General features: G+C 72.2%; 46 protein-coding genes (1 of these 46 only partly in view). 18 read left to right on the forward strand and 28 right to left on the reverse strand.

Features of this window, described 5'->3' with window-relative positions; translation table 11 throughout:
* Window positions 1-208 precede the first annotated feature (208 nt).
* Complete coding sequence (locus ACIQV3_RS33525; protein ID WP_403719082.1) at window positions 209-1,231, forward strand: WxL protein peptidoglycan domain-containing protein; 1,023 nt, start codon at window positions 209-211, stop codon at window positions 1,229-1,231.
* 71 nt (window positions 1,232-1,302) lie between these two features.
* The gene (locus ACIQV3_RS33530; RefSeq protein WP_403719083.1) at window positions 1,303-2,514 is read left to right on the forward strand and encodes a hypothetical protein; all 1,212 of its coding nucleotides are present in this window, start codon (window positions 1,303-1,305) and stop codon (window positions 2,512-2,514) included.
* A gap of 127 nt (window positions 2,515-2,641) precedes the next feature.
* Here the strand turns inward: ACIQV3_RS33530 and ACIQV3_RS33535 are convergent, their stop codons facing one another.
* Genes ACIQV3_RS33535 through iolC form a run of 4 tightly spaced genes read right to left on the reverse strand, consistent with a single transcriptional unit; the run spans window position 2,642 to window position 7,866 of the window.
* A complete protein-coding gene (locus ACIQV3_RS33535) occupies window positions 2,642-4,141 on the reverse strand; it encodes a CoA-acylating methylmalonate-semialdehyde dehydrogenase (RefSeq protein WP_403719085.1) in 1,500 nt (499 codons plus the stop codon).
* An 11-nt stretch (window positions 4,142-4,152) separates the two neighbouring features.
* Complete coding sequence (iolD, locus tag ACIQV3_RS33540; protein WP_403719086.1) at window positions 4,153-6,039, reverse strand: 3D-(3,5/4)-trihydroxycyclohexane-1,2-dione acylhydrolase (decyclizing); 1,887 nt, start codon at window positions 6,037-6,039, stop codon at window positions 4,153-4,155.
* Window positions 6,036-6,893, reverse strand: a complete 858-nt coding sequence (gene iolB, locus ACIQV3_RS33545; protein WP_403719287.1) for a 5-deoxy-glucuronate isomerase — start codon at window positions 6,891-6,893, stop codon at window positions 6,036-6,038. Before iolB ends, iolD begins: the two co-directional genes overlap by 4 nt.
* The gene (gene iolC, locus ACIQV3_RS33550) at window positions 6,886-7,866 is read right to left on the reverse strand and encodes a 5-dehydro-2-deoxygluconokinase (protein ID WP_403719088.1); all 981 of its coding nucleotides are present in this window, start codon (window positions 7,864-7,866) and stop codon (window positions 6,886-6,888) included. Before iolC ends, iolB begins: the two co-directional genes overlap by 8 nt.
* A 66-nt stretch (window positions 7,867-7,932) precedes the next feature.
* Here iolC and ACIQV3_RS33555 point away from each other — a divergent pair, with 66 nt between their 5' ends.
* The 4 genes from ACIQV3_RS33555 (at window position 7,933) to ACIQV3_RS33570 (ending at window position 10,961) form a co-directional block, all read left to right on the forward strand.
* Window positions 7,933-8,847: a sugar phosphate isomerase/epimerase family protein gene (locus ACIQV3_RS33555; protein ID WP_403719089.1), complete on the forward strand. Its 915-nt coding sequence runs from the start codon at window positions 7,933-7,935 to the stop codon at window positions 8,845-8,847.
* Window positions 8,848-8,908: 61 nt separating this feature from the next.
* Window positions 8,909-9,922: a Gfo/Idh/MocA family protein gene (locus ACIQV3_RS33560; protein ID WP_403719090.1), complete on the forward strand. Its 1,014-nt coding sequence runs from the start codon at window positions 8,909-8,911 to the stop codon at window positions 9,920-9,922.
* Window positions 9,923-9,986: 64 nt separating this feature from the next.
* Complete coding sequence (locus ACIQV3_RS33565; RefSeq protein ID WP_403719092.1) at window positions 9,987-10,523, forward strand: GNAT family N-acetyltransferase; 537 nt, start codon at window positions 9,987-9,989, stop codon at window positions 10,521-10,523.
* Between the two features lie 237 nt (window positions 10,524-10,760).
* Window positions 10,761-10,961: an AlpA family transcriptional regulator gene (locus ACIQV3_RS33570; RefSeq protein WP_053674774.1), complete on the forward strand. Its 201-nt coding sequence runs from the start codon at window positions 10,761-10,763 to the stop codon at window positions 10,959-10,961.
* Between the two features lie 44 nt (window positions 10,962-11,005).
* On the opposite strand, the gene ACIQV3_RS33575 is transcribed toward ACIQV3_RS33570, so the two are convergent.
* Entirely contained in the window at window positions 11,006-13,267 is a 2,262-nt protein-coding gene (locus tag ACIQV3_RS33575) for an MMPL family transporter (RefSeq protein WP_403719094.1), read from the reverse strand.
* Between the two features lie 297 nt (window positions 13,268-13,564).
* Between ACIQV3_RS33575 and ACIQV3_RS33580 the strand changes: the two genes are divergently transcribed.
* Complete coding sequence (locus tag ACIQV3_RS33580; protein ID WP_403719096.1) at window positions 13,565-14,227, forward strand: TetR/AcrR family transcriptional regulator; 663 nt, start codon at window positions 13,565-13,567, stop codon at window positions 14,225-14,227.
* Here the strand turns inward: ACIQV3_RS33580 and ACIQV3_RS33585 are convergent.
* A complete protein-coding gene (locus tag ACIQV3_RS33585; RefSeq protein ID WP_403719289.1) occupies window positions 14,205-15,440 on the reverse strand; it encodes a cation:proton antiporter in 1,236 nt (411 codons plus the stop codon). The genes ACIQV3_RS33580 and ACIQV3_RS33585 overlap by 23 nt on opposite strands.
* A 186-nt stretch (window positions 15,441-15,626) precedes the next feature.
* On the opposite strand from ACIQV3_RS33585, the gene ACIQV3_RS33590 reads away from it, so the two are divergent.
* The gene (locus ACIQV3_RS33590) at window positions 15,627-15,860 is read left to right on the forward strand and encodes a heavy-metal-associated domain-containing protein (protein WP_266877713.1); all 234 of its coding nucleotides are present in this window, start codon (window positions 15,627-15,629) and stop codon (window positions 15,858-15,860) included.
* Between the two features lie 147 nt (window positions 15,861-16,007).
* Window positions 16,008-18,329: a heavy metal translocating P-type ATPase gene (locus ACIQV3_RS33595; protein ID WP_403719098.1), complete on the forward strand. Its 2,322-nt coding sequence runs from the start codon at window positions 16,008-16,010 to the stop codon at window positions 18,327-18,329.
* A gap of 293 nt (window positions 18,330-18,622) precedes the next feature.
* Here the strand turns inward: ACIQV3_RS33595 and ACIQV3_RS33600 are convergent, their stop codons facing one another.
* Window positions 18,623-19,912, reverse strand: a complete 1,290-nt coding sequence (locus ACIQV3_RS33600; RefSeq protein ID WP_243335006.1) for a citrate synthase — start codon at window positions 19,910-19,912, stop codon at window positions 18,623-18,625.
* A 183-nt stretch (window positions 19,913-20,095) separates the two neighbouring features.
* Entirely contained in the window at window positions 20,096-22,342 is a 2,247-nt protein-coding gene (locus ACIQV3_RS33605) for an ATP-dependent RecD-like DNA helicase (RefSeq protein WP_403719100.1), read from the reverse strand.
* Between the two features lie 300 nt (window positions 22,343-22,642).
* Between ACIQV3_RS33605 and ACIQV3_RS33610 the strand changes: the two genes are divergently transcribed.
* Window positions 22,643-23,257 (forward strand): DUF937 domain-containing protein, encoded by a 615-nt coding sequence (locus ACIQV3_RS33610; RefSeq protein ID WP_403719102.1) that lies wholly within the window; start codon window positions 22,643-22,645, stop codon window positions 23,255-23,257.
* 165 nt (window positions 23,258-23,422) lie between these two features.
* Here ACIQV3_RS33610 and ACIQV3_RS33615 read toward each other — a convergent pair whose 3' ends face one another.
* The 14 genes from ACIQV3_RS33615 to ACIQV3_RS33680 form a co-directional block, all read right to left on the reverse strand.
* Window positions 23,423-23,797, reverse strand: coding sequence for a nuclear transport factor 2 family protein (locus tag ACIQV3_RS33615; protein ID WP_403719106.1), 375 nt, complete (start codon window positions 23,795-23,797; stop codon window positions 23,423-23,425).
* A 67-nt stretch (window positions 23,798-23,864) separates the two neighbouring features.
* Window positions 23,865-25,100 carry a PLP-dependent aminotransferase family protein gene (locus ACIQV3_RS33620; protein ID WP_403719108.1) on the reverse strand — a complete coding sequence of 412 codons (1,236 nt, stop codon included), beginning with the start codon at window positions 25,098-25,100 and terminating at the stop codon, window positions 23,865-23,867.
* Complete coding sequence (locus ACIQV3_RS33625; RefSeq protein WP_403719111.1) at window positions 25,097-26,437, reverse strand: MFS transporter; 1,341 nt, start codon at window positions 26,435-26,437, stop codon at window positions 25,097-25,099. The genes ACIQV3_RS33620 and ACIQV3_RS33625 overlap by 4 nt, the downstream gene beginning before the upstream one ends.
* Window positions 26,434-29,046, reverse strand: a complete 2,613-nt coding sequence (locus ACIQV3_RS33630) for an acetyl-CoA carboxylase biotin carboxylase subunit family protein (RefSeq protein ID WP_403719113.1) — start codon at window positions 29,044-29,046, stop codon at window positions 26,434-26,436. The genes ACIQV3_RS33625 and ACIQV3_RS33630 overlap by 4 nt, the downstream gene beginning before the upstream one ends.
* A gap of 86 nt (window positions 29,047-29,132) precedes the next feature.
* A complete protein-coding gene (locus ACIQV3_RS33635) occupies window positions 29,133-30,407 on the reverse strand; it encodes an acetyl-CoA carboxylase biotin carboxylase subunit family protein (RefSeq protein WP_403719116.1) in 1,275 nt (424 codons plus the stop codon).
* Window positions 30,404-31,699 (reverse strand): amidohydrolase, encoded by a 1,296-nt coding sequence (locus ACIQV3_RS33640; RefSeq protein WP_403719118.1) that lies wholly within the window; start codon window positions 31,697-31,699, stop codon window positions 30,404-30,406. Before ACIQV3_RS33640 ends, ACIQV3_RS33635 begins: the two co-directional genes overlap by 4 nt.
* A 10-nt stretch (window positions 31,700-31,709) precedes the next feature.
* Window positions 31,710-32,531, reverse strand: a complete 822-nt coding sequence (locus ACIQV3_RS33645) for a hypothetical protein (RefSeq protein ID WP_403719121.1) — start codon at window positions 32,529-32,531, stop codon at window positions 31,710-31,712.
* Window positions 32,518-33,306, reverse strand: coding sequence for a hypothetical protein (locus tag ACIQV3_RS33650; protein ID WP_403719125.1), 789 nt, complete (start codon window positions 33,304-33,306; stop codon window positions 32,518-32,520). Before ACIQV3_RS33650 ends, ACIQV3_RS33645 begins: the two co-directional genes overlap by 14 nt.
* 80 nt (window positions 33,307-33,386) lie before the next feature.
* Window positions 33,387-34,721: a diaminobutyrate--2-oxoglutarate transaminase family protein gene (locus ACIQV3_RS33655; RefSeq protein ID WP_403719129.1), complete on the reverse strand. Its 1,335-nt coding sequence runs from the start codon at window positions 34,719-34,721 to the stop codon at window positions 33,387-33,389.
* Between the two features lie 14 nt (window positions 34,722-34,735).
* A complete protein-coding gene (hypF, locus tag ACIQV3_RS33660) occupies window positions 34,736-37,144 on the reverse strand; it encodes a carbamoyltransferase HypF (RefSeq protein ID WP_403719134.1) in 2,409 nt (802 codons plus the stop codon).
* Window positions 37,145-37,167: 23 nt separating this feature from the next.
* Window positions 37,168-38,193: a hydrogenase expression/formation protein HypE gene (gene hypE / locus ACIQV3_RS33665; protein WP_403719141.1), complete on the reverse strand. Its 1,026-nt coding sequence runs from the start codon at window positions 38,191-38,193 to the stop codon at window positions 37,168-37,170.
* 58 nt (window positions 38,194-38,251) lie between these two features.
* Window positions 38,252-38,836 carry a cysteine hydrolase family protein gene (locus ACIQV3_RS33670; RefSeq protein WP_389698301.1) on the reverse strand — a complete coding sequence of 195 codons (585 nt, stop codon included), beginning with the start codon at window positions 38,834-38,836 and terminating at the stop codon, window positions 38,252-38,254.
* Window positions 38,837-39,238: 402 nt separating this feature from the next.
* Complete coding sequence (locus ACIQV3_RS33675; RefSeq protein WP_403719144.1) at window positions 39,239-39,820, reverse strand: GNAT family N-acetyltransferase; 582 nt, start codon at window positions 39,818-39,820, stop codon at window positions 39,239-39,241.
* Between the two features lie 209 nt (window positions 39,821-40,029).
* A complete protein-coding gene (locus tag ACIQV3_RS33680) occupies window positions 40,030-40,833 on the reverse strand; it encodes a hypothetical protein (RefSeq protein ID WP_403719147.1) in 804 nt (267 codons plus the stop codon).
* Between the two features lie 401 nt (window positions 40,834-41,234).
* Here ACIQV3_RS33680 and ACIQV3_RS33685 point away from each other — a divergent pair, with 401 nt between their 5' ends.
* Window positions 41,235-42,110, forward strand: a complete 876-nt coding sequence (locus ACIQV3_RS33685) for a helix-turn-helix transcriptional regulator (RefSeq protein WP_403719150.1) — start codon at window positions 41,235-41,237, stop codon at window positions 42,108-42,110.
* Between the two features lie 62 nt (window positions 42,111-42,172).
* Here ACIQV3_RS33685 and ACIQV3_RS33690 read toward each other — a convergent pair whose 3' ends face one another.
* Window positions 42,173-43,144 carry an EamA family transporter gene (locus ACIQV3_RS33690; RefSeq protein WP_403719152.1) on the reverse strand — a complete coding sequence of 324 codons (972 nt, stop codon included), beginning with the start codon at window positions 43,142-43,144 and terminating at the stop codon, window positions 42,173-42,175.
* Between the two features lie 118 nt (window positions 43,145-43,262).
* Between ACIQV3_RS33690 and ACIQV3_RS33695 the strand changes: the two genes are divergently transcribed.
* On the forward strand, window positions 43,263-44,219 hold the full coding sequence (locus ACIQV3_RS33695; protein ID WP_403719154.1) for a LysR family transcriptional regulator: 957 nt from the start codon (window positions 43,263-43,265) through the stop codon (window positions 44,217-44,219).
* 10 nt (window positions 44,220-44,229) lie between these two features.
* On the forward strand, window positions 44,230-46,092 hold the full coding sequence (locus ACIQV3_RS33700) for a glycoside hydrolase family 3 protein (RefSeq protein WP_403719157.1): 1,863 nt from the start codon (window positions 44,230-44,232) through the stop codon (window positions 46,090-46,092).
* A 36-nt stretch (window positions 46,093-46,128) separates the two neighbouring features.
* On the opposite strand, the gene ACIQV3_RS33705 is transcribed toward ACIQV3_RS33700, so the two are convergent.
* The 3 genes from ACIQV3_RS33705 to ACIQV3_RS33715 form a co-directional block, all read right to left on the reverse strand.
* Window positions 46,129-47,598, reverse strand: coding sequence for a S28 family serine protease (locus ACIQV3_RS33705; protein ID WP_403719162.1), 1,470 nt, complete (start codon window positions 47,596-47,598; stop codon window positions 46,129-46,131).
* A gap of 84 nt (window positions 47,599-47,682) precedes the next feature.
* Window positions 47,683-48,096 (reverse strand): hypothetical protein, encoded by a 414-nt coding sequence (locus ACIQV3_RS33710; RefSeq protein ID WP_403719166.1) that lies wholly within the window; start codon window positions 48,094-48,096, stop codon window positions 47,683-47,685.
* 71 nt (window positions 48,097-48,167) lie between these two features.
* On the reverse strand, window positions 48,168-49,853 hold the full coding sequence (locus tag ACIQV3_RS33715; RefSeq protein WP_403719168.1) for an aldehyde dehydrogenase family protein: 1,686 nt from the start codon (window positions 49,851-49,853) through the stop codon (window positions 48,168-48,170).
* Between the two features lie 99 nt (window positions 49,854-49,952).
* Between ACIQV3_RS33715 and ACIQV3_RS33720 the strand changes: the two genes are divergently transcribed.
* The 3 genes from ACIQV3_RS33720 to ACIQV3_RS33730 all read left to right on the forward strand — a co-directional run bounded on the left by ACIQV3_RS33720 (window position 49,953) and on the right by ACIQV3_RS33730 (window position 51,794).
* Window positions 49,953-50,507 (forward strand): EF-hand domain-containing protein, encoded by a 555-nt coding sequence (locus ACIQV3_RS33720; protein WP_403719170.1) that lies wholly within the window; start codon window positions 49,953-49,955, stop codon window positions 50,505-50,507.
* Between the two features lie 135 nt (window positions 50,508-50,642).
* Window positions 50,643-51,044: a hypothetical protein gene (locus ACIQV3_RS33725; protein ID WP_403719173.1), complete on the forward strand. Its 402-nt coding sequence runs from the start codon at window positions 50,643-50,645 to the stop codon at window positions 51,042-51,044.
* 315 nt (window positions 51,045-51,359) lie between these two features.
* Complete coding sequence (locus ACIQV3_RS33730; RefSeq protein ID WP_403719176.1) at window positions 51,360-51,794, forward strand: hypothetical protein; 435 nt, start codon at window positions 51,360-51,362, stop codon at window positions 51,792-51,794.
* Window positions 51,795-51,894: 100 nt separating this feature from the next.
* Here ACIQV3_RS33730 and ACIQV3_RS33735 read toward each other — a convergent pair whose 3' ends face one another.
* Window positions 51,895-52,662: a hypothetical protein gene (locus tag ACIQV3_RS33735; RefSeq protein WP_403719179.1), complete on the reverse strand. Its 768-nt coding sequence runs from the start codon at window positions 52,660-52,662 to the stop codon at window positions 51,895-51,897.
* A gap of 398 nt (window positions 52,663-53,060) precedes the next feature.
* Here ACIQV3_RS33735 and ACIQV3_RS33740 point away from each other — a divergent pair, with 398 nt between their 5' ends.
* A complete protein-coding gene (locus tag ACIQV3_RS33740; RefSeq protein ID WP_403719182.1) occupies window positions 53,061-53,495 on the forward strand; it encodes a hypothetical protein in 435 nt (144 codons plus the stop codon).
* Window positions 53,496-53,794: 299 nt separating this feature from the next.
* The gene (locus ACIQV3_RS33745) at window positions 53,795-54,226 is read left to right on the forward strand and encodes a hypothetical protein (RefSeq protein WP_403719186.1); all 432 of its coding nucleotides are present in this window, start codon (window positions 53,795-53,797) and stop codon (window positions 54,224-54,226) included.
* Between the two features lie 69 nt (window positions 54,227-54,295).
* Here ACIQV3_RS33745 and ACIQV3_RS33750 read toward each other — a convergent pair whose 3' ends face one another.
* Window positions 54,296-56,988, reverse strand: the 3' portion of a protein-coding gene (locus tag ACIQV3_RS33750) for an ABC transporter ATP-binding protein (protein ID WP_403719189.1). It continues 1,165 nt past the right edge of the window; 2,693 of the gene's 3,858 nt are visible here — the last part of the coding sequence; its start codon lies beyond the right edge, outside the window — the gene reads right to left on this strand; its stop codon occupies window positions 54,296-54,298.

Below are 56,988 nucleotides of genomic sequence, written 5' to 3' on the forward strand. Positions count from 1 at the left end.
TTGGCGAGGGGGGTAGCGGTATTGATCCTGCTCCGGCGTTTTTTGTGGGCGTACAGTTCCCTGGCTCTGTTCCCCTCCCCGGCCGCCCGCCCCCCCCCCCCCCGCCCCCCCCGGGGGGGGGGGGCGCCCGGGCGCCCCACCACCCTTCCGCGCACCACGCCTCCACCAGCGATCCTCTTCCCCGTCCGGCCCGACTGGAGAACCGCCCATGCGCACCCGCACCCTCCTCCTCGGCCTGCTCCTCGGCCTCGCCGCCCTGCTGCTCCCCGCCCTCCCCGCGACGGCCGCGGACAACGGCACCTGGGGCGTCTTCCCGACACCCCCGGCCGGTGCGGCGATGACCGACCGGGCGTACTTCTTCCACCAGGGCGAGGCCGGCACCACCATCAGCGACAGCGCGACGATCGTGAACTCCTCCGACAAGGAGCTGACGTTCCAGATCTTCGCCACCGACGCCGTCAACACCCCGGTGGGCGGCGGCTTCGCGCTGCTGCCGGTGGAGACGAAGCCCAAGAACGTGGGGACTTGGGTCGTGCTGCCGCCCGAGACCAGGAACACCGTCACCGTGCCGCCCAAGGGCCGCAAGGACGTCCCGTTCTCCGTGAAGGTCCCGGCGGACGCGACGCCCGGTGACCACGTGGGCGGGATCGTCGCCCTCAACACCGCCGTGGAGGGCATCCAGCAGGAGGGCAAGGTCCAGGTCGGGGTGAAGCGCCAGGTCGGCGCCCGGCTGTACTTCCGGGTCCCGGGGCCGGTGACCCCGGGGCTGAGCGTGGAGAACGCGAAGGTCAGCCGGTCGGCGCCGCTGCTTCCCTGGGTCAGGGATTCCCGCGCCAAGATCACGTACTCCCTGGTCAACCTCGGCAACGTGGTCGTCGAGCCGAAGGTGACGGTCTCGGCCGAGGGACTGTTCGGCCGCCGGGTGCTCGAGCGGCCGGCCCGTGAGCTCAAACTCGTCCTGCTACCCGGCCAGCGGATCGAGCTGACCGAGGAGTGGGCGGACGCGCCCCAGTCGGACTGGGTCACCGTCGACATCACCGCCGGGGCCGCCGCCCATCCCGACCTCGCCTCCACCTCCACCACGGAGTTCCTCGCCGTGCCGTGGCCCGCGCTCGGCGCCCTCCTGGTGCTGGTGGGCGCCGCCATCGCCGCCCGGGTACTGCGCCGGCGCCGCCGGGCCGCCGACCTCGAACGGCCGGAACCGGCACCGGACTTGGCTGAAGCGCGATGATCGGCAAAAGTGTCCCCAGGTGACGGCATCCGGCCATCGCCGGGCAGGCGAAGGCGCCGGGGGCACCACACATGGCACGACAGCACGGCTCAGCGGGGACCGGCCGGCCGGCGCACGGAACCGTTCCCGCGGGCCCGCCGGCCCGTCCCGCCGCCGGGATCGGGCTGCTGACCCTCGTCGAGCGGACGCTGGGCACGGGCACCGCGGTGTACGTCCCGGGCGACGGCTGGATCCGGCTCACGCTCCCGGTCGAGGACGGCGGTCCGGCTCCGGTCACGGTGGACGTGGTCGCGGACACCCGGCGGACCCCGCACGGGATCGCGTACCTCCTGCCGGGAGGCGGGATGAACTTCGGCTCCTCCTTCTTCACCCCGTCCGACCTGAACCTCGCCCACCGGCTGCGCCGCGAGGGCCTGCTCGTCGTCGGCGTCACCCCGCGCGAGGACGCCGCGGCCGCCCAGGACATCGGGCCCGACCGGGGGCTCGCGGCGCACCGCCGGGATCTGGCCGCGGTCGTGGAGGCGCTGGACGGGGCGCTCGGGCTGCCGTACCAGTACGTCGGCCACTCCGCCGGGGCACTGCTCGCCCTGGACGCGGCCGCGCACGACGACTCGCCCCGCCTGACCCGGGTGGTGGCCCTGGACACGACCGGCCCCTACTCCGGCGACCTGGCCGTACGGGCGGCCCAGACCCGGGACGCGTACGAGGCCCGGATCGCGCAGGGCTCGTACGCGACGGACCCGGGTCTGGCGGCCCTGCTCGCCCGGGCCGTCACCGATCCGGGCGGCGCCTCGGAGGTCCCGTGGCCCCCGGACCCCGGGTTCCGCTTCACCCACGCCGGGCTCGCCCACTTCGCGCTGATCCGCACCGCCCTGCTGCCCGGCCCGGCGAACTGGATCTACACCCAGGGCCACGCCGCGGGCTCGTACTCCTTCGGGGCCACCCCTGCCGCGGACCGCTTCGGCCTCACCCACACCCCGCTCGCCGCCTGGCACGCGGCGGCCGCCGCCCTCGGCAGCGGGCTGATCCCGGACGCCCTGGTGCGGGACCTGGCCGCGGTCTGGGCGGGCGACGGGAAGACGTACGCGATCGACTGGGAGCGGATCACCGCCGAGGTGGTGTGGGTCAACGCCGAGCTGGGCCGCGGCGACCACGCGCACGGCGCCCGGCTGATCCGTGCGGGCGGCAACCGACGGGTCCGCTTCGCCGTCGTCCCGGGATACGGGCACGGCGACCCCGTTTGGTCGCAGACGGCGGCGGCGGACGTCTGGCCCCTGCTCTGAGCCGGTACACCGAGCCCGGAAACGGAGCTCGCCCCCCGCGGTGAGGGTTGCGGGGGCGAGCGGTCCTACGGGGCGTGCGGCCCTACGGGGCGTGCGCCCGGCCGGGACCCGGCCGGGACCCAACGGGTCAGTGGTTCCGCGGGAATCCGAGGTCCACGCCGGCCGGGGCGTCCGACGGGTCGGGCCAGCGGGTCGTGACGACCTTGCCCCGGGTGTAGAACTGGATGCCGTCGTTGCCGTAGATGTGCAGGTCGCCGAAGAGCGAGTCCTTCCAGCCACCGAAGGAGTGGTAGCCCACCGGCACCGGGATCGGCACGTTGACGCCGACCATGCCCGCCTCGATCTCCAGCTGGAAGCGCCGGGCGGCGCCGCCGTCGCGGGTGAAGATGGCGGTGCCGTTGCCGAACGGCGAGGCGTTCATGAGCGCCACGCCCTCCTCGTAGGTGTCCACGCGCAGCACGCACAGCACCGGGCCGAAGATCTCGTCGCGGTAGGCGTCGGAGTCGGTCTTGACGTTGTCCAGCAGCGAGAGGCCGATCCAGTGGCCGTTCTCGTTGCCCTCCACCGTGTAGCCGGTGCCGTCCAGGACCACGTCGGCGCCCTGCGCGGCCGCGCCCGTCACGTAGGAGGCGACCTTGTCGCGGTGGGCCGCGGTGATCAGCGGGCCCATCTCGGAGGTCGGGTCGTTGCCGGGGCCGATCTTGATCTTCTCGGCGCGCTCACGGATCTTGTCGACGAGGGTGTCGGCGATGGAGCCGACGGCCACGACCGCGGAGATGGCCATGCAGCGCTCGCCGGCCGAGCCGTAGGCGGCCGAGACGGCGGCGTCCGCGGCGGCGTCCAGGTCGGCGTCCGGCAGCACCAGCATGTGGTTCTTGGCGCCGCCCAGGGCCTGTACCCGCTTGCCGTTGGCGGAGGCGGTGGTGTGGATGTGGCGGGCGATCGGGGTCGAGCCCACGAAGGAGACGGCCGCGATGTCGGGGTGCGCCAGGAGCGCGTCGACGGCGACCTTGTCACCGTGGACCACGTTCAGGACGCCCGCCGGCAGACCGGCCTGGCTCGCCAGCTGCGCCAGCAGCGTGGAGGCCGAGGGGTCCTTCTCGCTCGGCTTGAGGATGAAGGTGTTGCCGCAGGCCACGGCCAGCGGGAACATCCACATCGGCACCATCGCCGGGAAGTTGAACGGGGTGATGCCCGCGACCACGCCGATCGGCTGGCGGATCGAGGAGACGTCCACGCGGCTGGAGACCGAGGTGGACAGCTCGCCCTTGAGCTGCACCGTGATCCCGCAGGCCAGCTCGACGATCTCCAGGCCTCGGGCTACCTCGCCCAGCGCGTCGGAGTGCACCTTGCCGTGCTCGGCGACGATCAGGTCGGCGATCGCGTCGCGGTTGGCGTCCAGCAGAGCGCGGTAGGCGAACAGCACCTTGGTGCGGGCGGCCAGCGAGGACTGCCCCCAGGACAGGAACGCCTCCTTGGCGACCTGTACGGCCGCGTCGACCTCGTCGGCGGACGCGAGGGCGACCTGCGTGGTGACCTCGCCGGTGGCGGGGTCGGTGACCGGGCCGTAGTTGCCCGACGCGCCCTCGACGGTCTTGCCACCGATCCAGTGGTTGACGGTCTTCATGCCTAACTCCTTCACAGATGGCGACGTCGCTGCGCGGCTTGCCGGTCGTACTCTTCTCGGGCTTCCACCGCCGACGTACGGGTCGCGGTCTCGGCCACAGGGACATCCCACCACGCCTGTGCGGGGGGCGGGCCCGACACAGTGTCGGGTGTTCGGGTCTGCACGTAGACACATGTGGGACGGTCCGCCTCCCGCGCCCGGGCGAGGGCTTTGCGCAGGTCACCGATGGTGCGGGGGCGGATCACGGCCATCCCGAGGGAGGCCGCGTTGGCCGCCAGGTCCAGGGGCAGCGGCGCACCGCTGTACGAACCGTCCACCGCCCGGAAGCGGTAGGCGGTACCGAACCCCTCGGCGCCCACCGCGCCGGAGAGGCCGCCGATGGAGGCGTACCCGTGGTTGTCTAGGATCACCAGCCTGACCGGGATCCCCTCCTGCACGGCGGTGACGATCTCGGTCGGGTTCATCAGGTACGTCCCGTCGCCGACCAGCGCCCACACCGGCCGGCCGGGGGCGGCCAGCGCGGTGCCGATCGCGGCGGGGATCTCGTAGCCCATGCAGGAGTACCCGTATTCGACGTGGTACTGGTCCGCGGAACGGGCCCGCCACAGCTTGTGCAGGTCCCCGGGGAGCGAACCGGCGGCATTGATCAGGATGTCGTCACCGTCGACCAGGCCGTCCAGCAGACCCAGCACCTGTGCCTGCGTCGGGACGGAGTCCTCGTCGGGAGCCGCGTAGGCCCCGTCGACCAGCCGCTCCCACGCCCTCTTCCCTTCTTTGTACGCCGCCTCGTACCGGGGGTCCACCCGGTACCCGGCGACCTCCGCCAGGAGTTCCTCCAGGCCCGCCCGCGCATCGCAGACCAGGGGGCGGGCGGCGAGTTTGTGGGCGTCGTACGGGTCGAGGTTGAGGCCGAGGAAACGCACACCGGGGTGCTGGAACAGGGTCGCGGAGGCGGTCGTGAAATCGGTGAGCCGGGTCCCGGCGGCGATCACCAGATCGGCTTCGCGGGCCAGCGCGTCGGCGGTGGCCGTGCCGGTGTGCCCGATGCCGCCCACGTCGGCGGGGTGGTCCCAGGGCAGGGCCCCCTTGCCGGCCTGGGTGGAGGCCACCGGGATCCCGGTGGCCCCGGCGAACTCCGCGAGCGCGGCCCCCGCCGCGCTGTGCCGGATCCCGCCGCCGGCGATGATCAGCGGCCGCGCGGAGCCCCGTACGGCCCGGGCGGCCGCCGCCAGCTCGGTCCGGTCGGGCCGGGGCCGGCGCACGCCCCACACCCGCTCGGCGAAGAACTCCTCCGGCCAGTCGTACGCCTCGGCCTGTACGTCCTGGGGCAGCGCGAGCGTGACGGCGCCGGTGCTCACCGGGTCGGTGAGGACCCGTACGGCCTGGAGCGCGGCGGGGATCAGCGCCTCGGGACGGGTGACGCGGTCGAAGTGGCGGGACACGGGGCGCAGGGTGTCGTTGACGGAGACATCACCCGCATGAGGGACCTCCAGCTGCTGGAGCACGGGGTCGGCGGGCCGGGTCGCGAAGGCGTCCCCGGGCAGCAGGAGCACCGGGATCCGGTTGATGGTGGCGAGGGCGGCCCCGGTGACGAGGTTGGTGGCGCCCGGGCCGATGGAGGTGGTGACGGCGTGCGCGGACAGCCGCCCGCTCTGCCGGGCGTACCCGACGGCGGCGTGCACCATGGCCTGCTCGTTGCGGCCCTGGAGGAAGGGCATCTCCCCGCGGCCGGTCTCCAGCAGGGCCTGGCCGATGCCGGCGACGTTCCCGTGCCCGAAGATCCCCCAGGTGGCGGCGATCAGCCGCTGCCGGTGCCCGTCGCGCTCGGTGTACTGCCGGGCGAGGAAGCGGACGAGGGCCTGCGCGACGGTGAGCCGGACGGTCGTCGGGGTGCTCACGCGGGGTCCTCCGCTCGTTGGAAGGGGAGCCGGGGGTCGATGTCCTGACCGGTCCAGGTGGAGCGGATCCACCCGTGATCGGGGTGGTCCCGGATGAGCCATTCCCTGGCCTCGCCGGGTCCCGCCATGACGTTGAGGTAGTACATGTCGTGGCCGGGCGCGGCGATGGAGGGGCCGTGCCAGCCGTCCGGGATGAGCACCGCGTCACCGGTCCTCACCTCGGTGAGGATGTCGGTCTTCCCCGCCGGGGAGGGGCTGACACGCTGATAGCCGAGGCCGGGCGCGTCCCCGTGCGGGGCGATCTCGTAGTAGTAGATCTCCTCCAGCCGGGATTCCTCGCCGGGGTGGTGCTCGTCGTGCTTGTGGGGCGGGTACGAGGACCAGTTGCCGCCGGGGGTGAGCACCTCCACGGCGATGAGCCGGTCGCAGTCGAAGACTCCGGCGGCGGCGAAGTTGTTGACCTGGCGGGAGCACTGCCCCGCTCCGCGGAGCTCTGCGGGAACCCCGGCGGCGGGCCCGTACCGTGCGGGCAGCCGCCGCTCGCAGCGGGCGCCGACGAGCGCGAAGCGGCCGCCCTCGCGGGAGGTGATCTCGGCGTGCCCGTCCCGGGGCAGGTAGGCGAAGTCGGTGGGGCCGTCGAACACCCCGCGCCGTCCCCGGAGCCGGAACACCCGCGGTCCGCTCCCGGTTCCGGGAAGGGGCGGGGTGGGGGACGGCTCCGCGCAGCGGACCTCGCAGCCGCCCGCCAGGGGGAGCACGATCCACTCCGACTCCCCGCACGGGTGCGCGTACGTCTCCCCCGGCGCGAGGTCGAGCACGCGCAGCCGCGTCCACTCCATCGACCACTCAGACATCACCGGCACGGCCGAGCACCTCCTCCACTTCCTCCCCGAACGGCATCGCCGTCGAGCACGCCAGCCGCGAGGCCACGATCGCCCCGGCCGCGTTCGCGTAGCGGATCACCCGCTCCAACTCCCATCCCGCGAGCAGCCCGTGGCACAGGGCCCCGCCGAAGGCGTCCCCCGCGCCGAGCCCGTTGACCACGGTCACCGCGACCGGCGCCGCCTCCACCACCGTCCCGTCCCGGTGGACGGCCAGCACCCCCGCCGGGCCCCGCTTGACCACCGCCAGCTCCGCCCCGGCGCCGAGCAGCGCCCGCGCGGCCGCGTACGGTTCGCTCTCGCCGGTGGCGATCGCGCACTCCTCGGCGTTGCCCACGGCCACGGTGGCGAGGGACAGCGCCCGGCGGTACCACTCCCCGGGCCCGGCGGCCCCGGTTCCCTCCCCGGAGGGCCACAGCATCGGGCGCCAGTCCAGGTCGAACACCGTGAACGGACTCCTGTCGCGCGCCTCCAGCGCGGCCAGGGTCGCCGTCCGGCTCGGCTCCGCGCTGAGCCCCGTACCGGTCATCCAGAACATCCGCGCCGCCCGTACCGCGTCCAAGTCCAGCTCGTCCGCGGCGATCTCCAGGTCCGGCGCCTTGGGGTACCGGTAGAAGTACAGCGGGAAATCGTCCGGCGGGAAGATCTCGCAGAAGGTCACCGGCGTCGGATAGGCCGCCACCTCCCCGGCCCACCGGTCGTCCACCCCGAACCCGCGCAGCTCCGACCGGAGATACGCGCCGAAGGGGTCCGCGCCGGTCCGGGTGATCACCGCCGTCCGCCGGCCCAGCCGGGCCGCCGCGACGGCGACGTTGGTCGGGGAACCGCCCAGGAACTTCCCGAAGGTGTCCGCCTCGCCGAGCGGTACGCCCGTCTTCAGGGGGTAGAGATCCACCCCGATCCGCCCCATCGTGATCAGGTCGAACGCCAACGGATCCGCAGCCATCACCACACCATTCCTCCCGACCGAGTGCTCCCCGTACCCGAGAGCCTCGCACCCTAAGGTGGCCGTATGACGTCCTCACCGCCCGCGTTGACCCGTATCCGCGTCGGTTCGGCTCCGGACTCCTGGGGGGTCTGGTTCCCCGACGATCCGCGGCAGACCCCGTGGGAGCGGTTCCTCGACGAGGTCGCCGAAGCCGGGTACGAGTGGATCGAGCTCGGTCCCTACGGCTATCTCCCCACCGATCCCGTCCGGCTCGCCGCCGAGGTCACGGCGCGCGGTCTGCGGGTCTCCGCCGGAACCGTCTTCACCGGACTCCATCACGGGCCCGCCGTGTGGGAGGCGACCTGGGAGCACGTGTCGCGGATCGCGGAACTCACCCGGGCCATGGGCGCGGCGCACCTCGTGGTGATCCCGTCGTTCTGGCGGGACGACAAGACCGGCGAGGTCCTGGAGGACCGCACCCTCACCCCGGAGGCGTGGCGCGCACTGACCGCGCAGACCGAGCGGCTGGGCAAGCGGGTCCAGGACGAGTACGGGCTGCGGATCGTCGTCCACCCGCACGCCGACACCCACATCGACACCCCGGAGAACGTGGCGCGCTTCCTCGACGCCACCGATCCCGCACTGGTCTCCCTCTGCCTGGACACCGGGCACTACGCGTACTGCGGCGGCGACAGCGTCCGGGCCATCGAGACCTTCGGCGAGCGGATCGGTTACCTCCACCTCAAGCAGGTCGACCCGCGGATCCTCGCCGAAGTCGTCCGGGACCAGGTCCCCTTCGGGCCGGCCGTGGCCCGCGGGGTGATGTGCGAGCCGCCGTCGGGGGTACCCGCGCTGGAGCCGGTGCTGGCGGCCGCCGAGCGGCTCGGCGTGGACCTGTTCGCCATCGTGGAGCAGGACATGTACCCGTGCCCGCCCGACCGGCCGCTGCCCATCGCCCGCCGCACCCGCGCCCACCTGCGCTCCTGCGGGGCCCGCTGAACCGGACCGGATCCCCCGGTCCCCGGTCCCCGGCCGTACGAACCCTCGTGGAGGAACGAACATGACCAGCACGCTCGGCATCGCCGTCATCGGTACCGGGAAGATGGGCTCCGACCACGTCCGCCGCTTCGGCCGGACGGTCGGCGGGGCCCGGGTGGTGGCCGTGGCCGACCCGGACGGGGACCGGGTCAAGGAGGTCGCGGCCGGTCTGGACGGGGCGAGCGCGCACACCGATCCGGCGGCCGCCATAGCGGCGCCCGGGGTGGACGCCGTACTGATCGCCTCGCCCGGGCCCGCCCACGAGGAAGCGATCCTGCACGCGTTGGAGCGGCGGCTGCCCGTGCTCTGCGAGAAGCCGCTGACCCCCGATCCGGCGGGCGCCCTGCGGATCATGGAGGCGGAGGCGCGGCTGGGCCGCCAGCTCGTCCAGGTCGGCTTCATGCGGCGCTACGACGCCGAGTACGCGCGGCTCAAGGAGCTGCTCGACGCGGGTGGCATCGGGCGGCCGCTGTTCCTGCACTGCCGGCACCGCAACGCCTCCTCGCCGTCCTTCTTCACCAGCGAGATGCTGATCAGCGATTCGGTGGTGCACGAGGTGGACGCGGCCCGCTGGCTGCTGGGCCAGGAGATCACCGCGGTGACCGTGCTGTCGCCGACGCCCACCTCGGCCGCCCGCGAGGGGCTGCGCGATCCGCGGCTGGTCCTCATGGAAACCTCCGGAGGCGTCGTCGTCGACGTGGAGATCTTCGTCAACTGCGGCTTCGGCTACCAGGTGCAGTGCGAGGCGGTCGGCGAGTCCGGCAGTGCCCGGATCGGCGACGGCCACGCGATGGTCGTCCAGTCGGCGGGCCGGTGGGGCGGGGAGATCGACCAGGACTTCACGGTCCGCTTCGCCGACGCCTACGACCGCCAGCTCCGCCGCTGGGTCGCGGCGGCCGCGCTGGGCCGGGTGGACGGCCCCGACGCGTGGGACGGCTACGCGGCGGCCGCCGTCTCCGAGGCCGGCCTCGCCGCGGCCCGCACGGGCGCACGGACCCCGGTGGAACTGGCCGAACGCCCCTCCCTGTACCGCTGATCCGGCCGCCCGGGCCGTGGACGCGTCCACGGCCGGTCTCCGACCGGCGGGGCATCATGGGGGAATGCCCGAGATACCTTCCTCCGCGATCCCGGTCGCGATGCGACTTTCCCGGTACACGAAAACGGAACAGGACGAGATCCTCGGTGGCGGCGCCGACCCGTTCGGTGTGAGCGCGGCCGGCTTGACGTGGCTGCCCAAGGAGGAACACTTCGGCGTCACGGCGGGCGACCGGCTGCTGGCACACGCGGGCCTGCTCCGGCTGCCCGTTGCGATCGGCGGCGCCGAGACGGAGGTGGTGGGCGTCGGAGGAGTGGCCGTCGCCCCCGACGTACGCGGTCGCGGGCTGGCCCGGCTCGCCCTCGCGGCCGCACTCCGCCACGCGCGCACGATGGGCCCGCGGCACGCCCTCCTGTTCTGCCGGCCGCCGCTCGTGCCGCTGTACGAGCACCTCGGATGGCACCTGCTCGACGAGGAGGTCCTCGTCGAACAACCCGGAGACCGCACGGTCCCCATGCCGCTCCGCACCATGGTGACCCCCCTGCACGATGACGCGACCTGGCCCTCGGGGCCGGTACGGCTCCTCTCCCTCCCCATGTGACCGCGCGCCGCCGGGGCGCGCCCGCGCCGTATGTGCCATCTGTGTCACGGGGGTCGTCGGCGTGTCACACATGTCCGCGTTACGCGGGTCTTCCGTCACAGCCGGACGACAGCCCCTCCCCTGACCTCACCCTGCGTCGTTCCCCGGGCACAACCTGAGTGATCGTCAGTGTCCACGCGCCGGCTCCCCCGACGGCCTCCCGGCCGGCCCCGCGGCGTGGACAAGGAGGTGTCGAGGATGAGCGACCGACAGCTGTGGTCGTACAAGGAGATCGCCGCTCACATCCGGGTCCAGCCGGACACGGTGCGCTCCTACCGCAAGCACGGGCTGCTGCCCGCACCCGACCATGTGGAGGGCGGCAAGCCCTACTGGTACGCCGACACCATCCGCGCCTGGGTGGCACGCCGGCCCGGCAACCGCGGACGCCGCGAGGACTGACGCGGCGTCCGGTCCAGGGACGGGACCCTTCCGGGCCCCGTCCGCTAGCGGCTCCCGGCGGGCACCGGCTCGGGCTCGGACCGCTCGGAGGCCGGGGCGGGCTCCCCCTCGCTCAGCCCGAAGCGTTCGTGCAGTCTGCGCAGTGGCGCCGGCGCCCACCAGGTGGCCTTCCCGGTCAGCTTCATCACCGCCGGCACCAGCAGGCTCCGCACGACCATCGCGTCCATCAGTACGGCCAGCGCGATCCCCAGGCCCAGCATCTTGGTGTTGGTCACCCGCGAGCTGCCGATGGCGATCATCACCACCGCAAGGATCACGGCCGCGGCGGTGATCAGTCCGCCGGTGCGGGTCAGCCCGGCGCGCACCGCGCCCTCGTGGTCCCCGGTCCGGTCGTACTCCTCCTTGATCCGGGATATGAGGAACACCCCGTAGTCCATGGAGAGTCCGAAGGCGATGCAGAACATCAGCACCGGCAGGGTGGTCTCGATGTCTCCGGTGGAGGTGAAGGAGAGCAGGCCGGAGAGGTGGCCTTCCTGGAACACCCACACCACCGCCCCGAACATCGCCGTCAGGCTCAGCGCGTTGAGCAGTACGGCCTGGACGGGTATCAGCAGGCTTCCGGTGAGCAGGAAGACCAGGAGCAGGGTGGCCAGCACCACGACGGCCAGGGCCAGGGGCAGTTTCTCGGCTATGGCGTCGCGGGCGTCGACGAGCACCGCGGCCTGTCCGGTCACGGCGGTGTCGAAGGGCGCCTCCACCGCCCGCACCAGGCCGACCAGGTCCTGGGCCCCCTCCCCTACTTGCTCGCCCTCGGTGAGCACCGAGAAGTAGGCGTATCCGGTGCCGGCGGCCGAACTCACCGGTCCTTCCACCCCCACCACTCCGGGCAGGGCTTCCACCCGGCGCTTGTAGGCGTCGAGATCGGCGGCTCCGGAGGCCCCCTCGGTCAGTACGGTCAGCGCTCCGCCGGGGCTGCCCGGGAAGCCTTCGCGGATGTGCTGCTGCACCACGTGCGAGGCGGCGGTCGCCGGCAGTTGCCGGTCGTCCACGGTGCCGAACTTCACTCCGAGGAAGGGCAGTCCGAGGAGCAGCAGCCCGGCCGTGGTGGCCACGGCGAACAGCGGGGCCCGGCGCATGACCAGGCCGGTCAGCCGGGCCCAGCCCCGCCCGCCCCCGGCGTCCACGGCGTCCGCACCGGCCGGCCGGCTTGCGGCCGTCCCGGACCTGCGCCACAGCCGGCGCAGGTCGAGGGCGTTGACCCGCTCCCCCAGCAGCACGAGCGCCGCGGGCAGCACGATGAGCGCGGCCGCCGCGGCGAGCAGGACCACCGCGACTCCGGCGTAGGCGAAGGAGCGCAGGAAGTACATCGGGAAGAAGAGCATGGCCGAGAGGGCGACGGCCACGGTCAGCGCCGAGAACAGGACCGTCCGCCCGGCGGTGCGCAGGGTGACTCCGACGGCCGCCACGGGGTCGCGCCCGGCGGCCAGTTCCTCGCGGAACCTCCGCACGATGAACAGGGCGTAGTCGACGGCGAGGCCGAGTCCCAGCGCGGTGGTCAGGTTCTGCGCGAAGACGGAGACGTCGGTGAACTCGGTGAGCCCGCGCAGCACGGCATTGGTTCCGATGATGGCGATGATGCCGACGCCGAGGGGCAGCAGGGCCGCGACGGCGCTGCCGAAGACGAGGACGAGCAGGACGAGCGTCACGGGCAGGGCGATCAGCTCGGCGCGCAGCAGGTCCTCCTGGATGGTGGAGGTCACCTCTCGCTGGACGGCGGCCGGGCCGCCGAGGGACACCGTCACCGGTCCGTGCTCGCCGCGGTAGCTCGGGACGATCCGGTCCAGGACGGCATTGGCCGTTTTCTCGTCGCCCAGGACCCGGGCGGCGATCAGGGCCTGCCGGCCGTCCTCGGAGCGCAGGGTGGGCAGGCCGGTCCGCCAGTACGAGCCGACGCCGGTCACGCCCTGCTCGGCGGCGAGCCGCGCCGTCAGCCGCTCGGCCTCGGCGGCGACGGCAGGGTCGTCCACCCCGGCCGTCCCGGCGGCGGCCCCGGCGTCGACGAGCAGCAGCAGATTGGGCTGGGAGCCCGGGAACTCGCGCTCCAGCGCCTTGGTGGCGTAGGTGGAGCGGGCGTCGGGATCCTCCCAGCCCCCGCTTCCCAGACGGTCGGCGACGCCCCCGCCGGCGAAGACGGCCAGGGCCGTGACCACGAGGGCGAGCAGCAGCGAGAGCCTCGGCCGTGTGGTGACGAGCCCGGTCCACCGGCCGCCCTCCCCAGGCGACGGCGGTTTCTTGACTTCGGACATGTCTCGGTGTCCCCTTCACCGTGATTGCCAGGCCACTTAGACTGGCAAACACGAGCAGTCGCTCGCGTTCCCCAAGAATGCGAGCGACCTCTCGTGTTTGTCAATCACCCATGGGAAGCAACGGGAAGCAAGGGATTGGACATGCGGGAGACCTCTCGGGCCACGCGTGCGGACAAAGCGGGTGAATCAACCGCGGCGGCAGCGCTGGTGACAGCAGTGGAACCAGCGAAGGGACCTGCGAAGGGACCTGCGAAGGAACCGGTGAAGGGACCTGCGACGGAACCTGCGACGGAACCGGTGAAGGAGCCCGCGAAGGAACCGGCGGCCGAAACCGCCCCCCGCCGCCGCCAGGCCCGCGGTGAGCGCCGGATCGCCCAGCTCCTGACGGCCGCCGCCGGGGTGTTCTGCCGTACGGGTTACGCGGCGGCCAGCACCAACGCCATCGCCCGCGAGGCAGGCGTCTCCCCGGGCACGCTCTACCAGTTCTTCCCGAACAAGGAGGCCATCGCCGTGGAGCTGGGCGGGCACCTCCTCCAGCGCGCCCACGAGGCGCACGGCCGGGCCTTCCTCCCCGAGAACCTGGACCGGCCGCTGCCCGAGCTGCTCGACGCCGTCCTGGATCCGGTCATCGCCTTCAACTGCGAGAATCCGGCCTTCCTGGCGCTCATGCACGGCTCCGGCATCCCCGGCATCGCCCAGGAACACGACGAGCTGCACGTCGGCATGCTGACCCGCGTCGAGGAGGTGCTGCGCACCTGCGTCACCCCGGCCGCCGACGGCGCCCCCGCCACCGAGGCCGAGCTCAGGCATGTCGCCACCATGGTGCTCGGCATCGTCAAGGTCTCGCTCGAGCTGATCCTGGCCGGTGAGGGCGCGGAGCGGGCCGCGTACATCGCGGAACTGAAGACCGTCCTGTTCCGCTACCTGGACCCGATGATCACCACGCCTCCTCCTCGCTGACCATCCCCCCGACACCCCCGGGCCCGCCGGGCCCGGCAGCGGCGCCGGACCTCGCCCGCAACCGCAGCCCCAGCAGCGGGAAGACCAGTACGGACACCATCCCGGCCCCGACCAGCGCCGCCGCCTCCCCCGAGCCCAGCTTCCCGGCCTGCACGCCCAGGGTGGTGATCGCCACCACCAGCGGCAGCGCCGTGGAGCCGAAGAGCACCAGCGCGGAGCGGTCCTTGCGCCCGAGGTCCCGGGGGGCCAGCAGCCACATCGGAAGCCCGCGCACCACGAGGAAGAGCACCAGGAAGACCGGCAGCAGCAGGAGCACCCGCCCGCCCCCGAGCAGCGCGGTCAGGTCGAACTCGATCCCGGTGACCACGAAGAACAGCGGCACCAGGAAGCCAAAACCGAAGGCCTCCACCTTCGACAGCACCGCCTCGCTGCTCTCCGGGGCGGCCCCGTGCAGCACGAGCCGGGTGATCAGCCCCGCGGCGAAGGCGCCGAGCAGGACGTCGAGCCCGAGCACCTCGGACAGCGCCAGGAACGCCACGAGGATCAGCACCACCAGGCGCACCGCGAACTGACCGCTGCTGTGCAGGGTCTTGGCGATGACCCGGGCGAACCAGGGCGGCTTGGGCCGCATCGCCCAGAACACCGCGGCGGCCGTGAGCACCGCGAAGCCGATGAGCAGCGCCGCCGACTGCGCCGGCGCCCGCCCGCTGAGCAGCAGGGCCATGGCGATGATCGGCCCGAACTCGCCGACCGCGCCCATCGCCATCATCACCGAGCCGAACCGGCTCTGCAGGTCCCCCGAGTCCCGCAGGACGGGCAGGATCGTGCCGAGGGCGGTGCTGGTGAGCGCCGTGCCGATGTAGACGCCCTTCTCGAACCCGCCGCCCGACAGCAGCAGTCCGAGTCCGAGCCCCAGCGCGAGGGCGGCCACCCAGGCCCACACCGACCGCTTCAGGGTGTCGCCCTTGACCTGGGCGAACTGGATCTCGTAGCCGGCCAGGAAGATCAGCATCGCCAGGCCGAGCTCGCTGAGCACGTCGATGACCTCGGTGGAGCGGGCCCAGCCGAGGACGTCGGGTCCGACCAGGACGCCCAGGACGATCTCGAAGATCACCAGCGGGACCGGGAGCCAGCGCGAGACCCCGTACGCGAGCAGGGGCGCGAGCACGGCGATCGACATGATCAGGATGAGAGTGGTCCCCGAGTGCGCCATGTGTGCCATTTGCATACGCTTCGCGCGGATTGTCCACCGCAAAAGATCTCGCCGAGCGCCCGTCGAATGCTCGCGTTGATACCCCCTAGGGGTATAGTCTCGAAGTGTCGGGATGAACGGTGGACTCTCCACGAGCCGTCCGCCGCCTTCCGGCCGCCCGGAAACGCCCCTGAAGAGGAGAACGACATGAGCGCCGACACGGACACCCAGACCACCACCGTCTACCGGGTGACCGGCATGACCTGTGGGCACTGCGAGGGTGCGGTGACCGCCGAGCTCTCCGAACTGGCGGGCGTCAGCTCGGTCAAGGCCGTCGCCGCGACCGGCGAGGTCACCGTGGTCTCGGCCGCCCCGCTCGACGAGGCCGCCGTGCGCGCCGCCGTCGACGAGGCCGGCTACGAGTTCGCCGGCCAGGCCTGAGCCCTCCCTCTTCGGCAGCACCGCAGCACCACAGAACGCAGCACCACAGAACGCAGCACCGCGCAGCACCCCGCAGTACCGCGCCGGGCCGTACCGGCCAGCTCATACTGGTTCCGTACGGCCCGGCCCTCCCCCTGGAGCCGGAACATGAGCAGCAGCACAGTGCAGGACGGACCCATAGCGGTGGCTCGAGCAGCGGCAGCGGCAGCGGCAGCAGCCGCCGGCACCGCCGAGGTCGAGCTGACCATCGGCGGAATGACCTGCGCCTCCTGCGCGGCCCGCATCGAGAAGAAGCTGAACCGGATGGACGGGGTCACCGCCTCGGTGAACTACGCCACCGAGAAGGCCAAGGTCTCGTACGGCGAAGGCGTGGCGGTCGCCGACCTCATCGCCACGGTGGTCAAGACGGGCTACACCGCACAGGAGCCCCCGCCGCCGGAGCCCGAACCGGAGCCGCGGTCCGCGGAGGCACGGGCCGCCGAGGCGCGGGAAGCCCGCGACCCCGAGCTGGCCGCCCTGCGCCAGCGCCTCCTGGTCTCCGTGCTCCTCTCGCTGCCCGTCGTCGTGCTCGCGATGGTCCCGGCCCTCCAGTTCGACAACTGGCAGTGGCTCTCGCTGACCCTCGCCGCCCCCGTCGTCGTCTGGGGCGCCCTCCCCTTCCACAAGGCCGCGTGGACCAACGCCCGGCACGGCGCCGCCACCATGGACACCCTGGTCTCGGTGGGCACCGGAGCCGCCTTCGCCTGGTCGCTGTGGGCCCTGTTCTTCGGCCACGCAGGCATGCCCGGCATGCGCCACGGCTTCGACTTCTCCGTCTCCCGCACCGACGGCTCCTCGGCGATCTACCTGGAGGTGGCGGCCGGAGTCGTCAGCTTCATCCTGCTCGGCCGGTACCTGGAGGCCCGCTCGAAGCGGAAGGCCGGCGCGGCCCTCAAGGCCCTGATGCGGCTCGGCGCCAAGGACGTGGCGGTCCTGCGCGGCGGCGCCGAGGTGCGCATCCCCGTCAGCGCGCTCGCGGTGGGCGACCGGTTCCTGGTCCGGCCCGGCGAGAAGATCGCCACCGACGGCACGGTCGTCGAGGGCAGCTCCGCCGTGGACGCCGCCATGCTGACCGGTGAATCGGTCCCGGTCGAGGTCACCGTGGGCGACGGCGTCACCGGAGCCACCGTCAACACCTCCGGCCGCCTCGTCGTCGAGGCCACCCGCGTCGGCTCGGACACCCAGCTCGCCCGGATGGCCAGGCTGGTCGAGGACGCGCAGAACGGCAAGGCCGAGGTGCAGCGCCTCGCCGACCGGATCTCCGGGATCTTCGTCCCGATCGTGCTCGTCCTGGCCCTCGGCACCTGGGTCACCTGGCTGCTGATCACTGACAACCCGACGGCCGCCTTCACCGCCGCCGTGGCCGTCCTGATCATCGCCTGCCCGTGCGCCCTGGGCCTGGCCACCCCGACCGCGCTGATGGTCGGCACCGGCCGGGGCGCGCAGCTCGGCATCCTGATCAAGGGCCCCGAGGTGCTGGAGTCCACCCGCCGCGTGGACACCGTCGTCCTGGACAAGACCGGCACCGTGACCACCGGCCGGATGACCCTGACCGCCGTCCACCCCGCCGAGGGGGTGGACGCGGACGAACTGCTGCGCCTGGCCGGGTCGCTGGAGCACGCCTCCGAGCACCCGATCGCCCGGGCCGTCGCGACGGGCGCCACGGAGCTCCCCGGCGGCCTGTCGGTCCCCGAGGGCTTCGAGAACCACGGTGGGCTCGGCGTCCAGGGAGTGGTCGACGGGCACGCCGTCCTGGTGGGCCGCGAGAAGCTGCTCGCCGACTGGTCGATCGCGCTGCCCGCCGCCCTCGCCGAGGTCAAGGCCGCCGCCGAAGCCGAGGGTTCCACCGCCGTCCTGGTCGCCTGGGACGGGGAGGCCCGCGGGGTGCTGACCGTGGCCGACGCGGTCAAGGAGACCAGCGCCGAGGCCGTGTCCCGGCTGCGGGCCCTGGGACTGACTCCGATCCTGCTGACCGGCGACAACGAGGCCGTGGCGCGGAGCGTGGCCCGGGCGGTGGGCATCGAGGAGGTCATCGCCGAGGTCCTCCCGCAGGACAAGGTGGACGTCGTACGCCGACTGCAGGCGCAGGGCCGTACGGTCGCCATGGTCGGCGACGGGGTCAACGACGCGGCCGCGCTGGCCCAGGCCGACCTGGGCCTGGCCATGGGAACCGGCACCGACGCGGCGATCGAGGCGAGCGATCTGACCCTCGTACGGGGCGACTTGCGGGTCGCGGCGGACGCGATCCGGCTCTCGCGCCGGACCCTGGCCACCATCAAGGGCAACCTCTTCTGGGCCTTCGGCTACAACGTCGCGGCGCTTCCGCTGGCAGCGGCCGGACTGCTCAACCCGATGATCGCGGGGGCCGCGATGGCCTTCTCCTCGGTCTTCGTGGTCACCAACAGCCTCCGGCTGCGCTCCTTCCGCTAGTGATCACCCTTCACGTCTCGAGCACACTCTCTTCACACGAGACGCAGATCACAGCGACCCCGGCGTAACCATCGGGCAGGGCCATGGGTCTAATGGGGCGATGCCGAAAACGTGTTGGGACGACTACACGTTTCGCCGGCACGCTGACACCCGGTCCGGGTCCCGTGGGGGGAATCCGTTCCGGGGTAAGGAAAGCGCCCCGACCTTCGACCCGTGGGGGGATCGATGGCGGGGCGCTTTTCCTGTACTGCGGGTACTACGAGTACTGCGGGTACTGCGGCTCGGCCCTCGGGTCAGCGGGACTCGACCGGGACGAAGTCGCGCAGGACCTCGCCGGTGTAGATCTGGCGCGGGCGGCCGATGCGGGAGCCGGGCTCCTTGATCATCTCGTGCCACTGGGCGATCCAGCCGGGCAGCCGGCCGATCGCGAAGAGCACGGTGAACATCTCGGTCGGGAAGCCCATGGCCCGGTAGATCAGACCGGTGTAGAAGTCGACGTTCGGGTAGAGGTTGCGCTCGACGAAGTACTCGTCGGCCAGCGCGTGCTCTTCCAGCTTCAGGGCGATGTCGAGGAGCTCGTCGTCCTTGCCGAGCGCCGAGAGGACATCGTGCGCCGCCGCCTTGATGATCTTCGCCCGGGGGTCGAAGCTCTTGTAGACGCGGTGCCCGAAGCCCATCAGGCGGACGCCGTCTTCCTTGTTCTTCACCTTGCGGATGAAGGCGTCGACGTCGCCGCCGTCGTTCTTGATGCCTTCGAGCATCTCCAGAACGGACTGGTTGGCGCCACCGTGCAGCGGGCCCCACAGGGCCGAGATGCCGGCGGAGATCGAGGCGAACATGTTCGCCTGCGAGGAACCGACCAGACGCACGGTGGAGGTCGAGCAGTTCTGCTCGTGGTCCGCGTGCAGGATCAGCAGCTTGTCGAGCGCGGCGACCACGACCGGGTCCAGGTCGTACTCCTGGGCCGGCACGGAGAAGGTCATGCGCAGGAAGTTCTCGACGTAGCCGAGGTCGTTGCGCGGGTAGACCACCGGGTGGCCGACCGACTTCTTGTACGCGTACGCCGCGATCGTCGGGAGCTTGGCCAGCAGCCGGATCGTCGAGAGGTTGCGCTGCTTCTCGTCGAACGGGTTGTGGCTGTCCTGGTAGAACGTCGACAGCGCGCTGACCACGGAGGACAGCATCGCCATCGGGTGCGCGTCGCGCGGGAAGCCGTCGTAGAAGCGCTTGACGTCCTCGTGCAGCAGCGTGTGCTGGGTGATCTCGTTGCGGAACGACGCGAGCTGGTCGACGGTCGGCAGCTCCCCGTTGATCAGCAGGTAGGCGACCTCGATGAAGGTCGAGCGCTCCGCCAGCTGCTCGATCGGGTAACCGCGGTAGCGCAGGATGCCCTGCTCACCGTCGAGGTAGGTAATGGCGGACTTATAGGCGGCGGTGTTTCCGTAGCCGCTGTCCAGGGTGACCAGCCCGGTCTGAGCCCTGAGCTTCGAGATGTCGAAGCCCTGGTCACCGACGGTGCTCTCGACCACCGGGTAGGTGTATTCACCGTCCGCGTACCGCAGTACTACAGAGTTGTCGCTCACGTCATCCCTCACCGACGTAGTGCCTCTTCTTCGAGGTGCCCTGACTGCCTCCACCTTCCCCCATTTGGCGCAGGTGAGTGCACTCGGGGTCGAGCTTTGGTGTTTTTGACGGCACTCAGTGCCGCCCAGCCTGCACATCCTGCCCCCTCCGCCACCTTGTAGGAACCCCAAATGATCGATCATCTAGGTGATGTTTCCCACCGGTATCCGGCCGGAGAGCCTGGCTGCGACGGCCGTGTACCTCCTGCCTGCGGAAACGGTACGCACCGCCTGAGCGAGGGCCTTGCGTGACCCGACCAGGACGACCAGTTTCTTCGCCCGGGTGACGGCCGTATACAGCAGGTTCCGCTGGAGCATCATCCAAGCGCCGGTCGTGACCGGGATCACCACCGCCGGATATTCACTCCCTTGGGAGCGGTGGATGGTGACGGCGTAGGCGTGGGCCAGCTCGTCGAGCTCCGCGAACTCGTAGGCCACTTCCTCGTCTTCGTCCGTGCGCACGGTCAGCCGCTGTTCCTCCAGGTCAAGGCCGGTGACCACGCCGACCGTGCCGTTGAAGACCCCGTTGGCGCCCTTGTCGTAGTTGTTGCGGATCTGCGTGACCTTGTCCCCGACCCGGAAGACCCGGCCGCCGAACCGCTTCTCGGGCAGGCCCGGCCGGGCCGGGGTGATGGCCTGCTGGAGCAGCGCGTTGAGGCTTCCGGCGCCGGCCGGGCCGCGGTGCATGGGGGCGAGGACCTGGATGTCCCGCCTCGGGTCAAGGCCGAATCTGGCCGGAACACGACGGGCGGCGACGTCCACGGCGAGCTTTCCGGCCTCCTCGGTGTCCTCCTCGGGGAAGAGGAAGAAGTCGGGGAGCCCGTCGGTGATCGGCGGCAGGCCGGTGTTGATCCGGTGGGCGTTGGTGACCACCCCGGACTGCTGGGCCTGCCGGAAGATGGTCGTCAGCCGGACGGCCGGGACCGGTCCGCCCTCGGCGAGCAGATCGCGCAGCACCTCGCCCGCCCCGACCGAGGGCAGCTGGTCCACGTCCCCGACCAGCAGCAGGTGGGCACCGGGTGCCACGGCCTTGACCAGCTTGTTCGCCAGCAGCAGGTCGAGCATCGAGGCCTCGTCCACGACGACCAGGTCCGCGTCGAGCGGCCGCTCCCGGTCGTACGCCGCGTCCCCGCCCGGCTTCAGCTCCAGGAGCCGGTGCACGGTGGAGGCCTCGGCCCCGGTGAGCTCGGCCAGCCTCTTCGCGGCCCGGCCCGTGGGGGCGGCGAGGACCACCTTGGCCTTCTTGGCCCGGGCCAGCTCGACGATCGAGCGGACGGTGAAGGACTTCCCGCAGCCCGGCCCGCCGGTGAGCACCGCGACCCGGCGGGTGAGCGCGAGGCGGACCGCGTCCCGCTGCGCGGGGGCCAGCGTGGCTCCGGTCCGGCCGGCGAGCCAGCCCAGGGCCTTGTCCCAGTCCACGTCCCGGAAGGCGGGCAGCCGGTCCTCCTTCGCGTTCAGGAGGCGGCGCACCTGACCGGCCAGGGACAGCTCGGCACGGTGGAACGGCACGAGGTACACGGCGGTGAGGGGGTCCGGCCCGCCCTGCGGGTCGGGCACGGATTCCCGTACGACCCCTTCCGGATCGGCGGCGAGCTCGGCCAGGCAGTCGATGACCAGCCCGGTGTCCACCTGGAGCAGCTTGACCCCGTCGGCGATGAGCCGGTCCTCGGGCAGGAAGCAGTGCCCCTGGTCGGCGGACTGGGACAGGGCGTACTGGAGCCCGGCCTTGACCCGCTCCGGGCTGTCGTGCGGGATCCCGACGGCCTGCGCGATGCGGTCGGCGGTGAGGAAGCCGATGCCCCAGACGTCGGCGGCGAGCCGGTACGGCTGGTTCTTCACCACGGAGATGGAGGCGTCGGCGTACTTCTTGTAGATGCGCACGGCGATGGAGGTGGAGACGCCGACCCCTTGGAGGAAGACCATGACCTCCTTGATGGCCTTCTGTTCCTCCCAGGCGGCGCCGATCAGCTTGGTCCGCTTGGGGCCGAGGCCGGGGACTTCGATCAGCCGCTTCGGCTGCTCCTCGATGACGTCGAGGGTGTCGAGCCCGAAGTGCTCGACGATCCGGTCCGCGATCTTCGGTCCGATGCCCTTGATCAGGCCGGAGCCGAGATAGCGCCGGATGCCCTGGATGGTCGCGGGGAGCAGCGTCGTGTAGTTCTCCACGGTGAACTGCCTGCCGTACTGGGCGTGCGAGCCCCAGCGGCCCTCCATGCGCAGCGATTCACCCGGCTGCGCCCCGAGGAGGGATCCCACGACCGTGAGCAGGTCGCCGGCGCCACGGCCGGTGTCCACCCGGGCGACCGTGTACCCGCTCTCCTCGTTGGCGTAGGTGATGCGCTCCAGCACACCCTCGACCACCGCCGGCGCCACGGCCGCGTTCGTCGTCATGGCCCGAAACTACAGCCCGGGTGTGACGGTCCGGCGGGCCTGTGGAGAACTCGGCGGCCGGCCGGGGACGGCCCACCAGAAGGGGGTCCCGCCTTCCGGCCGGACCCCCTCACGGTTACCCCTCCCTCGTCGGACTTCCCGATCCCCCCGGATCCCCCCGGAAGTCCCGACGCACCATACGACCCGCGACCCCCGCCCGCGGTTGCACGCGGATCCGGAACTTTGCCTTTCCGTGACCTTGGAGGGTTCCGGAGGCCATCCGAGGTGCCGCCGAATCGCCACAGAAGTAGCGTTTCAGACATGAGCGAACCTTCCTTCCAGGACGACGTGCTGAACGAACTCGGCGACGACCGGCTGACCGAGATCGCCGGTCTCCTCGGCACCGACACCAACGGCGCCCGTGACACCGTCGCGACCACGGTCGGGGCGATGACCGGCGACCTCCAGCAGAAGGCCGACGCCGATGACGACGACGGCAACGAGGTCCGCCAGGCCTTTGCCGAGGTCACCCAGGCCCCGCTGGAAGGCGTGGCCACCCTCGGCGGCGGCCTGGGCGGCATGCTCAGCGGCGGGATGATGGCCGGGGTGCTCGCCAAGGTGAGCAAGCCCGTGGCCAATGCCGTCTCGAAGAAGACCGGCATCCCCGCACCCACCGTGGCCCGGGTCATCGAGCTGCTGATCCCGGTCCTGCTGGCGGTCTTCGCCAAGCGCGCGGCCGGAAAGGCCGGAGGCGCGGGTGCGGGCGCGGGCGCGGGGGCCCCGACCGCAGCCGGCGGCGAGTCCCCCATCCCGTCGCCGGGAGCGGTACCGGGCGCGGCGGGCGCCGCCCCCGCGGGTCCGGCCGGCGCTGCTCCGGCGGGCGGCGGCAGCCTCGGCGACCTGCTCGGCCAGATCCTCGGCGGCGGCAAGAAGTAGGCGGATTCACCCGTTCGGACGAAACGGCCCCGGGCCGGGTCCGGGCCGCCCCCCCGGCGGTCCGGACCCGGCCCGGGCTCTGATCGGCGGACGGGGACGGGGACGCGGGCCGGGACGCGGGCCGGGACACGGGCCGGAACGAGGCCGGGGACGCGGCCGGGGAGGTCAGATCGCCGGACGGTAGAAGAAGGTCTTGCGCCGCTCGATCCTGCCGTCGCGGACGAGGTAGGTGTCGGCGAAGGCCTCGTCCAGGGTCGTGCCGTCCCTGTCGGCACCCCGGAACCGCCCCCAGCAGGCGGCCGCGGCCAGGCCGCCGGTCACCTGGCTCACCTCGTGTGCGCCCGAGGTGATGATCCGTTCGTGCTCGTAGAACCGGCGGATCCGGTCGAGGCCCTCCAGCGCCGGGTAGCCCGGCCGTTCGTACACGGCGTCCGGCGTGAAGACCTCCCCGAGCCGGTCCCACGAGCGGGTGTCGATCACCTGGAACAGCCGGGCCACCAGGGATTCGGCGGTCACCGGTGCGTGCGAAGTCGTTGTCACGGTCTTGCTCCTTGGGGGTGTGGAGGAAAAAGCCGGTGCGCGTGCGCGGCCCGCCCGACGGGGTGGATCACACCCCGTCGGCCAGGGCCTTCTCCCAGGCCGTGGCCAGACGGGAGACGCCTTCCCGGCGCTGCGCGCCGTCCAGGGAGGCGAAGGACAGCCGCAGGACCCGCGAGCCGTCCTCCTCGATGCAGAAGGGCGTGCCGGGCACGATGGCGACGCCTTGAGCCAGCGCGTGCGCGTACAGCGCGTCCGAGCCGACCCGGGGGTCGGTCAGCCGGCACCAGAAGAAGAGGCCGCCGCGCGGCCGTTCGAAGTCCAGCCAGGGCAGTCCCTCGCGCAGCAGCGTCTCCATGGCGCGGGCCCGGCCGCCGTACAGCGTGCGCAGGCCCGCCAGATGGGCCGGCAGGAACTCCGGGTCTCCGAGCAGATCGGCGAGGAGGTACTGGCCGAAGGTGTTGGTCTGCAGGTCCCCGCACTGCTTGGCGGCGACCAGCTCCCCGATCAGCTCGGCCGGGGCGACCAGACCGGCCACCCGCAGTCCCGGGCAGACCGTCTTGGAGAGGCTCATCAGCCGGACCACGCGTCCGCTGTGGACGTCGGTGGACGGCAGCCTGCCCCCCTCGAAGGCCAGGTCACCGTACGGGTCGTCCTCGACGACGAGGAAGCCGAACCGCTCGGCCAGCGCGGCCAGGTGGCGGCGCCGCTCCTCGGAGAGCACGGCTCCGGTGGGGTTGTGGAAGTGCGGGACGACGTAGACCAGCTTGGGCCGGGCCCCGGCGAGGAGGCGCTGCTCCAGTACGTCGGTGCGCATCCCCTGCGCGTCGCCGGGCACCGGCAGCAGCCGGGCGCCGGCCCGCCGGAAGACCTGTACGGCGCCCAGGTAGCTCGGGTCGTCCAGGGCCACCTCGTCGCCCTCGTCCACGAGGGTCCGGGCGACGAGGTCCAGGCCCTGCTGGCTGCCCGCGGTGACCATCACCCGGTCGGGGCCGACGGGGGCCCCGGTCGCGCTCGCCCGGGCCGCGATCACCTCGCGCATCGGCGCGATGCCGTCCGTGGGGGCGTACTGGAGCGCCCGTACCGCCGACCCGGCCGGCCCGGCGAACAGCCGGTCGGTGGCCTCGGCGAGCCGGGCCACGGGGAAGCTGTCGGGGGCCGGGATCCCGCCGGCCATCGAGAGCACCCCGGGGGCGGTGGCGGCCGCCAGGATCCGGCTCACCGCGTCGGAGCGGCCCCAGCCGGTGCGGCGGGCGAGCAGGCTTCCGATGGCGCCGGGCGCGGCGGCCCGAGGTACGGGGCTCACCTCGCGTCCGCCTTCCGGGGCTCCCGGGCGATCTGGGGCGGGAACTCCTTCAGGCGCCACACCGGCGATTTCAGGACGACCAGAACCGCGGTCAGGAAGAGCGCGGCGGTGACGAAGAGCGTCTCGCGCAGCCCGATGAGGTCGCCGAGCCAGCCGCCCAGCAGGGCGCCGAGCGGGAGCGTCCCCCAGGAGACGAAGCGGTAGCCGGCGTTCATCCGGCCCAGCAGGTGATCCGGGGTCATGGACTGGCGCAGGCTGATGATGTGGATGTTGGCGATGGTGCCGCCCGCGCCGATCAGGGCGAACGCGGCGACGAACAGGACCAGCGAGAGCGCCCCGCCGTTCGCCGGGGCGGCCGGGATGGCCACCGGGGCCAGGCAGCACAGCAGCAGGGCCGTCAGGATGGCCGGACCGAGTCCGGTCTTGCGCTTGAGCCACTGGGCGAGCATCGAGCCGGCCAGGGAGCCCACCGCACCCGTGCCCAGCAGCAGCCCGATGCCGCCGGGCGAGATGCCGAGCGTGCGGGCCGCGTAGAGCACGAACACCGTCTGGAGCGACATCCAGCACAGGTTGTACAGCCCGGACTGGAGGGCACAGGCCCGCAGGTGGGCGCTGTCCCAGATGATCCGGATGCCCTCGGCGATGCTGGTCCGGATCCCGGTCCGCTCCTGCTGGGGCACCGGCTCCGGCTCCACGCGCCGTACCACCAGCAGCGTGAGCACGGAGACGAGGTACGAGATCCCGTTGATCAGCAGCGCGTAGGGGGCGGTGACCCAGCCGATGAGCAGACCGGCCAGGCCGGGCCCGCCGATCTGGGCCAGCGAACTGGTGCCCTGGAGCTTGCTGTTGCCCTCCACCAGGTGCTGCTTGCCGACCAGGGTCGGCAGGTACGACTGGTAGGAGACGTCGAAGACCACCGTGAGGGTGCCCACGAGCAGCGCGGCGACGTACACGTGCTCGATGCGGAGCAGGTCGAGCACGGCCAGCAGCGGCACCGCGCTGACCAGCAGCGCCCGCCCCACGTTGGCCATGATCATCAGGGGCCTGCGCCGCACCCGGTCGACCCAGACGCCGACCAGGAGGGTGACCAGCAGGAACGGGGCGTAGGAGGCCGCGTTGACGAAGCCCACCTGGGAGGAGCTGGCGTCGAGCGTGAGCACCGCGGTGAGCGGCAGCGCCAGGGTCGTGACCTGGGCCCCGACCTGTGAGATCGCCTCCCCGGACCAGAACTTGAGGAACTCCGGGTCCCGCCAGAGCGTGGCGGGCGCGGCGGCGGCCGGTGCTGCGGCCGCCGTCTGCTCCACCGGCTCGGCGGCCCCCTTCCCGATGTCGGTCACTTCGCTTCCACTCCCTCGGCGGCCGGGTCCACGTGGAACGCGCAGCCGATCTGGGCGCCGCGGAGCATGCTCACGATGCCCACGGCCGGGTCGGTGACGCCGCGGGCCAGGGTGCCGGCGTAGCGTCCGTCGACCATCAGCGTTCCGTAGGCGACGGCCATGTCCTCGCAGGTCTCGCCGTCCTCGGAGAGGAAGCGCTCGGTGGTCGGCAGCAGGCGGTGCTGGAGGACGTACGGGCCGTCGACGGCCTGGCGGAGCCTCGCGACCCATTCCTTCTGGTCGGTGGTCCAGCCGGGGGTGACGCCGACGCCGCCGTAGAGCAGGGTGGGCTTGAGGACCAGGTGGTCCTTGTTGGCGATGGCGTAGGGCAGCAGGTCGATCTTCTCGCCGCCGAAGGTGACCTTCTCGTCGCGGACGAAGCGGGTCCAGGGCAGGATCCGGTCGATCAGCTCGCGTTCGGCCTCGGTGAAGACGGCGCGGTTGCGCTCGTCGCTGAGCATCGCGAGGCTGCCCTTGTTGCCGTACAGCTCGCAGTCGAGCGGGGCGAACAGTTCGACCGTGCCCGCCTCGACGGCGTCGAGGAGCGGGTTGACGAGGTCGTAGGTGCGGGGCTCGTCGGGCATTTCGCCGGGCAGGAACATCCGGTAGACCACGTCGACCTCGCGGCCGGCGTGCAGGACCTTGCCGCCCTCGTAGGCGAAGTCGCCGAGGTGGCAGACGACGGTCTCGAAGCCGAGCCGCTCGAAGGCCGGGACGACGAACTCCATCCAGCACTTGGACTTCTCGAAGCCCTCGGGCCAGTCGGTGATCGCCAGCAGCGGCCGCTCGATGCCCTCGAGGGAGGGCGCCTGGCGGCGCAGCACCTCGGTGATGCGGGCGAGCGGGTCGGGATAGACCAGTCCCTCGGCGGCCGCGAACTCGGCGAAGTCTGCGTCCTGGATCAGGGCGCGGGCGAACTCGCCCATCTGCCAGCCGCCCAGCGAGGAGCCGGTGTTGAGCTCCATGACGCGGAAGCCGCCGGTCTCGCGGTACAGGTCGGCGCGGGAGAGCGGGGCGAGCTCGTCCACGGAGCCGCGCAGGACCAGGTCGGCCTGGGTGGGCGACATCCCGACGGCGGTGGCGAAGGCGCGCAGGTCGCCGCCGTAGAGCCGGGCGGGCACCGCCTTGAGCAGTTCGAAGAGCCCGTTCAGGTCGTTCTCCAGGCCCGTGACGTCGGCCTCGCTGAGGAAGACGGGGCGGTTGAGCCCCTCGCCGCCGCCGGCTCCGTAGCGGAACCACTCCACGCCCCGGACGCCGGAGACGGTCTGGCGGGCGGCGGTGCGCTCGTGGTCGAAGAAGCGGCGGGTCACGGCGTTCTCGACGCGGGCGCCGAGCCGGTGCGCGGCGACTCCGGAGACCTCCGTACGGGAGAGCGCCTCGGCGCGGTCCAGGGCGCGGCGGGTGCCGGCCGGGGTTTCACTGACCGCGATGAGCGCGGCGGAGCGGGGGGTCAGGCCGCGGGGCGGGAGCAGCAGTTCGTCGCCGGGCTCGACCAGGGCGACGGCCTCGGCCAAGTCCTCCACGTCCTCGGGGGCGGGCAGGACGACGCGGTCGACGGCGCCGTCGTAGGCCGGGTAGAGGAAGCGGACCTCGGCGCTGAGGGCGCGGGTCGGGGTGACGTCCGGGGTCTCCTCGAAGGCGATCCGGGCGGCGGCCAGCGGCAGGTCCACTCCGGTGGCGAGCTGGTTGAGGTGCGGGATGAGGTCGCCGCCGAGGCGGCCGTTGAGCTCGATCAGGCGGGGGCCGTCCGCGGCGACGCGCAGTTCGGTGTGGGTGACTCCGTAGTCGACTCCGGCCGCGCGGTGCGCGTCCTGGACGAGCCGGGTGACGGCGTCGGCCCAGGGCTCGTGGCGCCAGTCGGTGACCAGGTGGCCGACCTCTTCGAAGTACGGGTGGGCGCCGAGGCGCTTGCGGGCCACGCACACCGGGGTGGCCAGGCCGTCCACGACGACGCTGTCCACGCTCAGTTCGGGGCCCTCGATGAACTCCTCGATCAGGACCGAGGCGGTGGTGCCGGCGCCGCGCAGCCGGCTGGTGGAGGCGAGCCGGAAGGCCCGGCGCAGGCCGTCCACGTCGCGGGCCATCATCACGCCGAAGCTGCCGCCGAGGGTGCGGGGCTTGACGACGACGGGGAAGCCGATGGACTCGGCGGCGGCGACGGCCTCGTCCTCGGTGGTGGCCGGGACGTGGCGGACGGCGGCCATCCCGGCGGCTTCCAGGGCCTGGCGGGTGGCGTACTTGTCGCGGCAGATCTTGGCGGCCGCCGGGTCCATGGCCCGCATGCCGAGCTTCTTGGCGACCGAGGAGACGGCGACCAGCGACCACTCGTCCCAGGTGACGACCGCGGCGTCGGCGACCTCCCCGCGCAGGTCGGCGACCGGGGCGTACAGCTTGGCGGCGTCCGTGGTGTCGGCGATCCGGTGGGTCTCCACGTAGCGGGCCTGCCAGGTGGGGGCCTCCGGCGCGACGAGGGTCACCTCGTAGTGCCGGGCGAGGGAGGCCAGGGCGTATTCCCGGTACTGCTGTATGCGGCTGCCTACGAGGATGACGCGCCGGCGTTCGGGGGTCATGAGGACCACGGTGGGTTCCTTTCCGGTACGGGGCGTGGAGCTGGTTCGCCCCGGAGAGCGGGGTGCGAGACGTGGGGTGGGGGGGGTCAGCCCGTCGGGCCGTCGGCGGGCGGGGCGCCGACCGGTACGCAGGTCAGCCGGAAGGAGTTCGCGGACTCGGTGATGGCGGCCTCGACCTCGCGGGTGGTGGCGCCGCGGAATCGGAAGCGGGTGCCGACGTGCTCGTAGCCGCTGATCGCCGGGGCCGTGGAGCCGACCGGGGTGTGCTTGACGGCGTACGGGCGGCGGCCCGGCGCGGGTTCCCGTACCCAGCCGGCCGCTTCGACGCGGCAGGGGGCGGGCACGGGGAGCGGGAGCAGCAGGTAGCCGCCGACCTCGCCGGTCTTGAGCGGCGGCAGGACCGGGGTCAGGCCGAGCTGGATGTCCACGGCGGCGGCCATCAGGTCGATTTCGTGGACGTCGCGCCAGGTGAAGGGGATCTCCCCGCCGCCCACCCGGGCCCCGCACTCCAGGAAGACCAGCGCGGGTCCGCCGCCGGGTGCCGGGGTGACGAAGGCCTCCAGGTGGAACACCCAGGGCCGGGGGCCGCCGAGGGCGGGGCCGACCGCGGCGGCGAAGGCCAGGGCCGCCTCCAGCAGCTCGGGGTCGTCCTCCTCCACGGAGCCGAGCCAGGTGCCCTGGGTGAAGTCGGCGCAGGTGCCGCCCACGTAGCGCGAGACGGTCCAGCTGCCGAGCGAATCGCCCTCCCACAGGCCGTCGATGTGCAGGATCGGGCCGTCCACGTAGCTCTGGACGAGGTGCGGTTCGGCGGCCAGGGCGGCGGCCAGGGCGCCGAGCTCCGCCAGTTCGGCGGCGGAGCCGATCTGGACCACGCCCCGGCTGGCGGTGCCGCGGTGCGGTTTGACGACCAGCGGCCAGCCGTGGGCTTCGCCGAAGGCGAGCACGGCGGCCGGGTCCGGCGCGGGGGCGAAGGCGGGCACCGGCAGCCCGGCGGCCTCGGCCGTGCGGCACATGGTCAGCTTGTCGCGGAACACGGCCAGTTCGGCGGTGTGCTGGCCGGGGATCGCGAACTCCTCGCGGATCAGCGCGGCCGTGTCCAGGTCCCCCTCGTTGAGGGCGATCAGCCGCGCCGGGGCGCCGAAGCGGGCCACGAGATCGGTGACGGCCGCGCGGACGGCGGGCAGGTCGTCGGTCAGGGCGACGGTGGCGACCGCGGCGGCGGCCTCGGGTAACGAGGCGCGGCCGAGCCCGGTGCTGACGTAGGTGACGTGGGCGGCGCCGTGGTCGATGTAGTCGGCGTAGTGCGCGTGGGTGTCCCGCCAGCGGTGCAGGACGATGATGTGCGGCCGGTCGGTGCTCATGCCGTCCCGCTCCCCTCACCCGCGTCGGTGGCGGCGCCGGCGGCGGTCGCGGCGAGCCAGGGCAGGGCCGCCGTGGCCATCGTGCGGACGCCGACGGACAGCGCGGGTCCGGCGACGGGCGCGAAGGTGGAGGAGTGGTTCTGCGGGAGCTCCTCCAGCTTGCCGGCCGCGAAGGCCTCGCCGAAGGCCTGCGGGTCGAGACCGCCGTAGAACCAGTACACCGAGGGGACCTGGGCGGCGGTGGCGAGCAGCCCGAAGTCCTCGCTGGCGGTGGTCGGGCCCATCGTCATGACGGCGCCGGCCCCGAAGTGCTCGCGGTGGGCGTCGGCCACCCGCTCGGCGGCAGCGGTGTCGTTGACGGTCATGGGCAGGTGGTAGACGGAGGTGATCTCCGGGTCGGCGGTCGCGCCCGCCGCCGCCGATTCGGCGCGGGCGAGGCGCTCGACGGCCGCGAGGACCTTCTCGCGGACCGGCGCGGAGCTGGTGCGCACGTTGATGCCGAGCTCGGCGGTGTCGGGTATGACCGCGGCGGTGGTTCCGGCGTGCAGTTTGCCGACGGTGACCACCACCGGTTCCTGGGCGGACGTTTCGCGGGAGACGATCGTCTGGAGCCGCAGCACGAGCGAGGCCGCCATCACCACGGGGTCGACCGCGGCCTCGGGCTTCGAGCCGTGGCCGCCGCGCCCGAAGAGCTTGACGGTGATCGAGTCGGTGGCGCCCATGACCACGCCGGGCAGGGTCGCGACGAGCCCGACGGGGCCGGGACCCACGTGCGAGCCGAGGATCACGTCGGGGCGCGGGAAGCGCTCGAAGAGCCCGTCCTCGACCATCTCGCGGGCTCCGTAGCCGCTCTCCTCCCCCGGCTGGAAGACGGCGACGACGGTGCCGCTCCAGGCCCCGCGGTTACGGGCGAACAGGGCGCAGGACCCGATCAGCGCGGCCACGTGCAGGTCGTGGCCGCAGGCGTGCATCACCGGGACCTCGGTGCCCGATTCGTCGGTGGCGGTCCCGGTGCTCGCGTACGGCAGCCCGGTGGCCTCCTTGACGGGCAGCGCGTCCATGTCGGCGCGCAGCATGACCACCGGTCCGTCGCCGTTGCCCAGGACCGCGACCACGCCGGTGCGGCCGACGCCGGTCGTGATCTCCCAGCCGCCCTGGGCGGCGAGGCGCTCGGCGACGAGGGCCGCCGTCCGCTTCTCCTGGAAGGCCAGTTCCGGGTGGGTGTGCAAGTCGCGGTAGTCGGCTTCGAGGGCCGGCAGTAGCGAGTCGAGTCCTTCGAGCAGTGCAGTCATGACGTCCTTCTCAGGCATGAGGGGTTACGGACACGGGGTGTTCGCGACCGGGGTGTTCGGGTACGGCCCATGAGGCGGCCAGCGCCACCGCGGCGGTCAGTGCGGGCCACCACGGCAGCCAGGCGCCCAGGCCGGCCGACCTCAGGAGCTCCGCGAGCATCGGGAACGTGCCGCCGAAGAGGCTGATCGCGGCCGCGGTGGGAAGGCCCACGGCGACGGCGCGCACCGCCGGCGGGAACAGCTGCCCGGCGAAGACGTTGCTCACCGCGAGCGGGAGGCCCAGCAGGAAGAGCAGCACCACGGTGACCAGTTGGACGGAAACCCGGCCGGAGTTCATGGCCGGCAGCAGCGGTACGGTGCCCAGCGCGAGCCCGGCGAAGCCGAGGCGCAGGACGGGCAGTGCCCCGAACCGGTCGGCGGCCCTGCCGCCGCCGAGCATGGCCGCGAGGAGCGCCACCATGCCGAGGAGGAGCGCGGCGGAGGTCTCCTCCTTGCCGGCGGCCCCGGCGTTCTCGGCGTACGAGGGGAAGTCGACGGTGACGAAGTAGAAGGTGGTGGTGGCCCCGGAGGTGACGGCGAACACCACGGCGAGCCGCCCGAGATGGGCCCGCAGCACCGGCCAGGGACTCGGCGCCTTCACTCCCGGAGCAGCCTTGACCACCGGACCAGCCTTCACCGCCGGAGCAGCCTTCCAGTCGTAGGCCTCGACGACCGATCCGACGGTGGCGGCGGCCAGTTCCCTGCGGGGGCGCCGGACCGGCGCCGGTGCGGCGGCGGTGGCCGCCGCCGCCACACCGGCCGCCGGGAGGCCGGCTTGGTCAATGCTGGTCATCTGTTACTCCGTAGACCCTGATCAATGAGGTGTCCTGCCCGGGGAAGGGCACGGCGTGCAGCCGGACCCCGGTGGCCGGGAGGGCGTCGAGGCCGGTCAGGCCCGTGACCGCGGGCAGGTTGGCCGCGGCGAGCGCCGCGGCCACCGGCCCGTTGCTCTCACGGCTGTCGGTCGCCACGAGGAGCGCGCCCTGCCCGGCGAGCAGGTCCACCGCGTCCTCGGTGAGGTACGGGCCGGCCGCGCGGCCGGTCTGCACGACGACGGCGCGGCCCGCGAGGTCGAAGGGCGCGAGCGCGAGCCGGTCGGCGACCGGCGCTCCGGCTCCGAGGAGCCGGACCAGGACCACGGGAAGGTCCACCAGGCCGGCGAGGCCCGGGGCGGCGCCGCCCGGGCCCGTCGGCCAGGCGGCCCGGGTGGCGGGGCCGGTCACGTCCGTCGTGGTGCGGCCCGAGCCGGCGGAGCCGGGGTTCCGGGAGTCGGGGTTGCGGGAGCCGGTGTTGCGGGAGCCCTTGTGGGGCTCCTGGAGCAGCTCCCGGCGGGTGATCTTCGTACTGCCCACCATCAGCAGTCCGAGGTGGCGGACGATCAGTTCGCCCAGGTCCCCGTCGGTGATGTCGTCACCGGGGATGTCCAGGCGGAACCCCTGCATCTGCAGGGCGCCTCCGTTGCTGAAGACGACCTCCGCGTCGAAGTCGACCCGCCACTCGCCGCCGTACTCGCCGCCGTGCTCGTCGCCGTGCTCGACGCTGTTGTTCGTTCCCGTGGCCATTGCCATGCTCGCTGTCCCTACTCTTCGTGGATCCGTGCTCTGCCGCGCCCGGGCCGGCTGCTCCGGCCCGGGCGCGGTCGACCGGCTCAGGCGCAGTCGATCAGAGCTTTCTCCAGTGCCGCCGCCATCTCGTGGATCTCCTCGTCGGTGATCACCAGTGGCGGGAGCAGCCGGAGCACGGCGCCGTGCCGCCCGCCGCTCTCCAGCAGCAGCCCATGGTCCAGGCAGGCGCGCTTGACGCGCTTGGCCCGGGCCCCGTCCGCGGGCAGCGACCCGAGGGCGTCGGCCCGGCCGGCGGGGTCCACGATCTCGATGCCCCACATCAGGCCCCGGCCGCGGACCTGGCCGATCTCGGGGTGACCGGCGGCCAGCCGGCCGAGCAGGGAGCCGATCAACTCGCCCTTGGCCGCGGCTTTTTCGATCAGCCGCTCGGACTCGGTGACCCGCATGGCGGCGAGTCCCGCGACCAGGGCGATCTGGTTGCCGCGGAAGGTGCCCGCGTGGGCTCCGGGCGTCCAGGCGTCGTACTTGCCGTGGTAGAGCAGCAGCGACAGCGGGAAGCCGCCGCCGGCCGCCTTGGACACGAGGACGGCGTCCGGCTCGATCCCGGACTCCTCGAAGGCCCACATGGTGCCGGTGCGTCCGAAGCCGGCCTGGATCTCGTCCAGGACCAGCGGGATGTCCAGCCGGGCGGTGATCTCCCGCAGCCCGCGCAGCCAGGCGGCCGGCGCCGGGATCACCCCGCCCTCGCCCTGGACCGCTTCGACGAAGACCGCGGCCGGTGTGGTGATGCCGCTCTCCGGGTCGGTGAGCAGCCGCTCGATGTAGGTCAGGCCGGCCCGGATGCCCGCCTCGCCGCCGATGCCGAAGGGGCAGCGGTAGTCGTAGGGATAGGGGAGGTGGTGGACGTCCGGCATCAGGGAGGGCACGGACTCCTTGGCGCCCAGGTTGCCGGTGAGGGCGAGGGCGCCCGCCGTCATCCCGTGGTACGCCCCGTGGAAGGAGATCACCGTCCGGCGGCCGGTGGCGATCTTGAAGAGCTTGATGGCGGCTTCGGTGGCGTCGGTGCCCGCCGGTCCGCAGAACTGGGTCTTGAAGGTGTCCGCCATGGTGCCCGGCAGCCGTGCGTACAGCGCCCGGAGGTACTCGTACTTGGCCGGGGTGGTCAGGTCCAGTGCCTGCTGGACCTGACCGGAGGCGAGGTACTCCCCCACCGCGGCCAGGACGTCCGGGTGGTTGTGCCCCAGGGCGAGGGTGCCCGCCGCGGCGAGGCAGTCCAGGTACTCCCGGCCGTGCCCGTCGCGGACACGTGCCCCGTGCCCTTCGGCGAGGAGCTTGCCGAAGGCGTTGGCGTAGGTCCGGGCGCCCGATTCGCGCGCCTCGACGAAGGTGTACATCTCGTCCGGCGTGAGGGTGGTCACGTCGTCACTCCTCTTCATTTCCTCAGGTGTGAGCGGGCGTCGGCGACCATGACCTGACCGAGGGCGATGCCTCCGTCATTGGTCGGAACGAGCCGGTGGACAAAGGTGTCGAAACCGTCGGCGGTCAGCCCGGTCAGACAGTTGAGCAGCAGGAACTCGTTGAGGAACACGCCTCCGGAGAGGGCGACCTGGTTGACCCCGGTCTCCTCCCGCAGGGCCGTGCAGCGCTCGCGCACCATGTCGACGACGGCCGTGTGGAACCGGCGGCTGATCCGCTCCACGGGCAGTCCGGCGGCGATGTCGGCGGCCATGGCCCGGATCACGGGCCGGGGGTCCACCTCGGTCAGTCCGTCCGCCGCGTAGGCCCCGAAGCGGTACGAGGCCTGCGGCTCGCGGGTGGCGTCGCGGTCGAGCAGCCCCTCCAGCTCGATCGGGCCCTGGGCCTCGTACTCGGCCCTGGCGCAGACCCCGGCGAGGGCGGCGGCCCCGTCGAAGAGCCGGCCCATGCTGGAGGTGGGCGGGGAGTTGATCCCGCGGGCCGCCATCGTCGCGAAGACCTGGCGGCGCTGCGCGTCGAGGGCGGCGAGGGCGGGGAAGCCCGCCAGGGCCCGGTCCGCGTCCCCGTCGAAGGCGTCCAGAGCGAGTGCGTACCCGGTGCGGATGGGTTCGCGCACCGCCTGATCCCCGCCGATCAGCGGCAGGCCGCGCATCCGGCCGACCCGGCGGAAGGCGGCGTAGTCCCCGAGGAGGAACTCCCCGCCCCACACCGTGCCGTCCTCGCCGTAGCCGAAGCCGTCGAAGATCACGCCGAGCGTGGTGCCGCTCACGTGGTTCTCCGCCATGCAGGAGGCCATGTGGGCGTGGTGGTGCTGGACTTCCACGGTGGGCAGCGCCGGGCCCGTGCCGTCGTCGTCCAAGGCGGCCCGGGTGGAGCGGAACTGCGGGTGCATGTCGTGCGCGGTGACCTCCGGCTTGAGCGCGTAGAGCTGCGCCAGGTGCCGGGCGGTGCGGTGGTGCGCGGCGAAGGTCTCGTCGTTCTTGAGGTCGCCGATGTGCTGGCTGAGGAAGACCTGGGAGCCGTTGGTGAGGGCGACGGTCGTCTTCAGTTCGGCGCCGAGGGCGACCACGGGGGCCACCTCGCGGCCGACGTCCACGGGGTAGGGGGCGTAGCCGCGGGCCCGGCGGATGAACTGGAGCAGCGGCTCGTCGAGTTCGGGGTGGTCGGAGAGGCGGACGACCGAGTCGTCGACGCGGATCTCGATGTCGCGGTCGTGGTAGAGGATCACGTCCGCGATCTCGAAGAGCTGCTCCAGGGCCTCTTCGTTGCGGTAGGCGATGGGGTAGCCGGAGATGTTGCCGCTGGTGGCGACGAGCGCTTCGAGGCCGGGCTCGTCCAGCAGCAGGTGGTGGTGGGGCGCCGAGGGCAGCATGATCCCCAGGTTGGGATTGCGCGGGGCCACGGATTCCGGGAGGGAGCCCGCGCGCTTGCGGGCCAGCAGGATGGGCCGGGCCGGCGAGCGCAGGACGTCGATCTCCGCCTCGGAGAGGTCCACCAGGGCCTGCGCCGTGGTGAGATCGCGGACCATCACCGCGAACGGCTTGGAGTCGCGGCGCTTGCGGCCGCGCAGCAGGGCCACGGCCTCCGCGTTCGTCGCGTCCACCACGAGGTGGAAGCCGCCGACGCTCTTCATGGCCGCGATCCCGCCGTCGGCCAGCACCCGGGCGGCCCGCAGGAGGGCCTCGTCCCCTTCGGCCGTGCCCCCCTCCCGGTCCCGGAGCAGCAGCCGGGGGCCGCAGTCCGGGCACGCGTTGGGCTGCGCGTGGTAGCGCCGGTCCATCGGGTCCTCGTACTCGGCCTTGCAGTCCGGGCACATGGTGAAGGTGGCCATGGTGGTCATCGGACGGTCGTACGGCAGGTCCTGGATGATGGAGTACCGGGGCCCGCAGTTGGTGCAGTTGATGAAGGGGTAGCGGTGCCGGCGGTCCCTCGGATCGCGAAGCTCCGCCTGGCAGTCGCCGCATACGTGGGTGTCCGCCGGGAGCAGCGCGGACCGGGCTCCGGTGTGCTCGCTGTGCACGATGGTGAACGGACCCGCGGGCACGGTGCCCGCGGCCAGCCCCCGGGTCGGCCGGACCCCGTCCACCCGGGCGAGCTCGGGGGCGCGGCCGCTGAGGCCCGCCGCGAACTCCTCCAGGGCGGCGACCGGTCCGGACGCCTCCACCAGCACGCCTTCGGGGTCGTTGCGAACCCAGCCGGAGAGGCCGAGTTCACGGGCCAGCTTGTAGACGAACGGCCGGTAGCCGACGCCCTGGACCACGCCGGTGACGCGGATGCGCCATTCCTCAGCGGCGCTGTCGGCGGTGTCGGCGCCCGTGATCGCCTCGGGCCGCTCGGTGACGGTCTGCTGCTCGGTGCTGCTCATGGCGGTTTCCTCGGTCCCTTGTCTCAGCAGAGCCGGGGGAGTTCGGCGCCGAGGAGTTCCTCGAGCCGGGTCTCGCGGCCGTCCTTGTCGCGCAGCAGCACCAGGCCCTCGGTGTCCTCGGAGATCTCGCCGATGGTGACCGCGTGCTTGCCGTAGGGCACCGAGCGCAGGGCGGCCAGTACGTCGGCCTCCGCTTCCGGGGCCACGAAGACCGCCAGGCAGCCCTCGTTGGCGCAGTGCAGCGGGTTGATGCCGAGCATGTCGGCGGCCATCGCCGTCTCGTGCTGGATGGGCAGGTCGTCCTGGGCGACGCGGATGGTGCGGCCGAGCTTGTGCGCGTACTCGTGGAGCACGGCGGTCAGGCCGCCGCGGGTGACGTCGCGCATCGACCGGACGGCGCCGGCCTCCACGTTCGACAGGACCGTGTCGACCAGGCCGCCCAGCGGCGCGCAGTCGCTGTCCACCCGCTGTTCGAAGCCGAGGCCCTCGCGGATGGAGAGCAGGTGCACCGTGTGGTTGCCGATGGGGCCGCTGAGGATCACCTTGTCGCCGGGGCGCACGTCGGTCATCGTGAGCGGCTCGCGCTCGAAGACCCCGACGCCCGCGGTGTTCAGGTAGATCTGGTCGGCCTCGCCCTTGCGGACCACCTTGGTGTCCCCGCCGACGATCTGTACGCCGGCCTCGCGGGCGGTGTCGCGGATCGACTCCAGGACCTGGACGAGCTTGGGGATGGGGAGCCCGGTCTCCAGGATCATCCCGAGGGTGAGGTACTTGGGCCGGGCGCCGGCGACGGCCAGGTCGTTGACGGTGCCGCAGACCGCGATCTTCCCGATGTCCCCGTTGCCGAAGAACGGCGGGTCGATCACGAAGGAGTCGGTGGTCATCGCGATGCGGTCGCCCTCGATCTTGAGGACCGCGCTGTCCTCCATGATGCCGACGTACACGTCGCCGAGGGTCGCCGCGATCAGCTGGACCAGGTCCTGGCTCAGCTTCGCGCCGGTGCCGTGGTCGAGGACGATGAATTCGGTGGGATCCACGCTCGTGGTCATGCCTGTTCGTTCCTTTCAGGGGTGGGGCCGGAACGGGGAGTGGTGGGGAGGGGCGTGGTCAGGGGGTCTTGATGTTCTTGCGGGGCAGGCCGCCCTCGGCGTCGAGCACCTTGATGACCTCGGCGGAGTCGGTCACCGTGGCGCAGTAGCCCTCCAGCCAGTCCAGGGCGCGCTGCTTGTCGTCGAGGCGGGCCGAGACGACGCAGTCGGAGGGGACCCAGATGTTGTAGCCGCGGAAGAAGGCGTCGGCGGCGGTGGTCTGGACGCATATCTGCGTCTGCATGCCGGTGATCAGCACGGTGTCCACGCCGAGGGCCTGGAGGCGGTCGTGCAGGTCGGTCTCGTAGAAGCCCGAGTCCTTGCTCTTCTCCATGACGACGTCCTCGGGGGCCAGGAAGGCCTCGATGATGTCGGCGCCGTGGGTCCCGCGCTGGACCGGGAGGTAGCCGTCGTAGCGCTCGGCGTTCGGGTCGTCCGGGTCGTTGACGAGCTGCAGGTGGAAGATGTGGTGGCCGCGGCTGCGCATCTCGTCGAGGAAGCCGGTGAAGTGCGGGGTCGCAGCCTCGACGGCGGCGACGCGCTCCGGGTTCTTCTCGACCAGTTCGTACTGGAGGTCGTTGGTCAGGACGGCGATCTTGGACATGGCTGTGCCCTTCGGTGGAGTGGCGTGGTCCCGGGGCCCGTCCGGCGCACGTCGATGTGCGCCCCGGCGGGCGGTGGGTGAGGTGCGGTGAGGTGAGGTGGGGTGCTGCGCACCGGCCGGCCGGCCGCGAGGGGCCGTGCCGCACGGGCGGATCGGCCCGGGGCGGTGTACGGCGTGCTCGGCGCGGGGGCCCGCGCGGCCCGGGGGCGGCGCGGCGGTGGGGAGGGGCGCGGGTGCGGGTGCGGGTGCGCGGGAGGGGGGAGTTACGTGTCTGCGGGTACGGCGTCAGGCACGGTGGGCGTCAGGGCCGGTGCGCCTCAGGCCCGGTTCTCGTACGGCCCGGTGCGCGTCAGGCCCGGTGTGTGGACGGTCCGGTGTGTGGACAGCCTGCCGGTACGGAGGTCAGCTCGCGACCGCGACGCGGTCGGATTCGAGCTCGTGCAGCCAGGTGCCGGTGGCCTCGAAGTGGTCCGTGATGTCGGCGAGCCGGGCGTGCATGTAGAAGCCGGTGACGGGGCGGCCGTCGGCGCGGGCGTAGTCGGGCAGCCGGCCGTACTCGCGGAAGCCCAGGCGCTGCCAGAGCACGGAGGGGCCGTCGTCGCGGACTTCGAGCGTGATGACGTCGCAGCCCATCTCGCCGACCTTGCGCAGGGCCTCGGCCCAGCCTTCGAGCAGGAACTGCCCGCGGTGGTCGGGGGCCACGACGCAGCGGCGCATTTCGACGATGTGGCGCCGGGCGGGCAGCGGGGCCCGGGCGAGCGTCACCATGCCGACGATGCGGCCTTCGTCGTTGCGGACGTGGAGGAGGTCGACGGCGCCCTTGCGCAGGTCGGCCTCGAAGGCCCGCATCAGGGGCAGGCCCTTCTCCAGTCCTACGGGTTCGTAGAAGCCGAGGGTCATCTCCTTGACCGCGACGGCGTCCATCAGTTCGATCATCTCGCGCATGTCCTGTTCGGACAGTTCGCGCGGCCATGAATAGTGCATCGTCTTCCTTGGTGAGTAGACGGTGGAGCAGCCGGACCCCGGACATCGCGGCGCTGCCCCCGAAGGAGCGGCGCGGCACATCTGGAACGCGATGCCCGGGATCGCCGGACTGCGGGGGTGTCGGCCCTTCGGCTCTTCGGAGCGTCAGCCCTTCGGCTCTTCAGCCCTTCGGCTCTTCAGGGCGTCGCCGGCGGGGGTGGGCCGGCCGGTCAGACCGAAGCGGTGGCCCTCGTCTGCAGGTTGGTCTGTACGGCGGCGGCCGGTGCGGCCTGGGTCAGCAGCGAGGCGTCCGCGCCGGCCCCGAGCACGGTGGCCGCGTAGACCTCGACGAAGTAGGACACGAACAGCGAGTTGATCTTGATGAGGTGCCCGACGAAACGCTCCTCGTCGGCCTCGTCCTTGATGATGCGCATGATCAGGTTCCAGACCATGTCGACGTGGTCGTCGTCTTCGTCGAGGGCCAGGTGGGCGCGGGCGCCCTTGGTCTTGTCGGCGCCGACGTGCTGCTCCATGATGTCGAGCCAGTCGGGCTGGGTCTTGCCCGCGATGTACTCGAGGTAGAACCCGCTGATCATCGCGGCCAGCGGACCCTCCGTGGCCATCGTGTAGTAGAAGTAGCCGTTGAGGAGCTCGGTGGCGAAGGTCGGACGGATCGCGTAGATCTCCTCGTCCGTCATGCCGACCTTGTGCAGGTCGCCGGCGAACATGCGGTCGTGGCGGCCCTCTTCCGCGCCGTACAGGCCCCACTCCTTGCAGAGCTGCGGGTCCCGGGTGGCCCAGTAGTTGGCGATGAGCGGGTCGACGGCACGCTTGAGGCCGATCCGGATCATCGTCTCGACGTTGTGCCGCTTGTACAGCTCGAGGTCGAACTTCTCCTTGTCGAGCATCCCGTCGGCGCCCGCGCTGCGCTCGTAGAAGTCCCGCTCGAACTTCAGCAGGAGCTCGTCGACGCGCTTGCGGAACTCAGGGCGTTGCAGGTTGGAGTACGTGTTGTACGACTTACTACGAGGCATCTCATCCCCAGCCGAGATCGTTGACTACCTGACCCGGACCAGTGGCGGCGGCGATGTTCGCCGCACCACTCGTCGACGGGGCGAGGAAGACGGTCACGGCGAAAGTTGCCGCAATGGCGATGAGGAAACTCGCTATACGTGGCATGCTTGCCTGCCCCTCAAGATGTCTTGCGGTCCGGATCAGCTTCGGCATCATCCTGTCCGTTCGGCCACATCCGGAGCCATCCCTTTCTGGGATCATGTTGCCGCTGGCGAAAACATGACAGGGGGATGAATTGAACTCAATCAGACAAGTCCATCCTTTTGCAGTGCCCCGGCTCACCCACGCCGGGGACCGTCTCTACCGGTTCGTCACCCGAACACCGGGTACAACGTGCGAAACAGCGGCCCTGGCACTGGACATGAGCGCCGCGGAGGTGGAGGGGGCGGCGGACGCGCTCGACGATCTGGGGCTGCTGAGCAAGTGCCCCGTGACGGGCATCTACACCCCGTACCCCGTGGAGCACGCACGCATCAAGGTCCTCAACCCGGCGCAGCACAGCCTGAACGAGACCCAGTCTTTCCTCGATCAACTACGCGGAGAACTGGATGAGTTGACGATCAGGACCGCGGACCTCCAGGACGACACCTCGCTGGAGGTCGTGCCGGGCCTGGGTGACGTGCGCAAACTCATCGCCGGGCTCGCGGACGGCAGCCGGACCGAGGTGCTCACCTCCCAGCCCGGCGGCGCGCGGGACGAGGAGGTGCTCGCCGAGAGCCTGGAGCGGACCGAACGCCTGCTGGGGCGAGGGGTGCGCATGCGGACCCTCTACCAGCACACGGCCCGGTTCAGCCCGGCCACGGCGTCCTTCGTGGGGCGGGTGACACCGCTCGGCGCGGAAGTGTGCACGCTCGCCGGCGGCTTTCCGCGCTGCATCATCTTCGACAAGGAAGTGGCGATCATCCCGCTCGCGGACGGATCGCACGGGGCGGCGGTATCGAGAAATAGCCACCTTGTCTCGTTCCTATCGGAGGCCTTCGAGCGGGCCTGGAGCGCGGCCGAGAAATTCACCCCGGAAAACGATCAACCGGCGCGCGCCGTGATTACCTCCGACATTCAGCAGACCATCGTTTCGCTGCTCATTCAGGGCGAATCGGACAACAGAATAGCCCATGTGGTCGGTATTTCTTTGCGCAATTGTCAGCGCCACATTGCGAACATCATGAAGAGCATCGGCGCCCGCAACCGGCTCCACGCCGGATATCTGCTGGCGAAAGAGCCCTTCAACGGCGTCTGACCTGCCGGAAGCCGGAGCGGGCGGCCGCCCTTCGGGCGACGGCGGGAGTTTGCCCACAGGCCCTAGCGGCCGCCCGCCGCCGGAAGCGGAACCTCCACCGCGGCATCGGACGCGGCGTCCGGCGTGACCTCCACCGCGGGCTCCGGACCGTCCGCTGGCCGCGGCGCCGCGGCCCGGGGCTTCGAGGGGACCAGCGAGGTCACCGCCACCCCGCCGACCAGCAGGACGGCCGCCACCCAGCGCAGCCCGCTCACGTCCTCGCCGAGCACCAGCGCCGCCGAGCTCATCCCGAAGACCGGGACCAGCAGCGAGAAGGGCGCCACCGAGGAGGCGGGATAGGTGCGCAGCAGGAACCCCCACGCCCCGAACCCGAACACCGTGGTGATCCAGGCGAGGTACACGATGACCCCGACCCCGCTCCAGTCGAGCCCGCGCAGCGCCGCCAGGTCCCGCTCGGGGCCCTCGATCAGCAGCGACAGCCCCGCCAGCGGCAGCACCGGCACCACGCTCACCCACACCATGAAGTTCAGCGCGTCGGGCGGGGAGGCCTTGCGGGTCAGCACGTTGGACACGCCCCAGCAGGCGGCGGCCGCGATCACCATCGTGAAGCCCAGCACCGGCCCGGAGGCCCCCTCGTCCACGGCGGCCACGGCGATCCCCGCGAAGGCCACGGTCATGCCCGCGATCCGCAGCCGGCCCGGCCGCTCCCTGAGCACGACGGCCGCGAACACGGCGGTGAACACCGCCTGCGCCTGGAGCACCAGCGAGGACAGCCCGGCCGGCATCCCGTTGGCCATCCCGGTGAACAGCAGCCCGAACTTCGCGATGCCGAGGACCACGCCGACCGCGACGATCCATTTCCAGGCCACCTTGGGGCGCCCGACGAAGAACACCGCCGGCAGGGCCGCGACCAGGAAGCGCAGGGCGGACAGCAGCAGCGGCGGGAAGGATCCGAGCCCGAATTCGATGACGACGAAGTTGAAGCCCCAGACCGCGGCCACGAGGACCGCCAGGGCGATGTGAAGGGGTCGCATGCTCCGAGCATCCGCTCGTCAACCATTTAGCACCAGCGCGGATGTCTTCAGGGTCGGATGTAGCGTTGCTTCATCCAAGCTCCATCCAACTGCCCTGCCCGCGCCCTAAGCTGCCGGCATGCTCGACCTCTCCCGGCTCCGCGCCCTGCACGCCGTCTCCGTCCACGGCTCGGTCGGCGCCGCCGCGGCCGCCCTCGGGTACACCCCGTCCGCCGTCTCCCAGCAGATCGCCAAGCTGGAGCGGGAGACCCGCACCACCCTGCTCGAACGCCACGGCCGGGGGGTCGCCCTCACTGAGGAGGCCAAGCTGCTGGCCGCCACGGCCCAGCAGCTGATGGACATCTCCGAGCGGGCGGAGACCGCGCTGGAGGAGTCCCGGGGCCAGCCGGTGGGCCGACTGCGGGTCGCCGCGTTCGCCTCGGCCGCCCGCGGCCTGCTCCCCGGGGTCCTCGCGGACCTGGCCCACCGTCACCCGGCCCTGGAAGTACGGCTCACGGAGATCAATCCGCACCTGTCGATGGACCTCGTCTCGCGCGGGGTCACCGACCTGGCCGTGACCCACGACTGGGACATCGCCCCGCTGCCCGCCCCCGAGGGCGTGGAGCAGGCGGTGATCGGGGACGACCGCTGCGACCTCGTGGTGCCCGCCGGGCACCCCTTCACCTCCCGCGACGTCATCCACCGCTCGGACCTGGGCGGGCAGCGCTGGGTGTGCCAGCCGCCCGGCCGGGTCTGCCACGACTGGCTGGTGCGGACCCTGCGCACGGCCGGGTTCGAACCCGACATCACGCACGTCGCCGAGGAGAACCACACCATCGTCTCGCTGGTCGCCGCCGGGCTCGGGGTGGCCGTCGTACCGCGGCTGGGCACCGGGACGCTGCCGCCCGGCGCGGTGGCCGTACCGCTGGAGCCGGGCCCCGTACGCCGGTTGTACGCCCTGTGGCGGACCGGGGCCGCCCGGCGGCCGGCGATCACCGAGGCCGTACGGACCCTGCGCGAGCACTGGCCCCTGGTGGCCCCCCGTCCGGGGGACTCCGCGAGTGTCCCCCGCCCCGGAGACCCCGCCCCGCAGTAGGGTCCGGCGCGTGCCGAACCACGCCTCCCGCCGGACCCTGCTCACCGTGGCCGCCGTGGCCGCCGTCACCGCCGCGGGGGCCGCCTCCGCCGCGGTGGGCCCCGACCGCGGCCCCGACGGCCCGGCCCCCGACGACTCCCGGCCGGGCGACCGCGCGCCGGGCCGCTCCCCCGCGCCCCGGGTCCTGCCGCGCGAGACGATGGCGCGGATGAGCCTGGCCGAACTGGTCGGGCAGCTCTTCGTATCGCGGGCGTACGGACACTCGGCGACCGAGCCCGACCCCGAGGACGCCGCCCTCAACCAGCAGCTTTTCGGGGTGCGCACCCCCGCCGAGCTGGTCGCCCGCTACCACCTCGGCGGGATCGTCTACTTCGGCTGGGCGCACAACACCCGCTCCCCGCGTCAGATCGCCGAGCTGTCGGCCGGGCTCCAGCGGGCGGCCGCGGGCTCGGGCGGGGGCATCCCGCTGCTGCTCTCCATCGACCAGGAGCACGGCGCCGTCGCCCGCGTGGGCCGGCCCGCGACCCTGCTCCCGGGCGCCATGGCGCTGGGAGCCCTGGCCCTGGGCACCGGCGGTTCCACCGCCGAGGCCCGCCGGGCCGCGCGCATCGCGGGCGCCGAGCTGGCGGCCATGGGCATCCGGCACAACTACGCCCCGGTCGCTGACGTGAACGTCGATCCCGCCAACCCGGTCATCGGCGTACGGTCCTTCGGCGCCGACCCGCACGCCGTGGCGGCCCTGGTCTCCGCGCAGATCCGCGGCTACCAGGGCGCCGGGGTGGCCGCCACGGCCAAGCACTTCCCGGGGCACGGGGACACCGGCACCGACAGCCACGTCGGGCTGCCGCTGATGAAGCACACGCGGGCGCAGTGGGAGGAGCTGGACGAGCCGCCGTTCCGGGCGGCCGTGGAGGCGGGCGTCGACGTGGTGATGACGGCGCACATCGTCTTCCCCGCGCTCGACCCCTCCGGGGATCCGGCGACCCTCTCGCGGCCCATCGTCACCGGAATCCTGCGCGAACGCCTCGGGTTCCGCGGGGTGGTGGTCACCGACGCGCTCGACATGGCCGGGGTCCGCCAGAAGTACGGGGACGACCGGGTCCCGGTGCTGGCCCTGAAGGCGGGCTGCGACCAGCTGCTGAACCCGCCGGACCTGGGGCTGGCCGTGCGCAGCGTGCTGGCGGCCGTGGAGTCGGGCGAGCTGACCCGGGCCCGGATCGAGGAGTCGGTGCTGCGGATCCTGGAACTGAAGGCCCGCCGGGGCCTGTTCGACGCGGCGGCACGGCAGGTGGACGCGGCGGCGGCGATGGACGCGGTGGACGCCTCCGTCGGCATCCCCGCCCACCTGGCGGCCGCCGGGGAGATCGCGGACCGCACGACGACCCTGCTGGCCAATCCGGTGGGGCTGCTGCCGCTGGATCCGGCGGACCGGCCGCTGCTCCTGGTCACCGGGACCGACCCGGTCTCGCCCACGGGTACGACGGGACCCCCTACCGCGGTACTGGCCCGGGAGCTGTCCGCGCTGGGCTGCCGGGCCACGGCCCTGCCGCCCGCCCGCGCGGCGGCGGCCGCCCCCGGCAACGCGGCCGTGCTCGTGTGCACGTACAACGTCCCCGAGGGCGCGAGCCCGCAGCGCGAGCTGGTCACCGAACTGCTGGCCACCGGAGTGCCGGTGGTCCTCGTGGCGATCCGCAATCCCTACGACCCGGCCCGGCTGCCGGCCTGCGCGGCCGAGCTGGCCACGTACACCTGGACGGACGTGGAGCTGCGGGCGGCGGCCCGGGTGCTCACCGGGACGGTACGCCCCACCGGGCGCCTGCCGGTCCCGGTGCCGGGCCGCTACCCGCTGGGCCACGGGCTGGCGTACGGGTAGGTGCCCGTACCCCTCCCGCGGCCCGCAACGGCGCCGTTACGGGCGCAGCATCGGCTCGCGCTCGATGTCGCGCTGGTCGAGCTGCGCGTCCGGCTTCGCCAGCGGCGCCGCCTTCGCCGCGCCGGTGGGCGTGGCGGCCGGGGCCACTCCGGCCCACTTGAGGATCTTCTCGGTGGCCAGCGCCTTCTCGGCCTCCACGAGCTTGGAGACGTTGGCCCCGTGGTTGGCTCCCGGAGCGATCATCACGTAGCTGTCGCGGGCCCCGTAGCCGAGGTGGAACGGTTCGGCACCCCACGGGTCGTTCTGCCCGTTGATGAAGAGCATCTGGTTCGCGTTGTTCTTCACCCAGGTGTCGATGTCCCGCATCGCCGCCGGCTGGAAGGTCATCGGGATGTCGCGGGGCACGAAGTTGCGCGGCGGCTGGTAGCCGTAGCGGCTCAGGTTGCCCAGGTGGGGCTGCTTGATGTCGGGGGAACCGAGCTGGGTGCCCGCCTGGTAGTAGTACGGGGTGTACGTCTCCAGGCCCTGGTCGGCGTAGGCCGAGAAGCCGGAGATCCCGTCGATCGTGTCCCAGATCTCCTGGTCGGTCGCGGTGGCGGCGGCCGGGATGGTGGCGCAGTCGGCGAGCAGGCTGTACTGCCAGAAGGCCCACACGTAGTCGAGCACGACGGCCTCGTAGGCCTTGTCGAGGTTGCCGACGGTGTTGAAGGTCCAGCCGTTCTCGGCGGCGGCGGCCGCGTACTTGGCCTCCAGCGGCTCGCGGCGCACGAGCGCCTCGCGCTGCACCGCGTTCAGCTTGTCGCGGCACTCCTTGGTGCCGACCTGGGCGAAGAACCGGTCGTAGGCCGAGTCCTCCTTGTTCACCACGTCGTTGGGGGCGACGTACGCGACGACGCCGTCCATGTCGCGCGGGTAGAAGCGCTCGAAGTAGGTGGCCGTCATGCCGCCCTTGCTGCCGCCCGTGGCCAGCCAGTTCTTCTTGTAGACCTTCTTCAGGGCGGTGAAGACGCGGTGCTGGTCACTGGCGGCCTGCCAGATGTCCAGGTTCGCCCAGTTGGCCGGATCGGGGCGGGACGGGGTGAAGAATCGGTACTCCAGCGACACCTGGTTGCCGTCGACTATGGTCGTCGGCTCGCTGCGGCGCGGGTTGGTGTTGACGTTGTAGCCCGAGGTGAAGAACACCGTGGGCCGCGTGACGTCCTTGTGCAGCAGGGTCAGGCGCTGCTTGAAGGTGCCCTTCCACGGCGCACGGTGGTCCACCGGCTGCTCGTAGTTCAGTACGAAGAAGCGGTAGCCGGGGTACGGCTTCTCCTCGATCAGGCTCATCCCGGGGATCGCGAGGATCCGGTCCTTGATGTCTTCCGTGGCGGCCTTGGCATCCGTGGCGGTGGCATCCGTGACGGCGGACGGTTCCGCGGCGGTGGCCGCTTGCGCCGTGGTGCCGGCCGCACCCGCGGTGCCGATCAGCACCGCGAGCGACAGCAGCCATCCGAGCTTCTTGCGCATTCACACTCCCCATGAGTTCACATCGGTCGCCGTGAACCTAGCCGGGGGAACATGCGTCTGAACAGACCTAGTTGGGCCGCCCCATCAGCAAAGGATCCAGCCGGAATCGACGGATCCGGCCCCCACGCTCCCCTTCACATACACGCAGCGGCTGATCGCATGGGCGCTGACGGGTCCGGCGTACCGGGTGAATCGCCCCGCGTCGCGCACCGGGAAGCCGCCGCGCGGCTGGATGCTCACCGACATCGCCCGCCGCTGACCGGGCTCGCGGGCGACCGCCATCGCGCAGGCCCGGTCGCGGGTCTTGTAGACGCGCACCTCTCCCGTGGAGAAGGGCAGCGTCCGCACCAGGCTCCCGGCGCACCCGCCGGACGCCGCCTGCGCGGGCTGCGCCGCCAGCAGGCCGGCCGCGCCCAGCCACAGCGTCATGGTGACCACCACGGCGCGGGCGGCCCATCGCCCGCGCCGGTTGCGCGCCTTCAACACCCTGTCCCCCATCGGTCGTACGTACCACGTGCGTACGTTCGTACGACGCCGGGCCGCCCCGCATGGTTGCTCGGGACGAGAACTCAGCCCGTGGAACCGGCCGGTCCCCTCGATCCCGCCAGGTCCGGCGCTCCCGCCGGACCCCTCGCTCCCGCCGGGTCCGCCGCTCCCGCCGGGTACGTCCCGCAGGCTGCCGCGTGGTCGAAGACCGACTCCCGCGGCCTGACCAGCGTGGCGACGGCGATCGACTGGAGGTGCGTGGTGCGCACGGCGGGCATGTTCGCCTCACCGAAGACCCCGCCCGTCGCTCCCGTACCGCCGTTGTACGGGAGCAGGGGCAGGCAGCCGATGTGCGAGTCGTTGACCTTCAGCATGCCGCCGTTGACCACCTCCTCGCAGAACCGCTCGACGACCCGCTCGTCGCGGCTCCACAGGGAGTTGCGCAGGCCGTAGCGGTTGGCGTTGAGGAAGCCGATGGCCTCCTCCAGCCGGACCGGCGCCTCGGGCACGACCACGCACAGCAGCGGGAAGAAGGTCTCCTCGCGGAAGGCGCGCAGCCGCGCGGCCCGGGCCAGCCCGTCCACCCGGACGACCGCCGGGCGGATGAACGGCCCCGCCGCCGAGGGCTCGTCGTCCACGTCGACGAACTCCCCGCCGCACAGCAGCTCCCCGCCGGCCTCCAGCACCTCACCGAGGAACTCGGTGAACTCCGCCCGCTTGACCACCGGGCTCAGTACGGTGCGCGGGTCCTCCGGCGGCCCGGGCCGGATCTCCCGCACCTGCTCCATCAGCTCCTTGAGCAGCCGGTCGGCCACCTCCGGATGCACGATGGCGAACTTCGGGGTCATGCAGATCTGCCCGGAGCCGTAGTACCGCTCGCACAGCGCCCGCGCCGCGAGATCGGCCTCGGCGTCGTGCCACACCAGCACCCCGTCGTTGCCCGACAGTTCGAGTACGGGCTTCTTCCCCGCGGCCACGCACTCCCGCTCCAGCTTGAGGCCCTGCTCGGAGCCGCCGAAGAACACGAGGTCGTCGCAGTCGGGGCTGTCCAGCCACTGGCGCACCACGGCGCGGGCGTGCGTGCAGAGCACGTTCAGGGTGCCGGGCGGGGCGCCGAGCCGCTCCAGGAGCGGGGCCACGATCTCCCGGTAGACGAAGGAAACGCCCAGCGGGGCGGTGGGCGGCGCGTTGACGACCAGGCTGTTGCCGGCGGCGAGCGCCAGCGCCCCGTAGAAGGAGTTGGAGGTCGGGGCGTTGCGCGGCGGGCTCAGGCACACCACCCCGTCGGGCTTGCGCACCATGCGGGTCCGGCGGCCGGCGGCGGTCCGCTCGGGCTCCCGCAGCCGCCCGGCGAAGTCGGCGACGGAGTCCGGGTGGAGGGAGGCGGTCACGGAGTCCAGCTCCCAGGCGGCCAGCCGTACGGGGTGGCCCTCGGCGACCAGCAGCCCGGTCAGCTCCTCGCGCCGCTCGACCACGGCCCGGTGGACTCCGTACAGCAGCTCCAGCCGGTCCGCGAGCGGGATCCCCGCCCATCCCGGCTGGGCGGCGCGGGCGGCGGCCAGGGCGCGCAGCCCCTGCTCGGGGGTGGACAGGGCGACGCGGCCGGCCAGCAGCCGGTCGTCGTACGGCAGGTCCTCGCCGCGCTCCAGCCGGGCCTTGAGCCCCAGCACGGCGAAGGGCTCGCGGAGCAGCCGCCCCACCCGGGGCGAGTAGACCCAACGGGTGCCGGGCTCCTCGACGCCGTTGACCCATACCTCGTAAGAGTGCATCCACAAGTTCCTAGCGGGATAACGGGAGTTCGTGATCACGCAGGAGATTACGCTACGTGAACGGAGAACCCCGTACCGTAGCCGTGAAAGGCACTTGAAATGACGAACGACCTGCTCGACCGCAAGCTGGACCGCGCCTTCGCCCACCTGGACGTCAACGATGACCAGGTGATCGACGAGCACGACATCATCGGGCTCGGCTCCCGCCTGCTGTCGGCCCTCGGCGAGCCGGCGACCTCCCCCAAGGCGACCCAGGTGATGGGCGGGCTGGTCGACTTCTGGCAGGAGCTCTTCACCGAGCTGGACATGGACCGGGACGGCAAGGTCACGCCGGAGGAGTACAAGCGGGGCATGACGCGCCTCTTCCAGGACGACCGTGCGGCCTACGACAAGTCGTTCCGGCCGATGGCGCACGCGATGCTCCTGGTCGCCGACAAGGACGACGACGGGCGGATCAGCCCCGAGGAGTTCCACGCGGCCCAGCTCGCCTTCGACACCAAGCTGAACCGCGAGGACACCGACGCGCTCTTCGCCCGGATCGACGCGGACCACGACGGGTTCCTGTCCGTGGACGAGCTCCTCGGCGCGGTACGGGAGTACTACACCGGCACCGCGGAGGACGCCCCGGGCAACCTGCTCTTCGGCGAGCTCTAACCCTGAAATCGGCGGCGGTGTAACCGGGCATCCGGATTCCGTCAAGACGCGAAATGCCGGGTCGTGACTCCGCGCGGGTGGCGGGGCGTACTGGGACCAACCCCCATCCGCCTCGCTCACCGGAGGAGAACCGTCATGAACCACGTTTCCCGGAAGCCGCGCCTCGTCCTGTTCGCCGCTTCGGCAGCCCTCGTCGCGGGCGGCGTGCTCGCTCCGGCGGCCGCGTTCGCCGCCACCCCCGCGAGTTCGCACGCGGTCAGTGCCGACGACACCGGCAACGAGTCCACCCTCCTGCTCCGCACCGACTCCGACGAGGGCCTGATCCGCACGGACCGGCCCGCCAAGGACGGTCCGGGCAAGTGGGGCAACGGAAAGCACGGCAAGCGCCCCGGCAAGCACTCTCCCCAGGGCCCCGTCTTCCAGACCCCCGACAAGCCGGAGTACCAGTGCGTGGCCGCCCCCTGCGGGCCGCCCGAAGAGGTCGTCGGTGGAGGGACGGACGGAGACCCGGTGGTCTACAACCACGCGAGGCAGTGAGGCCGACGCCGCAGACCCCACGCCGCAGACCGACACCAGAGGCCGACACCAGAGCACCCCGGATCCCCGGGTCCGCACGACGGACCCGGGGATCCGGTGCGTGTCCGAGGAGACGCGAACCGCGCTTTTACGCGCATCAGCCCCCGGCGTCAAGCCCCGAATCCGAGTGGCGTGACGCGCATCCCGCCATCGGGTTTATTTGAAGTACGCCCTCCCCGGAAAACACCCCGGGAATCCAGAGGACAGGGAATCCACCCGAATCATTTTCGCCGGAAGATTCCCACACCCCCTTTCCTTTCCGAATGGAGAACGACCATGTTCAAGATCCTCTCGACCCGCCACATCGTCATCGCCTCCGCCTCCGTCGCCCTCCTCGGCGGTGGCATAGCCCTCCCCGCCACCGCGATGGCCGCCCCCTCGGTCGCCCCGCAGCACGCGGTCTCCGTCCTCCAGGACGACAGCGCCGACGGCATCGGCACCGGTGGCAACGCCAACGCGGAGAACACCACCGTCGGCGGCACCTCCCAGGGCGGCAACGCCAACAGCGGCGTGGGCAACTGCAAGGGGAAGTGCACCATCACCACCGGCGACGCACGGGGCGGCGACTCCAGCGCCGACGCCATCAACACCGGCGACGCCACCGCGGTCGGCGGCGACGGCACCGGTACCGGCGGAAACCTGAACAAGGTCAACAAGCAGGTGGTCAAGAACCAGCTGAAGCAGGACCTCAAGGCCAAGCTCGGCAAGTGAGCTCAGCCGGCCACCCGTCCACCACCCCGCAAAACGGCGCCCCCGGGATTCCCGGGGGCGCCGTCGTGTGTTGCGAACCGGCGGGCGTTCGCCCCCGGTATCAGGCGTTGCCGCCGGTGGCGGTCGCGTCACCGCTCACTGCGGTCGCATCGCCGGTGTTGATGGCGTCGGCACTCGCGTTGCCGCTCGTCGCGTTCCCGGTGGTGATCGTGCACCGGCCGATGCAGGTACCCACACCGGAGGTGGCGTCGCCCGAGACGGCCGTGCCGCCGGTGGTGGTGTTGGTGGCGGTGGCGGAGCCGCTGACGGCGTTGGCGTCGCCACCCCTGCGGTCGCCCTGGTCGCCCCCGCCGCCGTCCCCGCCGCGCACCGTCTTTCCGGTCGAGCTCGCGGCCGCGCGGCTGCTACGGCTCAGCACGTCCGCGGTCACGGCCGTGTTGACGCTGTCGAAGCAGAGGCCGTTGCACCGGTTGGAGGCGCCGTCACCCACGGCGGTGTTGGTGCTGGTGCCGCAGAGGCCCGTGCACTCGTTGAACGCACCCGCCCCGACCGCGGTGGTGACGCTGTCGCCGCACAGGCCCGTGCACTGGCCGGAGGCCCGGTCACCCACGGCGGTGTTGGTGCTGTCGCGGCACAGGCCCGTACAGCTGCCGGAGGCGCCTTCGCCCGCGGCGATGTTGTTGCTCCCCTGGCAGAACCCTTCACAGGCTCCGGGGGAAGCGCCGTCCACGAGGGCGCTGATGCTGCTGTGGCCGTAGTACGGGACCGCCGGTGCGGCCATCGCGGTCGCGGGCAGGGCGATGCCGCCGGCCAATGCCACGGAGGCCGTGGCCAGCACGATGCGACGGGTCCAGGAACGCTGGTTCATCGGAAATTCTCCGGGATTCGTGTGCGGAGCAATTCGACTGTGGCCAAGCGTGCGCGCGCTGGGTTTTGTTCGGGGCGACGCTATCGCGCGGATCCCGCCACCGTACGGATTCACCCACACACGGCGTGTTGTCACATCCCCGGCGCCTTACCCCGCCGCCCCGGGGAGCGCGGGCGCGACGCACTGCATTTATCAAGATCGACCATCCACGTCAAGCCCCGAATTAGAGTGGCGTGACGCGATTCCCGCCATCGGGTTTATTTGAAGTACGCCCTCCCCGGGAAACACCCCGGGAACCCAGAGGGCGGAGAATCCCCCCGGATCATTTCCGGATCCCTTCCCGGATCCTTTCCCCGGGAGATTCTCACCCCCCCTTCCTTTCCGAATGGAGAACGGCCATGTTCAAGATCCTCTCGACCCGCCGCCTCGTCATCGCCTCCGCTTCCGTCGCCCTGCTGGGCGGTGGCATCGCGCTCCCCGCCACGGCCATGGCCGCCCCCGCCACCGCCCCGCACCACGCGGTGTCCCTGCTCCAGGACGACAGCGCGGACGGCATCGGCACCGGCGGCGACGCCAACGCCGAGAACACCACCGTCGGCGGCGAATCCCGCGGCGGCGACGCCAACAGCGGCGTCGGCAAGTGCAAGGGCAAGTGCACGATCACCACGGGAGACGCCCGGGGCGGCGACTCCAGCGCCGACGCCATCAACACCGGCGACGCCACCGCCGTCGGCGGCGACGGCACCGGTACCGGCGGAAACCTGAACAAGGTCAACAAGCAGGTGGTCAAGAACCAGCTGAAGCAGGACCTCAAGGCCAAGCTCGGCAAGTGACCCGACCCCACCACCCCGCAGAACGGCGCCCCGGGAACCCCCGGGGCGCCGTCGTATCCCCAGGACGCCGGAGAGGCCCAGCCCCTCCGGCGTCTCCCGTGCGTTCCCGGCGCGTTCCCGGCGGCCACGGGAATTACCAAGATCGGCCATCCGCGTCAAGCCCCGAATGTGAGTGGCGTGACGCGGATCCCGCCATCGGGTTTATTTGAAGTACGCCCTCACCGGGAAACGCCGGAAGAAGTAGAGGGCAGGAAATCGCCCCGAATTCCCCCTCTTTCTTTTCCGAATGGAGAACGGCCATGTTCAAGATCCTCTCGACCCGCCGCCTCGTCATCGCCTCCGCTTCCGTCGCCCTGCTGGGCGGTGGCATCGCCCTCCCCGCCACCGCGATGGCCGCCCCCTCGGTGGCCCCGCAGCACGCGGTCTCCGTCCTTCAGGACGACAGCGCGGACGGCATCGGTACCGGTGGCGACGCCAACGCCGAGAACACCACCGTCGGCGGCGAATCCCGCGGCGGCGACGCCAACAGCGGCGTTGGTAGTTGCAAGGGCAAGTGCACGATCACCACGGGAGACGCCCGGGGCGGCGACTCCAGCGCCGACGCCATCAACACCGGCGACGCCACCGCCGTCGGCGGCGACGGAACCGGCAAGGGCGGAAACCTGAACAAGGTCAACAAGCAGACGGTCAAGAACCAGATCAAGAAGGACCTGAAGGCGAAGCTCCACTAGGCACACCGGCACCACCCAGCAGAACGGCGCCCCCGGGATTCCCGGGGGCGCCGTTCGCGTGCCGCGGCCCTACGCCGCCGCGGCCGGCTCGTCCTCGCCCACGAAGGTGCGCCACAGTTCGGCGTACCGGCCGCCGCGGGCCAGCAGCTCGGCGTGGGTGCCGTCCTCCGCGACCCGGCCGCGGTCCATGACGACGACCCGGTCGGCGCGTGCGGCCGTGGTCAGCCGGTGCGCCACGACCAGCGTGGTGCGCTTGCCCGCGAGCCGGTCGGTGGCCTGGTTGACCAGGGCCTCGGTGGCCAGGTCGAGCGCGGCGGTGGCCTCGTCGAGCAGCAGGACGTCGGGGTCGACGAGCTCGGCGCGGGCCAGCGCGATCAGCTGGCGCTGGCCGGCGGAGAGGTTGCGGCCGCGCTCGGTGACGGCGTGCAGGTAGCCGCCGTCCAGCGTGGCGATCATGGCGTGGGCGCCGACCGCGTGCGCCGCGGCCTCCACCTCTGAGTCGCTCGCCTCGGGCCGCCCGTAGGCGATGGCGTCGCGGACCGTTCCCGGGAAGAGGTACGGCTCCTGGGGGACGACGCCGAGGCGGTGGCGGTAGCCCGTCAGGTCCAGCTCGCGCAGGTCCACCCCGTCGGCGGTGACCCGGCCGGCGGTCGGATCGTAGAACCGGGCCACCATCTTGACCAGCGTGGACTTGCCGGCCCCGGTCTCGCCGACGAAGGCGACGGTCTGCCCGGCGGGGATGCGCAGGCTGATCCCGGTGAGTGCCTGTTCCTTCTCCCCGCGCTCCTCGGCCGTGCCGTACGAGAAGTGGACCCCCTCGAAGGCGATCTCACCGCGCAGCTCGGGGACCGGGCGGGGGTCGGCCGGGCGCGGGGTGCTGGTGGGCTCGCGCAGCAGGCCCTGGATCCGGCCGAGGGAGACGGTGGCCTGCTGGTAGCCGTCGAAGACCTGGGAGAGCTGCTGGACGGGGGCGAAGAACAGGTCGATGTACAGCAGGAAGGCCACCAGCGCGCCGGTGGTGAGCGTGCCGGCCTCCACCCGCCCGGCGCCGACGATCAGCACGGCGGCCGCGGCCCCGGAGGACAGCAGCTGCACGAAGGGGAAGTAGACGGATATCAGCCACTGGCCGCGCACCCGGGCCTCGCGGTACGAGTCGCTGCGCTCGGCGAACCGGATCGCGCCGGCGCGCTGGCGGCGGAAGGCCTGGACGATGCGCAGTCCGGCCACGGACTCCTGGAGGTCGGCGTTGACCAGTCCGACCCGGTCGCGGGCGAGCTCGTAGGCGGCCACGGACTTCCGGCGGAAGAAGACGGTGCCGATGATCAGCACGGGCAGGGTGGCGAAGACGATCAGCGCCAGCTCCACGTCCAGGACGAGCAGGGCGACCAGGATGCCGACGAAGGTGAGGACCGAGACGACGGCGGTGACGAGGCCGGTCTGCAGGAAGCTGGACAGGGCGTCCACGTCGGTGGTCATCCGGGTCATGATCTTGCCGGTGAGCTCGCGCTCGTAGTAGTCGAGGCCGAGGCGCTGGAGCTGGGCGAAGATCTTGACGCGCAGGGCGTAGAGCACGCGCTCGCCGGTGCGGCCGGTCATCCGGGTCTCGGCGAACTGTGCGGCCCACTGGGCCATGACCACGCCGAGGGCGAGGAGGGACGCCGCCCAGACGGCGCCGAGGGCGGCCGCTTCGACGCCCTGGTCGATGCCGTGCCGGATCAGGATGGGCAGGAGCAGCCCGGAACCGGCGTCGAGGGCGACGAGGCCGAGGGATATCGCGAGCGGCGCCCAGAAGCCGCGCAGCAGGCGGCCCAGGTTGTAGCTGTCCTCGGCGGACGCCGCGCGGGTCTCGTCCACGTCGGGGGTGTCGTCGGCGGGCGGGAGCGCGGCCACCTGCGCGAGCAGTTCGGGGGTGGCGGACATCCCGGCGGCGGCGGTGGTCCTCTCCTCTTCCTCCTCCTGGCGCTGCCAGAGCTCGGGGGTGATCCCGCCGGCCACCCGGCGCTTGGCGTTGACCGGCTCGGAGTCGATCTCGGCTTCGAGCTCGATGTCGCGCTCGATGTCGCGTTCGAACTCCTCCATGGCGGGCGCCTCGGGCGTCCGCGGGGAGCCGGCGCCCAGCGCGTCCGGGTCGGTGAGGAGCCGCCGGTACAGGGCGGAGCGGCGCTCCAGCTCCTCGTGCGTACCGACGTCGGAGAGCCGCCCGTGGTCCAGTACGGCGATCCGGTCGGCGAGCGCCAGCGTGGAGCGGCGGTGGGCGATGAGCAGGGTGGTGCGGCCGGCCATGACCGCGCGCAGCGCCTCGTGGATCTCGTGCTCGACGCGGGCGTCGACGGCGGAGGTGGCGTCGTCGAGGAGCAGCAGGCGGGGGTCGGTGAGGATGGCGCGGGCGAGCGCGATGCGCTGGCGCTGACCGCCGGAGAGGGTCAGGCCCTGCTCGCCGACCGTGGTGTCGTAGCCAGCGGGGAGCGCCTCGATGAAGCCCTCGGCCTGGGCGGCGCGGGCGGCGGCCCGGATCTGCTCCTCGGTGGCGCCGGGGTGCCCGTAGGCGATGTTGGCGCGGATGGTGTCGGAGAAGAGGAAGGAGTCCTCGGGCACGAGCCCGATGGCATCGCGCAGCGAGTCGTAGGTCAGCTCGCGCACGTCGTGGCCGCCGACGCGGACGGCGCCGTGGTCGGCGTCGTAGAAGCGCGGCAGCAGTAGGGAAACGGTGGACTTCCCGCTGCCCGAGGACCCGACGAGGGCGACGGTCTCCCCCTCGGCGA

Source organism: Streptomyces sp. NPDC099050, assembly GCF_044759865.1.
In the GTDB taxonomy this organism is placed as follows: Bacteria; Actinomycetota; Actinomycetes; order Streptomycetales; family Streptomycetaceae; genus Streptomyces.

What these genes read in the sequence shown, in the direction of transcription:
- ACIQV3_RS33525 (WP_403719082.1), top strand. Translation starts at nt 209, where the DNA reads ATGCGCACCCGCACCCTCCTCCTCGGCCTGCTCCTCGGCCTCGCCGCC.
- ACIQV3_RS33530 (WP_403719083.1), top strand. Translation starts at nt 1,303, where the DNA reads ATGGCACGACAGCACGGCTCAGCGGGGACCGGCCGGCCGGCGCACGGA.
- ACIQV3_RS33535 (WP_403719085.1), bottom strand. Translation starts at nt 4,141, where the DNA reads ATGAAGACCGTCAACCACTGGATCGGTGGCAAGACCGTCGAGGGCGCG.
- iolB (WP_403719287.1), bottom strand. Translation starts at nt 6,893, where the DNA reads ATGTCTGAGTGGTCGATGGAGTGGACGCGGCTGCGCGTGCTCGACCTC.
- iolC (WP_403719088.1), bottom strand. Translation starts at nt 7,866, where the DNA reads ATGGCTGCGGATCCGTTGGCGTTCGACCTGATCACGATGGGGCGGATC.
- ACIQV3_RS33555 (WP_403719089.1), top strand. Translation starts at nt 7,933, where the DNA reads ATGACGTCCTCACCGCCCGCGTTGACCCGTATCCGCGTCGGTTCGGCT.
- ACIQV3_RS33560 (WP_403719090.1), top strand. Translation starts at nt 8,909, where the DNA reads ATGACCAGCACGCTCGGCATCGCCGTCATCGGTACCGGGAAGATGGGC.
- ACIQV3_RS33565 (WP_403719092.1), top strand. Translation starts at nt 9,987, where the DNA reads ATGCCCGAGATACCTTCCTCCGCGATCCCGGTCGCGATGCGACTTTCC.
- ACIQV3_RS33570 (WP_053674774.1), top strand. Translation starts at nt 10,761, where the DNA reads ATGAGCGACCGACAGCTGTGGTCGTACAAGGAGATCGCCGCTCACATC.
- ACIQV3_RS33575 (WP_403719094.1), bottom strand. Translation starts at nt 13,267, where the DNA reads ATGTCCGAAGTCAAGAAACCGCCGTCGCCTGGGGAGGGCGGCCGGTGG.
- ACIQV3_RS33585 (WP_403719289.1), bottom strand. Translation starts at nt 15,440, where the DNA reads ATGGCGCACTCGGGGACCACTCTCATCCTGATCATGTCGATCGCCGTG.
- ACIQV3_RS33590 (WP_266877713.1), top strand. Translation starts at nt 15,627, where the DNA reads ATGAGCGCCGACACGGACACCCAGACCACCACCGTCTACCGGGTGACC.
- ACIQV3_RS33595 (WP_403719098.1), top strand. Translation starts at nt 16,008, where the DNA reads ATGAGCAGCAGCACAGTGCAGGACGGACCCATAGCGGTGGCTCGAGCA.
- ACIQV3_RS33605 (WP_403719100.1), bottom strand. Translation starts at nt 22,342, where the DNA reads ATGACGACGAACGCGGCCGTGGCGCCGGCGGTGGTCGAGGGTGTGCTG.
- ACIQV3_RS33610 (WP_403719102.1), top strand. Translation starts at nt 22,643, where the DNA reads ATGAGCGAACCTTCCTTCCAGGACGACGTGCTGAACGAACTCGGCGAC.
- ACIQV3_RS33630 (WP_403719113.1), bottom strand. Translation starts at nt 29,046, where the DNA reads ATGACCCCCGAACGCCGGCGCGTCATCCTCGTAGGCAGCCGCATACAG.
- ACIQV3_RS33635 (WP_403719116.1), bottom strand. Translation starts at nt 30,407, where the DNA reads ATGAGCACCGACCGGCCGCACATCATCGTCCTGCACCGCTGGCGGGAC.
- ACIQV3_RS33640 (WP_403719118.1), bottom strand. Translation starts at nt 31,699, where the DNA reads ATGACTGCACTGCTCGAAGGACTCGACTCGCTACTGCCGGCCCTCGAA.
- ACIQV3_RS33645 (WP_403719121.1), bottom strand. Translation starts at nt 32,531, where the DNA reads ATGACCAGCATTGACCAAGCCGGCCTCCCGGCGGCCGGTGTGGCGGCG.
- ACIQV3_RS33650 (WP_403719125.1), bottom strand. Translation starts at nt 33,306, where the DNA reads ATGGCAATGGCCACGGGAACGAACAACAGCGTCGAGCACGGCGACGAG.
- hypF (WP_403719134.1), bottom strand. Translation starts at nt 37,144, where the DNA reads ATGAGCAGCACCGAGCAGCAGACCGTCACCGAGCGGCCCGAGGCGATC.
- hypE (WP_403719141.1), bottom strand. Translation starts at nt 38,193, where the DNA reads ATGACCACGAGCGTGGATCCCACCGAATTCATCGTCCTCGACCACGGC.
- ACIQV3_RS33670 (WP_389698301.1), bottom strand. Translation starts at nt 38,836, where the DNA reads ATGTCCAAGATCGCCGTCCTGACCAACGACCTCCAGTACGAACTGGTC.
- ACIQV3_RS33675 (WP_403719144.1), bottom strand. Translation starts at nt 39,820, where the DNA reads ATGCACTATTCATGGCCGCGCGAACTGTCCGAACAGGACATGCGCGAG.
- ACIQV3_RS33680 (WP_403719147.1), bottom strand. Translation starts at nt 40,833, where the DNA reads ATGCCTCGTAGTAAGTCGTACAACACGTACTCCAACCTGCAACGCCCT.
- ACIQV3_RS33685 (WP_403719150.1), top strand. Translation starts at nt 41,235, where the DNA reads ATGAGCGCCGCGGAGGTGGAGGGGGCGGCGGACGCGCTCGACGATCTG.
- ACIQV3_RS33690 (WP_403719152.1), bottom strand. Translation starts at nt 43,144, where the DNA reads ATGCGACCCCTTCACATCGCCCTGGCGGTCCTCGTGGCCGCGGTCTGG.
- ACIQV3_RS33695 (WP_403719154.1), top strand. Translation starts at nt 43,263, where the DNA reads ATGCTCGACCTCTCCCGGCTCCGCGCCCTGCACGCCGTCTCCGTCCAC.
- ACIQV3_RS33705 (WP_403719162.1), bottom strand. Translation starts at nt 47,598, where the DNA reads ATGCGCAAGAAGCTCGGATGGCTGCTGTCGCTCGCGGTGCTGATCGGC.
- ACIQV3_RS33710 (WP_403719166.1), bottom strand. Translation starts at nt 48,096, where the DNA reads ATGGGGGACAGGGTGTTGAAGGCGCGCAACCGGCGCGGGCGATGGGCC.
- ACIQV3_RS33715 (WP_403719168.1), bottom strand. Translation starts at nt 49,853, where the DNA reads ATGCACTCTTACGAGGTATGGGTCAACGGCGTCGAGGAGCCCGGCACC.
- ACIQV3_RS33720 (WP_403719170.1), top strand. Translation starts at nt 49,953, where the DNA reads ATGACGAACGACCTGCTCGACCGCAAGCTGGACCGCGCCTTCGCCCAC.
- ACIQV3_RS33725 (WP_403719173.1), top strand. Translation starts at nt 50,643, where the DNA reads ATGAACCACGTTTCCCGGAAGCCGCGCCTCGTCCTGTTCGCCGCTTCG.
- ACIQV3_RS33730 (WP_403719176.1), top strand. Translation starts at nt 51,360, where the DNA reads ATGTTCAAGATCCTCTCGACCCGCCACATCGTCATCGCCTCCGCCTCC.
- ACIQV3_RS33735 (WP_403719179.1), bottom strand. Translation starts at nt 52,662, where the DNA reads ATGAACCAGCGTTCCTGGACCCGTCGCATCGTGCTGGCCACGGCCTCC.
- ACIQV3_RS33740 (WP_403719182.1), top strand. Translation starts at nt 53,061, where the DNA reads ATGTTCAAGATCCTCTCGACCCGCCGCCTCGTCATCGCCTCCGCTTCC.
- ACIQV3_RS33745 (WP_403719186.1), top strand. Translation starts at nt 53,795, where the DNA reads ATGTTCAAGATCCTCTCGACCCGCCGCCTCGTCATCGCCTCCGCTTCC.